The 57,671-nt window shown below is 46.3% G+C and carries 38 protein-coding genes (1 of these 38 running past the window's edge); 5 read left to right on the forward strand and 33 right to left on the reverse strand.

The window, feature by feature from the left end; genetic code table 11:
* Positions 1-159: 159 nt before the first annotated feature.
* A complete protein-coding gene (locus tag GC096_RS35275) occupies positions 160-804 on the reverse strand; it encodes a DUF7986 domain-containing protein (RefSeq protein WP_171637399.1) in 645 nt (214 codons plus the stop codon).
* Positions 805-935: 131 nt separating this feature from the next.
* Positions 936-3,083 (reverse strand): ABC transporter transmembrane domain-containing protein, encoded by a 2,148-nt coding sequence (locus GC096_RS35280; RefSeq protein ID WP_171637406.1) that lies wholly within the window; start codon positions 3,081-3,083, stop codon positions 936-938.
* Positions 3,084-3,502: 419 nt separating this feature from the next.
* Between GC096_RS35280 and GC096_RS35285 the strand changes: the two genes are divergently transcribed.
* The gene (locus tag GC096_RS35285) at positions 3,503-5,884 is read left to right on the forward strand and encodes a helix-turn-helix domain-containing protein (protein ID WP_171637408.1); all 2,382 of its coding nucleotides are present in this window, start codon (positions 3,503-3,505) and stop codon (positions 5,882-5,884) included.
* Between the two features lie 50 nt (positions 5,885-5,934).
* The gene (locus tag GC096_RS35290) at positions 5,935-7,521 is read left to right on the forward strand and encodes a glycoside hydrolase family 3 protein (protein ID WP_171637410.1); all 1,587 of its coding nucleotides are present in this window, start codon (positions 5,935-5,937) and stop codon (positions 7,519-7,521) included.
* 64 nt (positions 7,522-7,585) lie between these two features.
* Here GC096_RS35290 and GC096_RS35295 read toward each other — a convergent pair whose 3' ends face one another.
* The 8 genes from GC096_RS35295 to GC096_RS35330 all read right to left on the reverse strand — a co-directional run bounded on the left by GC096_RS35295 (position 7,586) and on the right by GC096_RS35330 (position 24,368).
* Complete coding sequence (locus GC096_RS35295) at positions 7,586-8,638, reverse strand: zinc-dependent alcohol dehydrogenase (protein WP_171637411.1); 1,053 nt, start codon at positions 8,636-8,638, stop codon at positions 7,586-7,588.
* A gap of 199 nt (positions 8,639-8,837) precedes the next feature.
* Complete coding sequence (locus GC096_RS35300; protein ID WP_171637413.1) at positions 8,838-16,640, reverse strand: Ig-like domain-containing protein; 7,803 nt, start codon at positions 16,638-16,640, stop codon at positions 8,838-8,840.
* Positions 16,641-16,770: 130 nt separating this feature from the next.
* Positions 16,771-18,318 (reverse strand): DUF3502 domain-containing protein, encoded by a 1,548-nt coding sequence (locus GC096_RS39430; protein ID WP_171637415.1) that lies wholly within the window; start codon positions 18,316-18,318, stop codon positions 16,771-16,773.
* Positions 18,319-18,405: 87 nt separating this feature from the next.
* Positions 18,406-19,314 carry a carbohydrate ABC transporter permease gene (locus GC096_RS35310; RefSeq protein WP_171637417.1) on the reverse strand — a complete coding sequence of 303 codons (909 nt, stop codon included), beginning with the start codon at positions 19,312-19,314 and terminating at the stop codon, positions 18,406-18,408.
* Positions 19,315-19,326: 12 nt separating this feature from the next.
* Positions 19,327-20,226 carry an ABC transporter permease gene (locus GC096_RS35315; protein ID WP_171637419.1) on the reverse strand — a complete coding sequence of 300 codons (900 nt, stop codon included), beginning with the start codon at positions 20,224-20,226 and terminating at the stop codon, positions 19,327-19,329.
* 298 nt (positions 20,227-20,524) lie between these two features.
* Positions 20,525-21,730, reverse strand: a complete 1,206-nt coding sequence (locus GC096_RS35320; RefSeq protein WP_171637421.1) for a Ger(x)C family spore germination protein — start codon at positions 21,728-21,730, stop codon at positions 20,525-20,527.
* A gap of 8 nt (positions 21,731-21,738) precedes the next feature.
* The gene (locus GC096_RS35325; RefSeq protein WP_171637423.1) at positions 21,739-23,250 is read right to left on the reverse strand and encodes a spore germination protein; all 1,512 of its coding nucleotides are present in this window, start codon (positions 23,248-23,250) and stop codon (positions 21,739-21,741) included.
* Positions 23,247-24,368 carry a GerAB/ArcD/ProY family transporter gene (locus GC096_RS35330; protein WP_171637425.1) on the reverse strand — a complete coding sequence of 374 codons (1,122 nt, stop codon included), beginning with the start codon at positions 24,366-24,368 and terminating at the stop codon, positions 23,247-23,249. Before GC096_RS35330 ends, GC096_RS35325 begins: the two co-directional genes overlap by 4 nt.
* Before the next feature lie 464 nt (positions 24,369-24,832).
* Between GC096_RS35330 and GC096_RS35335 the strand changes: the two genes are divergently transcribed.
* Positions 24,833-25,993: an acyl-CoA dehydrogenase family protein gene (locus GC096_RS35335; protein ID WP_171637427.1), complete on the forward strand. Its 1,161-nt coding sequence runs from the start codon at positions 24,833-24,835 to the stop codon at positions 25,991-25,993.
* A 21-nt stretch (positions 25,994-26,014) separates the two neighbouring features.
* On the opposite strand, the gene GC096_RS35340 is transcribed toward GC096_RS35335, so the two are convergent.
* From GC096_RS35340 to GC096_RS35360, 5 genes are all read right to left on the reverse strand, one after another.
* Complete coding sequence (locus GC096_RS35340; protein ID WP_171637429.1) at positions 26,015-26,725, reverse strand: PIG-L family deacetylase; 711 nt, start codon at positions 26,723-26,725, stop codon at positions 26,015-26,017.
* A complete protein-coding gene (locus GC096_RS35345; RefSeq protein WP_171637431.1) occupies positions 26,722-27,033 on the reverse strand; it encodes a DUF1806 family protein in 312 nt (103 codons plus the stop codon). The genes GC096_RS35340 and GC096_RS35345 overlap by 4 nt, the downstream gene beginning before the upstream one ends.
* Positions 27,034-27,137: 104 nt before the next feature.
* Positions 27,138-28,751 (reverse strand): glycosyl hydrolase family 18 protein, encoded by a 1,614-nt coding sequence (locus GC096_RS35350; RefSeq protein WP_171637434.1) that lies wholly within the window; start codon positions 28,749-28,751, stop codon positions 27,138-27,140.
* Positions 28,752-28,920: 169 nt separating this feature from the next.
* The gene (locus GC096_RS35355) at positions 28,921-29,478 is read right to left on the reverse strand and encodes a DUF6155 family protein (RefSeq protein ID WP_171637436.1); all 558 of its coding nucleotides are present in this window, start codon (positions 29,476-29,478) and stop codon (positions 28,921-28,923) included.
* A 67-nt stretch (positions 29,479-29,545) separates the two neighbouring features.
* Positions 29,546-29,899 carry a helix-turn-helix transcriptional regulator gene (locus tag GC096_RS35360; RefSeq protein ID WP_171637438.1) on the reverse strand — a complete coding sequence of 118 codons (354 nt, stop codon included), beginning with the start codon at positions 29,897-29,899 and terminating at the stop codon, positions 29,546-29,548.
* A 296-nt stretch (positions 29,900-30,195) separates the two neighbouring features.
* Between GC096_RS35360 and GC096_RS35365 the strand changes: the two genes are divergently transcribed.
* Both GC096_RS35365 and GC096_RS35370 read left to right on the forward strand, forming a co-directional pair.
* Complete coding sequence (locus GC096_RS35365; RefSeq protein ID WP_171637440.1) at positions 30,196-31,341, forward strand: sensor histidine kinase; 1,146 nt, start codon at positions 30,196-30,198, stop codon at positions 31,339-31,341.
* An 18-nt stretch (positions 31,342-31,359) separates the two neighbouring features.
* Complete coding sequence (locus tag GC096_RS35370) at positions 31,360-32,046, forward strand: response regulator transcription factor (protein ID WP_171637442.1); 687 nt, start codon at positions 31,360-31,362, stop codon at positions 32,044-32,046.
* Positions 32,047-32,116: 70 nt separating this feature from the next.
* On the opposite strand, the gene GC096_RS35375 is transcribed toward GC096_RS35370, so the two are convergent.
* The 18 genes from GC096_RS35375 to GC096_RS35460 all read right to left on the reverse strand — a co-directional run.
* Positions 32,117-32,773 (reverse strand): M48 family metallopeptidase, encoded by a 657-nt coding sequence (locus tag GC096_RS35375; RefSeq protein ID WP_171637444.1) that lies wholly within the window; start codon positions 32,771-32,773, stop codon positions 32,117-32,119.
* Positions 32,773-33,480, reverse strand: coding sequence for an alpha/beta fold hydrolase (locus GC096_RS35380; RefSeq protein ID WP_171637446.1), 708 nt, complete (start codon positions 33,478-33,480; stop codon positions 32,773-32,775). The genes GC096_RS35375 and GC096_RS35380 overlap by 1 nt, the downstream gene beginning before the upstream one ends.
* Positions 33,481-33,596: 116 nt before the next feature.
* Positions 33,597-35,324 carry a GTP-binding protein gene (locus GC096_RS35385; RefSeq protein WP_171637448.1) on the reverse strand — a complete coding sequence of 576 codons (1,728 nt, stop codon included), beginning with the start codon at positions 35,322-35,324 and terminating at the stop codon, positions 33,597-33,599.
* Between the two features lies 1 nt (position 35,325).
* Entirely contained in the window at positions 35,326-36,249 is a 924-nt protein-coding gene (gene cysD / locus GC096_RS35390) for a sulfate adenylyltransferase subunit CysD (protein WP_171637450.1), read from the reverse strand.
* Positions 36,250-36,697: 448 nt separating this feature from the next.
* Complete coding sequence (locus GC096_RS35395) at positions 36,698-37,438, reverse strand: Fic family protein (RefSeq protein ID WP_171637452.1); 741 nt, start codon at positions 37,436-37,438, stop codon at positions 36,698-36,700.
* 167 nt (positions 37,439-37,605) lie between these two features.
* Complete coding sequence (locus tag GC096_RS35400; protein ID WP_171637454.1) at positions 37,606-39,084, reverse strand: sensor histidine kinase; 1,479 nt, start codon at positions 39,082-39,084, stop codon at positions 37,606-37,608.
* Positions 39,075-39,827 carry a response regulator transcription factor gene (locus GC096_RS35405; RefSeq protein ID WP_171637456.1) on the reverse strand — a complete coding sequence of 251 codons (753 nt, stop codon included), beginning with the start codon at positions 39,825-39,827 and terminating at the stop codon, positions 39,075-39,077. Before GC096_RS35405 ends, GC096_RS35400 begins: the two co-directional genes overlap by 10 nt.
* Before the next feature lie 473 nt (positions 39,828-40,300).
* Positions 40,301-41,188, reverse strand: coding sequence for a hypothetical protein (locus tag GC096_RS35410; RefSeq protein WP_171637458.1), 888 nt, complete (start codon positions 41,186-41,188; stop codon positions 40,301-40,303).
* A 35-nt stretch (positions 41,189-41,223) separates the two neighbouring features.
* The gene (locus GC096_RS35415) at positions 41,224-42,510 is read right to left on the reverse strand and encodes a copper amine oxidase N-terminal domain-containing protein (RefSeq protein ID WP_171637461.1); all 1,287 of its coding nucleotides are present in this window, start codon (positions 42,508-42,510) and stop codon (positions 41,224-41,226) included.
* Positions 42,491-43,849, reverse strand: a complete 1,359-nt coding sequence (gene glmM / locus GC096_RS35420) for a phosphoglucosamine mutase (RefSeq protein WP_171637463.1) — start codon at positions 43,847-43,849, stop codon at positions 42,491-42,493. Before glmM ends, GC096_RS35415 begins: the two co-directional genes overlap by 20 nt.
* Before the next feature lie 24 nt (positions 43,850-43,873).
* A complete protein-coding gene (locus GC096_RS35425; RefSeq protein ID WP_171637466.1) occupies positions 43,874-44,635 on the reverse strand; it encodes a sugar phosphate nucleotidyltransferase in 762 nt (253 codons plus the stop codon).
* Between the two features lie 26 nt (positions 44,636-44,661).
* Complete coding sequence (glmS, locus tag GC096_RS35430; RefSeq protein WP_171637468.1) at positions 44,662-46,491, reverse strand: glutamine--fructose-6-phosphate transaminase (isomerizing); 1,830 nt, start codon at positions 46,489-46,491, stop codon at positions 44,662-44,664.
* 32 nt (positions 46,492-46,523) lie between these two features.
* On the reverse strand, positions 46,524-47,879 hold the full coding sequence (locus GC096_RS35435; RefSeq protein WP_171637478.1) for a nucleotide sugar dehydrogenase: 1,356 nt from the start codon (positions 47,877-47,879) through the stop codon (positions 46,524-46,526).
* A 31-nt stretch (positions 47,880-47,910) separates the two neighbouring features.
* A complete protein-coding gene (locus tag GC096_RS35440; RefSeq protein ID WP_171637480.1) occupies positions 47,911-48,726 on the reverse strand; it encodes a response regulator in 816 nt (271 codons plus the stop codon).
* 33 nt (positions 48,727-48,759) lie between these two features.
* Entirely contained in the window at positions 48,760-50,208 is a 1,449-nt protein-coding gene (locus GC096_RS35445; protein WP_171637481.1) for a glycosyltransferase family 2 protein, read from the reverse strand.
* Positions 50,209-50,223: 15 nt separating this feature from the next.
* Positions 50,224-51,393: a HEAT repeat domain-containing protein gene (locus GC096_RS35450; protein WP_171637482.1), complete on the reverse strand. Its 1,170-nt coding sequence runs from the start codon at positions 51,391-51,393 to the stop codon at positions 50,224-50,226.
* Positions 51,394-51,412: 19 nt separating this feature from the next.
* Positions 51,413-53,650: a hypothetical protein gene (locus tag GC096_RS35455; RefSeq protein ID WP_171637483.1), complete on the reverse strand. Its 2,238-nt coding sequence runs from the start codon at positions 53,648-53,650 to the stop codon at positions 51,413-51,415.
* Positions 53,651-54,699: 1,049 nt separating this feature from the next.
* On the reverse strand, positions 54,700-57,671 hold the 3' portion of the coding sequence (locus GC096_RS35460) for an S-layer homology domain-containing protein (RefSeq protein WP_171637484.1). 2,890 nt of this gene lie beyond the right edge of the window; 2,972 of the gene's 5,862 nt are visible here — the last part of the coding sequence; its start codon lies off the right edge, out of view; the stop codon is at positions 54,700-54,702.

The following is a 57,671-nucleotide window of genomic DNA, read 5'->3' on the forward strand; positions in this document are numbered from 1 at the left end:
TTTACTTTTAATGTGCAACTACTTTTTTTCGAGTTACTTTCAGTTACTCTCGCCTGCCTGTCTTGCGGCCGGAGTTGTAATATAGCATGGTTTCGACAAAGAATGCAATGTTTTATTTTTCCAATTAGCTAACTACTTTTCTAAGTATACCAATCCTTCTTACTCTACATTTTCAAAAAACACTTGTATTCCATCCGAACGATTTAAATTAAAGAAAACAACAAATCTATCTGTCATCGAGTCACCTGTTTTCATTTTTTTTAACATTTTCTGAGTTCTCTTCATGATGAAATCTTTATGATTGGCGGAAAACATGAATCCTAGTCCCGATGTCATGTTGAACTCTCCAAGGTCAATCAATCTAGTAAATATTAAAATATTATTGCTCATGCTTTTACTCAAACTAAGATCTACAAGTTTAATAGGGTTTCTCGCTCCGTTAAGGATATCGGTAATGAGAAGAGTTCCCTCCTCCGCGTGAATTTCCAGAACCTCATAAAGCGAAACATGGGATTCTAGCATCGCACTTAACAATTTTTCTTCTTCATTACTTTCAGGCGAGTACAAATCAACGAATGCAGATAACGTACTTTTTCCACTTCGAATATTTGAGTAAATATTAAAATCATACATTGCATCTTGTTCCGCAACGGATTCAATTACCACTCGATTATTGTTATTAAGAATGCCTAGAATTTTCGCGGACTCTTTGAATTCACCTGCATGGACATGATTATCTAGTACCTTCGTGTGAATTCCTACATGATTTTGTCTATACCTCTTGTATGTTTCTATTAATTCCATGTATATGGACCTCCTAATGCACCGATATATATCCTTGCAGAGTATTATAAAAGATGACGCGCTTTTAGGAAAGTGTTGTGTAGATTTTCGTTGGCAGGTCCAATGTGACCGTTTTGGCAGTCATTAACCGTTTAACTCCGCTCGCTCAGCGACTGATTCAACTTCGCCTTCATATCCTCGTAGCGATCCAATAAAGGCAGTAACTGCTTGCGAGTCAGTGACAATAAGGTGCAATCGGTCAACGCAGTGATGTTAGCGTTTCGTGGAGCATCCTTTAGCAGTGCGATTTCGCCAAAATGATCCCCATCTTGAAGGACAGCTACTCGCACGTTCTCCCCTTGGGCATTGCGTTTCGTCACTTCAACTTTACCGCGTGCGATGATATACAGTTTATTGCCCGCTTCTCCTTGCCGGAAGACATCTTGAGCGCTAGTCATTTTCTCCGTTGTCAGCAAATCTTTGATTTCATGCAAGAGATCCTCGTTCATATAAGCAAAGAATGGCATCTGTCTTAACCGGTCCACTTCGATAACGACTTCACCATCATGCGATAATTGGAAGCCTTGCTGCTTCTGCCACAGACTGTAGTAAGCACCTTGCCGCTCCATCAACTCACTATGAGTCCCGTACTCTAGCACTCTACCTTCTTTGATAAAATAAATAAGATCCGCGTGTGAAACGGTTTTTAGTCGATGCGACACGGCTACGATTGTGCGACCTTGATTCACGCGTGAAATGGTTTCATTCAGCGCTATTTCTGACTCTGGATCTAAGGATGCCGCTACTTCGTCCAAGAACGTCAACTCGTTCGAGCGAAGTAACGCTCGGGCAATCGAAATCCGATGGCGCTGAGAGACGGATAAGTTGGCTCCATCATTTTCAATCCAGGTATCGTAGCCGCTCGACATTTGCATAATAGCCTCGTGAACCTCAACCGCAGCTGTAGCTTTCATAAGCTCTTCTTCTGTTGCATCAGGATGACCTACTAGCAGATTATCACGTATCGTCGCATGGAAGAGATATGGCTCTTGAAAAATAACGCCAGCTTGCGTGAGCAAAGCAGAGAGACGAATCTTACGTATATCCAGATCATCAATTTGGATCGAACCTTGCTGCGGATCGTAGAAACGCATCAGCAATTGAAGCAGCGTGCTTTTGCCAGAACCACTTGGACCTACCAAAGCAACATAGCTGCCCACGGGAATCGAGAGCGACAGATCCTGAATGACGGGATGCGCATCCGTGTAACCGAAAGTAACCTTATCAAATTTAATCTCATTAGTAATCGACGGATTATCTATTGCTTCCTCATTATCCTCCAGATCGGGACGGATCTCGAGCACTTCATTAATGCGCCGGATGCCCACTTCGCCTTCAATCAGATCCGGAACGACCTCCATGAATTGAATAACCGAAACACCAACAGTATCGAAAACCGAGTAGAACGCTATTAGATCACCGATCGTCATCGTACCTTGAAAGGTAAAATAGCCCCCCAAGCCAAGGATAATCACGTTAACGACCGACAACACCATAATGGGGAGACGCTCCAGATTGGAGTTAATGAAACTCCTTTTGACCCCTAGTCTAAACCAAACTTGCAACTGCTTATTGAATCTCTTCTTCATTGAGTCTTGCAATTGAAAGCCACGGATCAGCTTAAATGCCTTCATTTCCTCATCCATATTATTGGAAAATGACTCTACGATGCCCACATACTCCTCGTTATAGTGCTGTGCTCGTTTATTCAGTAGTTTTTGCGGGATAAACATAAAAATAATGCCTACAAAAGCTACGAGCGCTAGCTTCCACTCCAAGACAAACAATAGGACTGTACCAACCACTATGCTAAGGCTCGCCAGAATTAACGTGGAAAACGTCTGCATCATCGCATGCTCCACAGCCGGAATATCCATTGTAAAACGAGCGACAATATCCCCGATCCGATAGCGCGAATAGAAATGAGCGGAAAGCTTTTGCGTCTGTTCGTAGAGATCTTTGCGTAAGCCAATGAGAATTGTTTCATTTAATTTGGACATGGCATAATCCCCGCCGACGCCAATCAGTAAATTCAAAACTCCACCAATTAGTAGCGCTAGTAATAAGCCAAAGAAGATCGTCATATTCCGAGGCGTAATCGCATCGTCAATTAAGTATTTAATACTTAGGGAGGTGAAGTACTCGAAGGATAGCTCGAATAGCAGCGCTAAGAAGAAAAGCGTAAATATTCTTTTGCTATTCGTTAAATAGCCAAGGACAGAACGGTACAAATACAACATAGATAGTTTCAGCGCCTTTTCGTAGAGTCGGTCCGTAGTAGAGTGAGGGTTGTTGGGGAATCGATTCTTGTAGTCTATGATCTACTCTAAAAGGGTGATTGCGTGGGTTAGTGATAATTAGCTACATGAACCAGTTTAACATAAACATTTTGCATGAGGGAACGATTTCATTAACCTTATTAATAATAATAAAAACCTAATCCATTGGATAAGGTTTGGGCCATTTCGTTCCACTCGCCCCAGAGTCACCCATGTGAAAATGAAGATAGACACAACGCCATCGCTTTAAATAATGACACTTTTTATTTATTAACTATATGATTTATGTTCATTACTATGAGATTCGCCAATTATATTTACTTTTAGTTTTATATAAGCTATTCTCACTTCTACAAGGCACAGAAGAGGAAGGATAATCCATGAAACTACGCGCATTATTTGCTTCCAAAAGCTTTCTTTTGAAAATCGTCTTGTGGATCAGCGCATCCGTTCTATTCATTGTTGGGATTCTGTCTGTCATCATTTATTTAAATGCACAAAGCTTAATGATTAATAAGGAATCGGACAATAGTAAAAAAATACTGCTTCAAGTCAAATATAATACGAATATCATGAATGAAACGATGAGTCGACTCACGCAGTCCCTCTATTTAAATAATGACATTACGTCCATTATGTACGCGGAGCAGGAAAATATCGTTGACGTCATCACACGCATTAACAATGTCGTCAATTCGCTAACCTCCTCTTATCCATACATTCACTCCATCAGTGTATATAATCGTAATCTGGATCAATTTTACAATGCAGGTTCCCCCATTTTCTTCGATGATCCACAATTGTTAGCATTATTCAATTCAAATCAATTGCTGCCGAAATTAAAACCCATTTTTCGCGATATCCACAAAGTAGTAAATGAAACTAACAAAAGTGAACGTGTTCTTTCTTATTTTATGTATGAAACCTCAATGAATATTGAAAAACCGAACGGTGCTGTGGTGATTAATGTCAAACCAGAATGGCTGCTCGGCAACATTAAGCAAATCAATATGGTTGATCGGCAACAAGGAAATAATATATATCTCCTAGATCAGCATGGTGACTATATTGATGTGGATGAAAACCAAGAACATACGGCTAAATTAAAGTGGTTAAAGGACGAGGTTGAAAATCATACCAAAAACGCTTCAGCTTTAGAAGCTGAAAGCTCGTTTAAAAGTAAGTTCATGGACACGCAGTATTTAGTAACTTACCTTTATCTCGATAGTATTAACATGACGTTATTGAAGATTCAACCCACCCTGGAAGTGTATGGGTATATTCAAGGTTTTAAGACGAGTATTATCTTTATAACACTCATTTTCCTTGTGATGGCTATTGTCATTTCCGTCAGTATTTCCCGTAAAATCTATAGTCCTATTGGCAATTTAGTGCAAACCATTTCATCTGGTCGTCTCCATAAATTCGAACAAAGAGGAAAGGGCGACGAAATATCCTATTTGGATTATGTCTATAAGCAATCCATGGAAAAATTAAAGCTTTATGACAAACAAATTTACCAATACGGAGATGTGATGAAGCACTATTGGTTAAATCGCATACTGACAGAAAATCTAAAATTGGATAACGCCGAGCTAGAACGTATCTTTCTTGAAATGAAAATAAGCTTACCCTTAGATACGTCATATGCGATTTTACTTTTGAAAATAGACAACTATAAAGACTTTCAAAGAAGTTTTTCTTCCAAAGATAAAGAAACCATTCGCTACGCTATGATTAACATCACATCGGAATGGATTTCCCGAGCCTATATCAATGAAGGCCTTGATTTAAAGGATGATCATGTTGTTCTCATTCTTAGTATTCCTCAAGAGCATGAGCGCTTTGAAACCAACGTGACATCATTCATTCAAGAAGCACAACAGTATGTTCAACAGTTTTATAAAATTACATTTACTGCGTCTATCAGTCCTATATCGAATACGATTGACTCGTTACATACCCTCTATAATAAAGCACTTGATCAAACCGTTTACCGCTTTATCTATGGCCATAATTCTATTCTCGATGCCAAGGGATTGCTCCTTAATGAAGATAATCCAAAAACAGGCTATGCCAAAATTCTTGAATCCCACTTACAGGAAGCTCTTCGTAAACGCAACTTAGCTGACATCGAGGACACTATGAGACGGCTGTTTGACGATATTAGCCAACTCAACTATTATAATGCGCTTGCTTCAACTTTTCGGCTATTGGAAACGACCAAGAAGACGTTGGAATCCAGCTCAGAACCAGCAACGCCCTCTCTTCTCATTGATCTCTCTAGCTTTTCACTTCAGCTCATGGAGAAAGAGACATTAACCAGTATCCACGAAACGATTTTTGGTGCAATTAAAGATTCCTTGGAAACAAAGTCAGAAGGTACAACAAATAAAGTAAATCATTACGTTGTAGAAACAGTAGCCGAGTATATTGAGACCCATTTCCAAGATCCTTCTCTCTGTTTGGCATCCATTGCTTCTATTATGAAAATATCCCAAAGACGTCTAGGGAATCTCTTCAAAGATGCCATGCATCTATCCGTTGCAGACTATATCAATGAAACAAGGTTGGCCAAAGCAGCAGAATACTTATCCGAAAGTGAAATTAGCGTACGGGAAATTGTAGAAAAAATAGGCGTTTTAAACGAAACGTATTTCTTTAGCTTATTTAAAAAGCATTTTGGCATAACGCCTAAAGAATACGCGTTAAAAAGCAATGTCAAACAATTAAAAACCCAAAAGAACGAATTAGAATCCTAGTATCCATTTGTGAATGCTAGAAGCCAATAACGAACGAAGGAGGCCTATCGATGAAGTACAAAATCAGCCAAACGGAACGAGCTAAAAAATTAGTTGAATCACTTTCATTCAGACAATTATTAAATCAAGTATGCTGCCCGACCTACGGTCTGGTTGGCAAGGAGCGACTTGAAGAATTCGGAGCGATGTTCTTTCATCCCATGGAACGGATAGAATTACAGCAAATTATTAAACGCTTTAAGCATTTTTGCAGCATCCCTCCTTTCATTGTTAGTGATCTCGAATGCGGTCCTGGCAATATGATACTAGGCGCAACGAAGTTTCCATATATGATGGGGTTAAGCCAGACAAACTCGACAGATCTAGCTTATGAGGTTGGTACAAGTACGGCGATAGAAGCTGGAGAGCTTGGCTACAATTGGACGTTCTCACCTGTGGCAGACTTAGCGGTAGATCCTGACAGTCCAGTTGTTAGTCTACGAAGTGCAGGTAAAAACCCCGAACAAGCCATTAAGATAGCTGGGGCTTATATGACAGGCCTGCAGGCTAACGGTATGATGGCTACGATTAAGCACTTCCCCGGTGACGGATATTCCTCTTGGGATCAACATCTGACGACGCCTGATCTACCACTCGATGCAGATGCTTGGAGAAACGGGCCAGGACGCGTTTTCCAAACCCTGATCGATCAGGGTGCTATGACGCTAATGCCAGGGCATATTGCGTTCCCTGCCTTTGACGAACCGGATGAGCGTGGACTCTATCCGCCTGCGACAGTTTCCAAAAAGCTGCTGATTGATTTGCTGAGACATGAGATGGGATTTGAGGGATTGGTCGTCTCGGACGCGATTGAGATGGGCGGAGTTGTCGGCTATATGAACTACTATGATGCTTGTGCGGCGGCATTGACCAATGGCTGTGACATGTTGCTGTTCCCAAGAATGGACGAGCGATTCTACACAGAGATGGAACGTAGATTCGATAGCGGCAGCTTGTCTCTAGAGACACTCCGAGATCGGGCATGCAGAATTGTGTCGCTCAAAGAGCAGTTCGGCCTTTTCCAAGACACGCAATCCGCTCTGGGCAAGCTGTCACCAGATAAAGCGGTCCACGCGGCATTAGCCGAGAACGTTGTGAAACAAAGTATTACGTTGGTTAGAGATCGTGGAGGATTGCTCCCCTATCCCATTCTACCGGACACGAAAGTATTGCATGCTGTCATTATGAACAATCACGAGCGTTATGGGGAGTTATTGGATAAAATGAAACGTGGGATCGGCCGATACACCAATTTGGTGGATCAATGGATCGATCCCGGTCCCGACGCTTTATTTCAGGCCGTTGCCAGCAAAACGTACGATGTAATCATTTGCTCAATCGGCAGCCGCCTAAGCTACGGGCTGAACGTCGTTCGACTGCATGACGAAATAGCGAGAAACATGATGGGCGGCTGGACAAAGTTTGATACGCCAATTATATTTGTTTCTCACTTCCATCCTTTCGTTCATAAGGAATACCAAGCTTCGATTGATACGATTGTGAATACGTACGGGGATATTGACTGTACGGTTGAATATCTTTTACAGGCGATCACAGGCAAAATACCGATCAATAGAGCGCTAGTTGCCCACGATTAATACACATTAAAGGCCGAACATGTTAACAGATCAACCTGTTAGCTGTTCGGCCTTTCTTTATGCGTTATTGAGCCCAATCAAATACGACGGAGAAGACGTCATTCGGGTGCAAGCGTAATTGTTCATATGCCGATGGTGCTTCGGTATATGGGACCACGCGATCGATATAAAGCCGGGGATCAATTACTTTCCGCCGAATGGCTTCGACCGCATTCAACCTATCTTCGTTCCCTCGGTCCCCAGGCATTAGAAGGAGAACGCCTTCTGATTGTAAATCGACCCTTGGATCAAGGCTTATTTTCTCGATATAGGTACCCTGATAGACAATACGCGGCCAATGGCCGACAAAACCAGATATAGGGTTCACATAATACGTTTTCGGATCGCGGTACACATTTGGCGTTTTACGAATCAGCTTGTGAGCAAGCGATACGCCTTGTGCGGAACCTGAAGCTTCAATAACCATGTTGGCACCGCCATCACAATAGGCAAGAATACGCTCCACGGCATCTGGGTCGGAGGCCTGGACACAAGCGTGAACACCGTAACTTAAGGAACGCTTAAGTCTAGACTCCGATAGATCAATAGCGATCACCCTACAGCCTTGACTGACTAGAAGACCCGCGGAGAAAGCCCCAATTACGCCCTGTCCGATGACCACCGCACATTCATCACGCTGTGGCTGCGCTGCCATGACACCTCGCAAGCTGATAGCTGCCACCTGACTAACGACATAATCTAAGGGATCCGACCCGTTTGGCAACAGAATCGGCTTATCATCTACGCCAACCAGATGCATGCTGGCCTGTCCTCCCCATTGTGAATAGATGTCCTTCGGGCCGGTTTGCGGGTTATAGCTTAGAAGGTCACCTACACGATAACCCTTTACATTCGCGCCTATTTGGACCACCTCACCAACAGCCGCATATCCTGGTATTAATGGGAATTTGTCAGCCGCACCATAGTGACCACCCAATACGCGTGTTTCCGTTCCACTTGAAACGAATGTATATCGTGTTTTAACTAGCATTTGATCAGCGGTCATTTCAGGTAATGTGAATGTACCGAACCCCACTTTGTTTGCACTTTCAAAAACGATGGCTTGAATAGTCGTCATTTCTACTGGCCTCCAATTGAATGAATATAAAAATTGAGAAAACCTTCTATCGAAGTCCTTCGAGGATGTGCGACCGCGTTTCAAAGGTTGTTTTTATCGCCAATTAGCAAGCCATTTTTCGGTAACCGAAAACTTATACTTTCTAATGTGGTAAACAAAACGAAGATCCGTAGACCTTCGTTTTGTCGTTCCCACAAGGTTACATCTCAAATACGATTGTTGGATTTGTTGTAATTGCAGCTACAATTTCTTTGTTAATGCCTCCATAGCTCATGCCAAACGTATACGTACCAGGCAGCAGTTCCTTGCTGATCTCGCCGCCAGTTGTACTTCCCAACGTTAACCAGTTTCCCGCATAATAGCTCGCGCTGCCACCGTCCAGCAGATTGCCTTGGCTATTCTTCAGCTGCACCTTGACTTTGACCGTCTGGAAAGCAACAACGGGGTCAATGCTTACATTCTGCACTTGCTCCTTATACGTCCCTTCATAAGTCATGCCAAACGTATACGTACCAGGCAGCAGTTCCTTGCTGATCTCGCCGCTAGTTGTACTTCCCATCGTCAGCCAGCTTCCCGCGTAGTAGCTCACGCTGCCGCTGTCCATTAGATGCCCATGGCTATCCTTCAGCTGTGCCTTAACCTTGACCGTCTGAAAGACAACCACGGGGTCACTGCCTATATGCTGTAGCTGCTCTCTATACGTCCCCTCATAGGTCATGCTAAACGTATAGGAACCAGGCAACAGCTCTTTGCTGACTTCGCCGCCAATTGTACTGCCCATCGTTAGCCAGCTTCCCGCGTAATAGCTCACACTGCCACCGTCCATTAGATGGCCTTGGCTATCCTTCAGCTGCGCTTTAACCTTCACTGTCTGGAAGGCAACCACGCCGTTCGTTCCCGTATGCTGCACTTGCTCCTTATTCGTCCCCTCATAGGTCATGCTAAACGTATAGGTATTAGCAGGAAGGCTCTTACTTACTCTCCCGTCGGTACCAGTCACACCAAAATCCTTCCATCCTCCATCATAGTATTTCACTATGCCACCGCTCAGCGGATTACCGTTGCTGTCTTGGAGTTGCACCCTTACAGCTGCCGCAGCGAGTGTAAAGGCAAGCTGTTGAGAGGGCTCCACATTACCTGCTCGATCCGTTGATCTGTAGATGAGGTTGATGGGACCTTGTTCAGCAAACGTTAAGGATGACGTGTACAACTGCCAGGTTGCTCCGTTATCCAAGCTGTACTCCGTCTTCGCTACACCCGAAAGACTGTCGGTACTTGCCAGTGTGAGGCTTACCGGGTTCACATACGTACCATTAGGACCATCCGGCTCAGCAGGTAATAACGACGATGTCGTTACTGGTGGCATGGTATCTGTGACGACTGGTCGAACTTCTACATCGTCTAGATAGTAGGAATCCAATCCTGCAGGTAGATCCGTGAACAGGTACATGGACATATTCGTTACATTACCTGTCTCTTGAACGGTATACATACCTTCTAGATGCGTCCAAGACGAGCCACTTAAAGGTTGACTTGTTAAGATAATCTTTTGTTTCGTTACGCCATCTACCTTATACGTCAGACCTAAACGCAGCACCACACCCGCTGTGGATTCTGGCGCCAATTTGGCCCAAACCGAATAATAGTACTCATATCCTTTTTGGATATTGGCGGTAAAATTGATGCTTCCAAAAGCGTTCGTCTTAGTGATCTTTAATGACTGGCTTCCGCTATGGGCTTGTAGTGTGTTCATTGCCCTCACAATTTCCCACCCAGAATAAAGTGGTGTTGCCCCCTCCATACCTGGATCGCTGATCAAGTTGTCGCCAACTAAAGGAGCTAGCACCGTAACGGCAACCGTGGCTGTTTTCCCACCCTTGGCAGCTGTTACTGTGATCGTGGCCGTACCCGAGCTATTCGCATGCACAGTTCCTGTTGCATCCACCGTCGCCACATTCGGCTGATCCGAGCTCCAAGTTACCGCTTTGCTTGCATCGGTTGGCAGCACTGTCACGACAAGCGCTTCTGACTGACCCAAGGTCAAGCTTAATGAGGATTTGTTCAGGCTTACCCCAGTGACTTCAATCCAACTCGTATTTCCTTTAAAAGAAGCCCAATCCGTCAAAACACCTGTTAGAAGTGCAGGTTTGTTCGCATTTCCAAGCAAGCTTCCCGCTTGACTTCCAATTGAAATCTTGGTTCCTACACTGATGCTGCCAGCAAATCCATATAATTGATCCTTTCTCATGATGCCTTCCGTCAATACTCTACCCGACTGTCCTGGTGCAATGGACTCCAATGTAATGCCTATGAAGCTCTCCGCTGAATCACCAGGTGTCATGAGGCGCAATGTCGTTTTATCGTTATCAAAAGATACAGCGGCAAATCGCGGAATGCCAACTTGCGTATGATTCTGCAGTGTCATTTGTTTATCCGGTACTTGTGGATAATATTCGTTCCCCGTTACGTTATATTCTACCGCATAGCCTGAAGTGCCCAATGCAGCATTGATGACATTGATGATATAAGCGTTCGTCTGTTCCGTATAATTTTCATTAAACAAGATCGTTTTGGTCGTCCCATTCTCAAAGAGTACCTGCAAGGTTTTGGGATTGACTGTACCGTCTCCCAGCCTTCTTCCGAGCGTATTATTCACTTGGATATTGGAACTCAATCCCACCTTAATCCCTGAGATATCCCAGTAACCGTACAAGTACCCCTTCAAACCTCCGCCGCCATCACGGGTTATATAAGTTCCCAGAATATCGGAAACTGCACTCCCACTCACTTTCACATTAGAGCTGCTTCCCGTGGATGAACTAAATAGCGCCAGCGCTCTTCCTCTATGACCGTCCGCATATCCGATTGGTGTACTGTGATTGAACGTAACCTTATAGTCCGCGTGATTCGCATATTGATTCTCAGGTCTTTGTGTAATCCAAGGTGCATCATTCTGAAACATGTAGGTTCCCACGAACTCACTGTTATTGAAAATGACTTCATCCTGTGTTCCGCTTCCTAAGGATTGTATGGAAATAGGATTTGACTGTACTGTTGAAACGATTCTGCTGTTGTTGATAACATTAATCTGAGGTTTTGTAAAATCCTCTCGATTGTGCACGTACCAACCGTCAGCCTTGGAAACAAAGGTACTGTCATAGAAGGTTTCTGTTTCACCGCTCGCTGAACCATACCCCCAAGCATGGGAACCGTTACCGCTAACTCCTCCCCACACCTGAGCTGGGTCAAGATCTGCTGTTGGAGTAACTCCTGGATGCGCTGCCACCCAGTTCTTGCGGTAATCGACCGCTTCCAGATTCCCGTAATGCTCGACGTGGACATTCCTGACAATATGGACAGCGTCTTTATTGTTGCCGTTGTCCTCGCTGTGAAGCGGATATCTCATGTTTTTGGCTGTAATCGTCAAGTTCTCTAGATTGGCCGTTCCCTTCAGCCACAGGGTCGATTGTTCGGTGATTTCACTATTCGTAGCTGACGCGATATTCTCTCCCTTTAGCCAAACAAGATCCCTGTCTGTGCCTCGGAGAGTCACATAGGGCTTTACCACCCAATTCTTATCTGTATACACGCCTGGATAAATCAAAATCACATACTGTTTCTCGGGCCCGCTATCTTTAATGCTGTCGTTCGCAAGCTTCGGTGATACAAAATCCCCTGTTCCATCGGGCTTCACCGTTAAATTTACCGTTTCGTTCGTTCGTTCGATGACGGTTACCGTACTCGTAGCGGTTTTACCGCTATCAACGGTTATCCCCGTGATTTGTGCAACGCCTAGACTTCGTCCATAAACGGCGCCATTCACATCGACAGTGGCCACTTCCGGATGATCTGAATGCCAGACAACTTCTTTATTAAACGCATCGGCAGGCAAAATGGCTGGCAACAATGTTTCGGTTTTTCCTACCATAATCGACGTGGAGCTTTTATTCAGGCTCATATCCGTTACATACACCCATGCTGGCGATTCTTTATAGGTAACGGGCCTTACTTCTACATCATCCAAATCATACACATCATTCTCAGCTGGCGCGTCTGTAAAAAGATACATCGTGACATTCGTAACGTTCCCTGTCTCATTGATGGTATAGGTGCCATTCACCTGTTTCCAATCCGTGCTGCTCAGCACTGGGCTCGAGAACAAAATTAGCTGCTTCGTCACGCCATCTACGCTATATGAAAGACACAGCCTTACCACTTTGCCAGGTGTCAAATCAGTTTGCAGCTTTGCCCAAGCGGAATACGCATATTCCTTCCCTTTCTCAATAGTCACTGGAAACTGAACACTGCCGTATTTGTTTGTTTTCGTAACTTGCAGAGATTGGTGCCCGCTATGGTATTGCTCCGTGTTCCGTTCCCTTATCGTTTCCCATCCGTTCGGAATAACCTCTGATTCCATACCTGGATTAGCGATCAGGTTATTCCCTTTTACAGCTACAATTGCCGCCGTATCCAACGTAATGGCATCAACATCAAAATTCCCTTGTGCATTTACCGGAACCACTTTAATTTGTTTAATCGTTCCAGTCCACGCCGAATTTGTACTCGGATCCCACACATACTCCCTGAGGTTTGGATCATTAGGCAGCACAAATGTCGTCAACTTATTCAGGGGATTCCATTCAGATGATGCAGACGTTCTAAAATACACCTGAGCTTCATTACTGCTTGTGTTATTTCTAAGTATTATCTTAACCCTCTGAATGGAGGAAGCAGCGAAATTGATGTTGTCGGGTGAAATCAGCTCAGGCCCACTCCCCGTTGAGGTGGCTTGATAGATTCCGCCTATCGTCTGACCTCCCGTCACTTGATTGTTAGTCGTCCAACCATCAAAATTATTAAAATCCCAAATCTTTGATGTGGTATACATGTCGACAGTCTGACCATTTGCATCCCAATTCACAACGTACCCGAAAGCTTGATTGAAGAAAGTGACTGGAATTAAAAGCTCGCCCGACGGCTGCAGTTCAGGAGCACGTTCCAGCACGATACTCTGGCTATCTTTATAGGCTGTCTGTTCACCAGCCTTGAGTCTATATATCCGATTGTCTTTAACGGCAATTAGGGTTTGTGTCGCTTCTTCCCATTCCGTACTGGCACCTATCAGCTTCAGCATTTCCCCCGCTGGAACCATGATCGATTGAGTAGCTAAAGTTGGCTTTTCATAGAATTGGGCCTTTTTGCCGTCGATTTTCACACTGATACCTGTATCTGGCGAGTAAACAACCCCAATAGCATCTATGCTAAAGTCGCCAGGAACCGTCAGAGGATCAAATCGGATCTGCCGAATATCCCCCTCCCATTTCGCATTCTTCCACATATCTATCACATAGTCGGTATAGCCAGTTTCATTGTGTTCTACGTAAAAGCTCATGGATTTAACTTCGTTCCAAGTCGTATCTTCATTGGTAATAAAGAACACCTGACCTGAGGAGTTCTTGTTGCTCTTCATCCTGATTTTCAGATAGGGATGCGCTGAAGCTTGAATATTCAAGTGGTCCGCCGACATGAGGCCAGGATCAATGTTGTTCGCTGTTCCTGAGAAGGCCCCATTACTCACCACACCATTGCTGACTTGTTTCAGCACACTCCAGCCTTCCTGATCACCGTTGGTATCGAACCCCCAGAACAACCCATACTGATCCGTAACTGCTGGAGGTGTTGGGGTCTTTAATGGCATTAATCTATCCGGCGGATGCAGGATGTTAATCCTTTCCTTCTGCGCTTGCGTCGGCTGTACATCCGAATGCTCTGTACCACTGGTGAAGACATTTCGGATCGCATCGAGGTAGCCAAACCCCGCTAAGCCTGCAGGTATAATGAAATGGCCTTCCCCTAACTCGTTCCAATTATCAAGCATTACCATTTTCTTACCTAAGTTACCTGCCGGTAACGAGGGTTGTAAGGTATCTTTTGTCCACTGCGCGACAGATTGGAACTCCGAAGGCGTCGTGTAATAACCTGAATTGCCACCCCAAGCCAAATCATCTCTTCCCATACTGATCATCGGCAGGGCATCAATGGTGCCCGCATCGCGTTGGGCAGTCATGTACGATTCCTGAACTTCCGCATGCCCGCCTACGCTGCCCCAGGAATAGGCATAGACGGCATCGAACCCGGCCAACTTGCGATCACTCATGGACGGTGCGTCCGATCCGGAAGTGGTCGTCAAAAGAATAATGTCATCAAAACCGAGAGCTTTGACTGCATTTCTCAAATAATCCATCTCGGCCTTGACGCCTTCCAAGGTGCCGCCGAAATCCCTTTTAAGACCTGTAAGGCTATAAATAGAAATTACGGGTTTATTATCAATCACCATATAACGCGGATCCTTGAAATAGTACTCGATCCAATATGGCACGATGTTGGTACGGAAATCTTGGCTATCCTTCGCTTTGGATGCACCATTTTCCCACATAATGGCGAATTTCGTTTGATCGCTATACTTAGCGTTGAAATACCCTTCATGAAGTGAATCATGTAAATAAGGTTCTTTAATCGGAACACCTTCCCCGAAAGTCGGTCTAAACCAGCATGAGATTTGGTAATCGATACCGTGTTCAGCCATCCATTTAATCTCCCAATCCGCCGTCTCTGGGTTCCCCTCGTCATAGAAACCTAAATAAGGTTCCCGCTCCGAGTAAGGCGTAATCGTATCCCATCCGAGATGATTTCCTTCCCTCCAGATGGGACAGCTTTGAATACCGACCGCCTGATCCGTAGAGATCACAGGTGTCGGAGCAGGCACATAATTCGCCGGAAGCGGCAGGTCTTCGTATAGCAGAATATCATCCAGCCATATCACACCTTGTGCTGCTGAGGATGCCTTAAATGCGATGCCGTCCAAACTTGCCGAGTTCGCTGCCAATGGTACCGCTTGTGCTTGCCTTTTCCCATTTACGTAAATATCCGCTGTGGCATCCGCCATGTTCAGCTTCACTTTCACTTCATACCAAAGATTAGCCATATAATCATAAAAAGGTACGGGCTGACCTACATCATTGATATAGGAGAGCTTGCCGTTCGCCGTTAACAACTTCATAACGGCCGTGTTGCCACTCAGGACTTCTGCAGAATATCCATCCTGCTTTTGCGGAATGAGAAGCTTATATTCCAAGACCGTATTCGCTGAAGTCGGCGGCACGCTTTTCTTTAAGCTCATCTCACCTGTGGCTCCAGTGGCATTGATTTTGAGACTAAAAACATCTGGACGCGTGGAGCTTTTCATTTCCTCGACCGCTACCGTTCCGCCAGCGGCAACCGTCTGCCAGTCTTCAGGTAGAAAACCTGGCATAAGGGAAATGAACCTCTCATTGACCATATAACCCTTGTAAATTTTAACAGGGGCAAGGAACATATCTCCTTTCGAAGATGCGCCTGTCTGAATCTGCACATGATTGAGATTGGTTACTGCATTCTTGAAGCTTGCGTTCGAGGCTTTATTAACACCATTAATAAATACATCCGTGGTATTTGTACTTATATTGGCAATGACTTTAACGCCATATTCCGTACCTGCTAAATAGGTCTGCAAAGCCTGTATATCCCCGTTGGAGGTTTCTAGGCTAAGTTCTCCATTACGTGTCACGATACTGACGGCCTCTGTGTCGTTACTACTCAGCTGCCATTTCACGCCATCCATAATCGCAGATAGCTTGAAGCGATACTCTAGCGTGATAGCGCCTTCATTTTGTTGGACGAACTCCCTGCGCATGGAGACTGGCAAGGTTGCATTCGTATCACTTATTTTGAACCAGTTCAGATAGGAAGAGGAAAGACTCCCCCCCGCTTTACGAATATCCCAACTAGAAGGCAGGACATCCATCGTATTGTTATTAGGAAAGGAGAAGCTCTCGTCAACCAGATCAACTCTTTGTAGCGGGGCATCCTCCGCTTTTGCGGTAGTCGATTGTAGAACAAAAATGAGTACCATTAGCATACAAGCACAGATGATCGCCCCAGCGGCCCATCTTCTCTTGTCCATAAATGATCACGCTCCCACATGGTTTATACTGCATGCGTTGCAAAAATCTTAATCACGAACTCCCCCTATATCTATTGCTTTCCATATAAAATTGGAACCGAGTAAAGAGTAGCCCGGTTCCAACTTTCATTTACTGGTTTTGTGCTTTCCAAGCGTCGAGCTGCTTCTGAGCTTCGGCTTTAATTTTCTCTAACCCGGCATCTTTCAAGCGCTGCTTCATATCACCTAAGAACTTATCATAATCTGGCATCGCACCTGTAATTAGAATAGGAAGCATTTCCGCATAAACGGCATTTACTTGCGCGATTTCGGATTTAACGACTTCTCCATTAAAAAGGAATCCAAGAATTGCCGATGTTTTGGCTTCATTGTTATTTTTTTGCATTAACTCAAGAGATGCCTTAGAGTTCCAGCCCGAATCCCATTGATCCCAAAGCGGCCCCAACCAGTTATGCCAGATCGCCCACGTTTGTTCTGCTCCACTCTTCGCTTCTACGGACATCGCATCCGTTCCGGCACCGGATTTAACGGTATAGTTCTTTCCTTCTAGCCCGTAAGCAAGCGTGTTAGAGAGCTTCTTATCTTTCCAGACCGTATTGAGCAGTTCCATCGCTCTTTCTGGATTTTTCGAGGTCTTGGAGATGGCTGTTGCCGCCCCGACCATATTACTTGTTGATATGATGGGATAGTAGACTAGCGATTCCGCAGTTGGAAAACCAAAAAGTGCTGTCGATTTTGAACCATCCTCTGAGTATCCGCCGGAATCACGCATCACCGCGTATTTCCCGGATTTAGCCTCAGCTGTGAAGTCCGTTTTGATGGCTGCATCTTTGGCTACATAGCCTTTCACATAATAATCGTGCATGGTGCGATAGTTGTTGACGTATTGGGGAATGTCCGTCTCTAATACGAGTTGGTTCGCTTTTTCATCGTATCGAATCCCTTTGGTTACAAGGGTATTGTCCGCAATAAAATCACCCGCTGCTGAAACGGTTTTCGTGACAAGCAATGGCGTTATCGTAGGTTCATTCTTCTTAATCGTTTCTAAAAATGGCTCAAGATCTTGCAGATTTTTAATTTTCTTATAATCCACATTGTACTTCGTCACCAAATCTTTTTTGAATACAATGCCTGATGGTGTGGTAAAAGGTGACTGCGATGGAATCGCCATAATCTTGCCGTTATACGTCACAGATTTCCAAGCGCGTTTATCGACCTTAGCCAGGATATCCTGCCCATATTTCTTCAGAAGATCATCCAGTGGCAGAAATGCGCCTTTCTGCACATTCGAATCGATGGCATTCGTCCAGTTCGATGTAAATACAAGATCGTAGGGTTCGCCGGAGGCTGACATCAATTTCATTTTGTCTTCCCAGCTTGCTGCGTCAATAAAGGTAAAATGCAGATTCGCGTTTACAGCACTCTTAATCGTTTTATTCGCTTCCGCTTCAATCGCTTCTTGATCCTTCATCGTATCAATCGGTTTACGCATATACCAACTGATGTTCACCAACTCTTTCGCTGCTTCGGTCGTCTTGGGTGCTGCTGAACTCGTGCCTGTGGCAGTGGGCTCATCTTTCTTATCTGAGCTGCACCCGCTAAGAACCACGGAAACAACCAGCCCCATTGAAATCATGCTGCCTACAACTTGCTTTGTCTTTTTATTTCCCGTACTCACAAACATACCTCCCTTAAGAATATGATGTTCATTTATATATAACAGACACAGGATGAAAGATCCATGCGCTGGAAAACCTTTTGTTCGCTACCCCTTTACTGATCCGACCGTCAAACCTTGAACGAAATATCGCTGAAAGAATGGAAAGATGACCAGCATCGGACCTGCTGCAAGAATACACATCGCCATCCGCGCACTCAAACTCGGAACTTGCTGTCCTGGCTTAACCAGACCGTATTGGATCGCTTCGGCACTATTCAAAAACTCCATATTACGCAATACACGAATGAGTAAATATTGCAGCTTCATTTTATTCTCGTGGTCAATGTACAGCAGGGTTAGCCACCAGTCATTCCAGTACTGCAATACCAGAAACAAGCCCAGTGTCGCCAGTGCAGGTTTGGTAAGTGGAAGCACGATGCGTGTGAAAATGGTAAATTCGCTTGCTCCATCTATTTTGGCCGATTCAAATAAGGCGTCAGGTAGCGTTTGTAAGAATCCTCTCATTAACAACACATGCCATCCGGTTATGAGGAAAGGGAGAATGAGTGCCAAGACGTTATTTTTCAAATCCAACCAACTCACCATCAAAATGTAGGATGGGACCAGCCCACCCTGAAATAGCATCGTAAAAAACACATAGAACGAAAGCTGTTTCCGATAGGCATAATCTTTTCTGGAAATCGTGAAGGCGAAGCTTGTTGTAATCCACAGCCCTGCGACAGTCCCAATCAGCGTTGTATAAATCGTCACCATATACGCATTAAGCAGAACCGCAGGATTGTGGAGAATGACTCGATATGCAGATAAATCGAACTGTTTCGGCAGGATCGAATACCCTGACTTGAGAATGTCATTTTCATTTTGGAAAGATGTTCCTACAATAACTAGAAAGGGATACATGCACGCAATACATACGAGGATAAAAATGGCATGAATAATCCATGTACTCAGCATAAATGGTGATCGGGCGCTAGAAATCCGTGGTGTCGTCATGTGACATTCTCCTTAAAATAATGAATTTTCACGATTAATTCTCTTCACGATAAAATTCGTCAACAGAACTAACATAAAACCGACCGTAGATTGGAAGAAACCTGCTGCTCCGGCCATTCCGATATCCCCCATGTCGACTAGCGATCGATAAACGAAGGTATCAATGACATCTGTCGTTGCATAGAGCGCGGAAGAGTTCAGGGTTACGTTATAAAATAATCCGAAATCACTGTAGAAAATTTTACCGATTTGCAGGATGACCATCATGATAATAATAGGTTTAATCATGGGAATCGAGATCGAAATCGCCTGCCGCAGCTTGCCTGCCCCGTCTATTTTAGCTGCTTCATAATACTCCGCATCCACACCCATCAGTGCCGCATAATAGATGACCGCACCGTACCCAAGCCCCTTCCATACCGCTCCGATAATGAGAATAAATGGCCAATATTTCGGTTCGTTATACCACATCACTGGTCCTATGCCGAGCATTTCCAATCCCTTATTAAACACGCCATAATCCATATCCAAGAGGGCACGGAAGGCAAACCCCGCTACCACCCAGGAGATAAAATAAGGAATGAACAACACGGTCTGGTAGACCTTCACAAATCGTTTACTGACTTCCCGAAGCATCAACGCAAATGTGACTGAAATTAAGGTACCTAACGTAATGAACGTCAGGTTATAGAGAAGTGTGTTTCTCAGGACGCGTTGTAAGACATCGCCTTTAAATAGAAACTGAAAATTGTCCAAGCCTACCCACGGGCTATTCCAGATCCCCAGATCATATTTGTAATCCTTGAAAGGAAGCAATAATCCGTAGAGTGGCACATAATCAAAAATGAACAGAAGCGCAATGCCCGGTAACGCCAATAAGGTCAAACTGAAATTTTTTTTAAATGTTTTCATGTACCTGCCCCTTCTTGCTGGAATGCCTGTGATGATTGCGTTTGTGATACCCTTACTGTAGATAGTTCATGCCTAGATGTATATTTTGAAAATTGTCTGTAACTTTGAAAAATGACGTTCTTGCCGGGAAATGGGCTGCGATTCATGCCGATCTATTCGATAATTACGCAATTGCGAGGCGGATTGGATTTATAGAAAACAAAAAGCGCTCAAATGACTACACAGCAGTCATTTGAACGCTATAGCGGATAATGTAAGCAGGAACTGTTTGGTGATGACAGAGCTCTGAATAGCTCCTTTATTGTTCAGGGGGCGCTCCGATCGGACTGCCTTCATTCATCCCTGTATCTGTCAACCTTGCTCTCACCGTGACAGAAACTTTCGCCTGAGAGAACCGTTCATCCCAGCCCTCCGACCACCTCTTCCATAGTCGAGGAGATCTCCGCTCGAGCTGCTGCCCCACCAGCAAGACATCAGCTTTCATTTTCTGCACTTTTTGAACGGCTTCCATCGTGTCTTTTTTAATTGTCTGCTCAATTCGAGTGATGAAAAGACGATGCTCATCTTTGGTTAGGATACTGGAGCAGCTCATTTCCCCAACCTTACCGTCGACTTCAAGATGAATCTCAATAAATGGCCTTTCTTCGACAGAAGATACATGAAGCGTTGTCTGCTCCTTGTAAATCCAATAGGAATCGCCACCACTTGGCCCGTGCAACTCTCCATTTTTACTCTCGCAAGGTATTGTAGCTAGCCCCTCTTTAAATTCATCACGAATCATCAGAATACTATCCGCGATTTCGGCAGGAATAAAGCCTTGATCGATTTTACCGGACGGAAAACGCAATAAGTTCATGCCATCGATCATAAAGAGCGAATGTTCTTGGCGAAGCAGTCGAAGATGTGGCAGTAACGTCACTGAACGAGGCGATTGCGCGAGGATACCCAGATCAAGCAGAGACACTTTTGAGGCCATGCCTGTAAGTGCATTGGACATCCCTTCTACCGTCTTCATTTGTTGGCCGATTGTATTCTCAATTAATGGATCAACAAGCAGAAATCGGCCCGCCTCTCCCTCCGTCGTCATAACCGCGACAGCACCTCTCGGACCTTGAGAACGCGAGAAGAAGTCCAGAATATCACCCATATTTCGATTCTCAGCCATCTTCTCACTGATGAGGAGCGCCCGCATATGGCTCCACTGCAGCTTCCTCCCCAGCTTCCCCGAAATATGCGCCGCGGCTTTCGAAATGGTCGAATCTTCGCTCGAGATGGTAAGGTAAGAGATGCCCTTTGTCGCCTTATTATTTCTCGATTCTGATGATCCAGGACGATAAATTTGCGTCGTGACGCGGTATCCCCCTTTATCTGTCTGATCAATTGCCACAGCCTGAACAAATCCCCATTGTGTCAGCTCGTTCTTATCCCAGCATCCTCCCAGTAGTATTACGACAAATCCATAAATAAATAAAAGTATCTCTAAACGCACACATCGCTTCGTCATCCCTATTCTCACTTCTTTCTTCGAGGTGGTGCTGAGTCAAGCGAACGACGATTCCGGGGGGATTCCAAAAATTTTCGAAGCGGAGCACGCACCACAATATCCCTCAAATCCCTCGCTTTGAAAGGCGCGATCGAAGATAAATAAGGCTGTCCCAGTGTGTGAAGACAAGTCAAATGCAGTAGCGTGAGCAGGAACATGATCATCAGACCAAAACCACCGAGGAGCGATGCGGCTACCATATATGGAAAACGGAGAATACGAATAGCTATCGCAATGTCGTAATGCGGAATTGCAAACGAAGCAATACCCGTCAAAGCGACGACGATGACCATGATGGGTGAGGTAATTTTGGCAGTAATCGCAGCTTGCCCAATTACCAGAGCGCCCACAATACTGACAGCGGAGCCGACCGGCCTTGGAAGCCGAATTCCCGCTTCTCGCAGCAATTCGAACGACACCTCCATAATCAAGGCTTCGACGAAAGCTGGAAACGGTATTCCTTCCCGCGTATCCAAAATCGCGAGTAACAAAACGGAAGGTATTAATTCGGGATGGAACGTAGACAAAGCGATATAAATGCTCGGAAGCGTAAGTGCTATGAAGAAGGCTATGAGTCGCAACAATCGTATCATCGAGGCAAAGATCGTACGAACATAGTAATCTTCGCTTGTACTTATAAAATCGACCAAAAAAGCCGGAGCGATCATCACCATCGGCGAATTGTCTACCAGTACGGCAATTTTCCCATCCATTAACGCAGCTGCGATTACATCCGTCCGTTCCGTATTGCGATATTGCGGAAAAGGCGTATAGGCGGAGTCCTCTATCCAGTCCTGAATAAAGGACGTCTCCGAAACATCATATTGCTCAATCCCGTCTATTCGACTGCGAAATTCTTCTAAAATTTCAGGAAGAATAACTCCCTCTAAATAGCAAAAAGCGATGGTTGTCTTAGTCTTATCTCCAGCTGTTACAAATTCAATCTTTAGCTGTGACGACTGAATTCGCTGGCGAATCATCCCCAGGTTGATCCCTATCGACTCGACTGTTCCTTCCCGGGGTCCTTGAACCACCGGCTCACTTACCGGTTCATTCACCTGGCGTTTATCAAACGTGGCTGCTTTATAAGCAACCGCACAATTCCAACCGTCAAAAAGCATAACGACATACCCCTGCAGGACTAGATCCACAGCTGTTTTCACTTCGGAAACGATGGATAATCCTAAGGATGTCGCCCCCAACTGACCGAAAAAGAACGCAATGTCTTCAGGATCTATGGTAGAGGGGTCTGCTGATTGTACAGTCGCGAGGTCACTGAGCATTTTGATTAAATAACTGTCACTATCATCTGTTATCAGCGAACCGCAGTACCCCACCAACACCGAGTAAGTAAGCTTACTGCCGTATTTGCGCAATTCGAACACGACGTCTTGGCAATTTAAGAACGCCCGTTCTAAACTGTCTCTGTTGAACTGAAGGTCCGTTTGGAGCATTGACTCATGATCGCATGAGATAGTCATGTCTCGTTCTCCTTCTGACGATTAAAGAATTTGCCTTTAACCCAAGTCAGCACGGTCAGGAAAAAAATTAATGTGCACCCTACGGCAATAACCGTGAATGGCCAGACTGTATAGACTTGGTATTGAAAATCCGCCGGCCCCGAAAACAACGTCAGCGACAGCATCGTACATAACAACGACGCGGGGTATACATAGGCAGTAGTGTTACTCACATTGGTTAAGCGGACCATTAATTTATTTAGAGCAAATAAATATAGCGTCGCTTTCATGTAGGAACCCACAATAATTGCGATACCTACAATCGCCTCGATCCGCACATTGCTTCCACTCACTTGAATGTTACTCGCCAGTTGGTAGAGGGAATAGCTGAGGTGTCCTGAAGCTGGGCCAAAAGCTACGATCGTGCATATGGTGGCGACAATCATCGTTACGCCTGTAATCGAGAAGGCGATGAACAATCTGCGATAGAGTATGTTCGTCTGATCTTTTGCAGCGTAAGACAGAAATAATGGAAACAGACATACTTCACCAAAAGGGAAACCAGCAGCCACATAAAAGCCATGAAGGAGATCTCCAATCCCCTTATCTGGTAAGGGTAGAAGCCTTCCCCAGTCATAAATCGGAAATGCAATAATTAGGACAGCTAGTGTAAATATAAACATAACAGGAACAAGCAGCACGAACACTCGCGCTGCGATGACAATTCCTGCTCTCGCCGTTAAAGCAGACACGATCAAGCTTATTGAACAGAAGATATAAGAAGGTGTTTTCGGCATCATACTGCTCGCGAAAAAATCCCCAATACCGGTTACTATCGCAGAAGTTGCAAAAAGGAGCATCAGGACAACCGGCAGCATAACGACGATGGTGGGGATTCTTCCAATAAGGTTACCGCAATAATCAATTAATCCTATACCACCATGACAGTGATGTAGATACAGCGTACAAGCCAGCACGAGGGTACCAAAACCAAATGCACCGATGAGTGAGATCCACGCGGAATTTCCTGAAAATCCTACAAGTGGCGTGGGAATATAAATAATGGCAGAACCCATTGTTACTGCGATTAACAGGCTCGCCATCTGTCCTGACGTCAGGATGGATAGGCGGTTGTTCATATTATTTCTCCGTTCTTTAAGAGCCGCTGATGGATGCAAAAAATGCAACTATGGCATCCGAAGGGGATCCGTACAGCCACTCTAAACATTCGCCGGGGCTCGGCCATGCCGGATGGTACAAGAACAAGATGATTAAATAAAGCGAAGGAGAAGCAAGTACAGAGCCCCATAAGAACGACTTTCGTTCCATCCATTGCCAATCGCGTCTGTATAAGACAATGTAGAGGCCCAATAGCAATATAAGAAAAATGTATTCCTCCACTGCCCAGCCCCTCTCCGCTTTTACATATATTGTTAGGATGTCATGTCGGACAAGCATTCATTCATTTCGAAATACATTATTATATAAAAATCGGGGGCTTTGCCTCCAAGTATCCGTAAGATCGGGGGACGCCACGAACGCTGCTACCGCTTTAATTCTATTTTCACGTGATATAATCAATAAAGATAGGAGTGTGAATGGTATGAACAAAATGATTGATCAATATATTCGGAATGAGGAAGAGCGCGCTTGGGCTAGAAAAGCAGAAGAGCTGGCCTCCCGTTTTGCGGAAAGAGCCGCGTTGCATGACCAAGAGGTATCTTTTCCGTTTGAAAATTTCGCGGATTTGCGAGAGGCTGGGTACTTAAAGCTAACTGTCCCGCAAGAATTCGGTGGGGATGGCATCTCGCTTTATGAGCTCGTTATGCTGCAAGAACGGCTGGCTTATGGGGATGGTTCGACCGCCTTAGCCGTAGGCTGGCACATAGGTCAGGTCTTACATCTTGCAACAACTCGAAAATGGCCAGAGGCTATTTTTGCGGATTTGTGTCGTTCCGTCGTGAGCGATGGGACGATGATTAATACGTTTGCAAGCGAAGCTGCATCTGGCAGTCCCAGTCGAGGTGGAAAACCGGAGACAACAGCGGTTCCTACACCGGGCGGATGGTTGATTACAGGGAGGAAAACGTTTAGCACCCTTTCACCGATCCTCGATCGGTTTGTGGTTTCGGCTTTTATTCCGGATGAAGACGGTACGGGGGAATTCCTCGTTCATCGAACCGATCAGGTTACGATCGTGGAAACGTGGGATACACTTGGGATGCGAGCGACAGGCAGTCATGATGTCGTGTTGGATGGGGTCTTTGTGGATAAGTCTATGCGGCTTACTGGAAAAGGGGTGGATGACGGGGGTGGATGGCTTTTGCATATTCCGGCTTGTTACTTGGGTATTGCCATGGCGGCACGTGATTATGCTTTGGCGTTTGCTCGCAGCTATCGGCCGAATCATATGAGCGAGCCGATTTCTTTCCTTCCCTCTGTTCAGCAGGCGATTGGCGAGATGGAAATTGAATTGCGAACCGCACGTGCACTCCTTTATGCAACGGCGGATCGCTGGGATCAAGAGAAGGTCAACCGACCAGCATTAAAACCAGAACTAGGCTTGGCCAAGTATGTCGCTACCAACAATGCCATCAAAGTCGTAGACCTCGCAATGCGAATTGTCGGTGCCTCCAGCTTGTCCCGCAAGCAGCCTTTGGAGAGATACTATCGGGATGTTCGCGCAGGCCTGCATAATCCACCAATGGATAGTACAGTGCTTTCTAACTTAGCCAGTGCTGCCCTAGTCGAGAAGTCCATGTGATACGAGGGAACTGAAAAAATACTAGAACAAATCATCGAGTTTCTTAGCCGAAGACTCCCTGTCCGCTTTCAAAAAATATTCATATCGGCCGAATTTCGCTAACGCCTCATGGTCTGGCAGCCATACCCACTCATCGATTTCCGTCTGGCATCGGTGAGCCCGGAACGCTGCCAGTTTAGCTTTCAAATGAGCTTCTACATCAATTTTCATGACATCCTTATGGGAATACCCAAACCGTTCCGGGCGCTCCATCGCATTACCGAACGTTATGAAATATAACGAGTCCAGATGTCCTGTTCGTTGACATGCAGCCGTCGCAGCCTTCCCAATAGCGCAATGATCGGGGTGTCCGCCTAACGTTTCGTGAAACGTGAGCACGACATCGGGATTCACATCACGGATTAGAGCCTCAACTCTTGAAGTCAGGCTTTCCTCATCGATAAACTCAACTGTCTTGTCGCGGATATCGAAAAATAGGAGCTGCTGGATGCCCAAGCATTTGCAGGCATCTCGCAATTCAATCTCACGAGCAGCCGCCATCGTTTCCCGATTAAGATAAGGTGGATTGCCCATTCGGCGTCCCATATCACCCCGCGTGGCACTCACCAACGTAATGTCGACACCTTCACTGGCATATTTCGCAAGGGTACCTCCACAAATAAATGACTCGTCGTCAGGATGTGCAAATACGGCGAGCAGCTTTTTCACCGTGCCTTTACTGGTCGTATTCATTCTGGAAACGGCTCCTTTCCAATATGCAGCGCAACGTTCATCCGACCTCGATCATCATATCCGGCCAGTAAAAGACAGCCGTTCTCATCAATTTCATAATGTGTGAGCGCCTCCATGCGCAGCCAGCCATGCCCATCGAATCGGAGTGCTGTACGAAATGGTCCTTCCCCTGCTATAAAAGCATGGGTAACCTTGATCTTAAAATTACGAACGAAAACAAACGAAGTCGCTTCGCTATGGATATAGGCGTCGATCCCGATGAAGGACTGAAGCTTGGTTTCAACTTTTGACCTGACTATTGGATTCATCTTGTTGGTCTCTCTTTTCTGAAAGAAATGCATGACTACATAATCGTATCACAGCTTAATATCCAAAAAAAGCTGGGTTCATGAACCCAGCTCCTTTATACTAACTATTGCTTCACCGCTTGCTCTCCAATTCGCTCCCAATCCAATGCCGTATAGTTACCCATATACCATAAGGAAACAGCATTCAGATCATAGAATTTGGCGAGCCAAATCTTCTTGGCTATGCTTTGAGAATCTTCGTAGTACAATACATGGCTGCCCCGATCGTCCGCGAACGTAGCTTTCTTCAAGAAATACGGCATGTCCCACGTGGTATTCACTCCGGGCATCGCTAGCCTTTTCTCAACATCCGCAATGGCCGGTTTAAGGGCAGGTCCGGTTATGCCAGCTTGCGTGATCCACTGATTGGCCTGTTTGGAAATACCAAGGACAAGCTTCTCCTTCGGTATCGCTTGCAGCGCAGTTAGCACCGTATCGTTCACTAATGGCAGTGGTGCTGACGGCAATACACTTTCATTATGTGTGAAGTCATAAGCCATCAGAATCACCGTATCGGCAAGTTTCCCGATTTCTTTTAAATCATAACCCTTGTAATAATAAATCGGCGGAACGGCTACCGACAATGTAAGCGAACCTAACTGACTTTTCAACTCCTGCAGAAATTGGGTATAGTCATGTGCACTTCCCGCTTCTTTCAATCCTTCAAAATCAATACTTACCCCCGTGAACGAGTAGGCTGGATCTTTTAACGTACTGAGCAATGATGCGATAAAGGACTTTTTGGCAGACTCATCTTGAAGGAAGTCTTTTAAATTAGCACCATCATAGAAAACCATCAGTTCCTTTGTAATGTGGGCAGCATCCGCAGTGGCAATGACTTCTTCATAACCAATTGGAACCCGATATTCCGAAGTCTTAATGTTCAATGAAGCCGTTCCAGCACCGGTATATGCCAAGTTCGACCAACCAAGAATCACATGAGAAAGCTTACTCATTTGCTTAATCGCAGGGTAGGATGTGAGGGCATAATACCCTGTGAAATCGATTTTTTGCTCGGCGATCCGCTTATCAATCAAACGATAGATTACGGCTGCTGCCTGCTTACGAATCAAAGACTCTTTCGGGTTAAATCCTGTCTGATCTCCCTCCATAATCCCGCGATGCGCTGCGTAATACACATAAGGTTTCATTGCCTCATTCATAATTGAACTATCCTTAAAACGTCTAACTACCTGCTCTTTCTTCCAATCTGTGGTCAGCCATTGTTGACGAACCGTTTCACTCTCAGACTCCAGCAACGATTTCCCTACGAGCATCGCAACTTCTTCTCTCGTAATCGTCTGCGCGGGATGAAGCAAGCCCTCCTGATCTAGTAAACTATCAAGCCATTTCCGTTCATAGACAGCAGCAATATAAGATGCCGACCAGCGATCCTTCGCTACATCTACGGGAGTACTCCCCGGTGCCGTTTTATTCTCTATTTTACCTGCCATAACGAGCAACTTAATGAAAGCCTCTCTAGACAAGTCATCATTAGGACGATAAGTTTGGTCTTCGTAGCCGTTAATAATGCCTAATGCGGATAAGGTGTAAATCGAATCCTTGGCATAGTCTTGTTCCTCATCTTTGAAGGGCTGGAGTTGTACATCGTAGGCAAAAGCGGTATTTGCAAACAGTAGAACAAACAGCGTGCCGAATAAGATTGTCTTTTTCATCATAAACCTCGTCTTCCCTCTCCCTCTATATCTGCGATTACTAGAATGAGTATTCCTAGCAACATAGTAATAGACGCATGGGGTGGGTGTTTAGTTACGTTAACATGAAAAAACCGTCCTATCACATCGCGTGATTGTGGACGGCTTGGTTATGGCATGTTCTTTATAAAACTCAATCTTCCTCTTCATCAAATCCGCCGACGTATCTGTAATATACGTCAGCCAATCCCTCTTCAAATCCCCAACCTACATTCCCTGCTCTAGCAATAATAGTCATTAATTTCTCACGGAACAAATGATATCGCCCACCGCTAGCATCTTCAGCGATTTTTTGAACAGCCGATTGATACATGGACACCATGCTATTATAAAAGGATTCGTACATATCCCCATATTCATTAGTCATTTGTACACCTAACTCGACATAGTAAATCATTAACTCGATCGTTCTAACTTGATTATTGGTGAGCTTATTGAATTCTGAAATTGCCTTTCTAGCATCTGCAAATTTCAATTTGGCATCACCGCGGTCAGGGTAAAACTGGATCAAAACTTTCTTTTTTGCTTCTTCGAACAATTGATTTTCCGTACTTTCTGGATCTAGCATCATGTGAATATATTTTTTGACATCCCCACTAGACTTGTAGCAATCTACAATAATTGATACTAGCTCTTCAGGTTTATACGTTTTCAATTGTTTCTTAAGCTCTGGCAATGAAATCTTGGACATGTTGATCTCTTTCCTTTCTTCTAAAGATCCTCATCCCCTATTATATCAAAATACGATTTCGCATGAGCTACTTTTTCTCCGCTAACGTATTAGCATCCTGAAAATAAAGCACATGATTAAATAACAGCGAAAGTAATTTCCGCATTGATTTGATGCCTGCTTTGTTCATTATATTAGCAAGATGAATTTTGACCGTTTTTTCGCTGATTCTACAACGTTCGGCAATTTCATGATTAGAAAAACCATAGATAGCGACCATCAGGAAAATTTCCGACTCTCGCTTCGTAATTTGATACCTATTCGAAAATACATCCATCGAGTTACCTGTTTCCTGAATTAGAAACTCATTCATACGCTCGTAATCCGTGCTACTTGAGGCATGCATGTCCCCATTGTTCTTATTAAGCAAGTCTTCTTTCAAGTCGTACTCCCTCCTACTCAGGGTTACGTTCCAATAATTGTTTCAGTGGAAAATATAAGCTTAAGATCAGAAGAATGCCACCTAGTAAATTCCATAAAATCATCAACATCTGGACATGCCTCCTTGAAATTCCATAATTCCTCTATCTACATTATAGATGCTACCAAAGACCTATCCAAGATGAAGAAGTTCACTAGAAGTGCAACATTTTCGACACTTTATGCGTTCTATGTATGACTTAAGTCATGTTTATGGTAAAATAAGTAGAAAATAATGCTTTGTTTGAGGGTAAAGATATGGATGTACATTTAAATAAAAACATGACGCTCACCTTGAATATCATCGTGATGGGCGCAACACTCTCACTATTGTTTCATACGAGTAAATTTTCGGTGGGACTTATGCTGCTAGCATGCAGCTATGTGACTGCTGTCCTTATGCGGGATTACATCCTAAAGATTGCTCTGCATAGTAGGCGTGGTTTCCAGTTTTTATACGCTCAACTCGCTTTGGGGCTTGTTATCTGTGTATGGTCCGAAAGTTATTTCTCCCAAATTTACCTCTTAATTCTCATTGGCGAATTCACCTTCCATCACGGTAGAAAGCACGCCATTATCTTTACGATCGTCAATTATGTTTGTATTCTTCTAGGTGTTATGATCTATCGTAAGTTTCCGCCTTTTGAGGACATCTATTTACTTATTCCTAGAGTGATTGATTTCTTTGCGATCTACGGGATGAGCTTGCTTGCTAGGATTGCGTTTCAACAGAAAAACCAATTGGCTATCGACAATGAACATCTGCGAATTGCCTCTATTGCGCTGGAGCAGAAGGCCAAATTACAAGAACGGACGCGAATTTCCCGCGATATTCATGATTCGGTTGGACACACGCTGACATCTGCGTTAACCGGGTTACAAACTGCCGCACATGCGTTAGAGAAACAACGTTATCCCCTTGCCCAAGAGATGATCGATAGAACGAGAGAAAGTATTCTCAGAGGGCTCGATGACGTGCGGAGCTCTGTCCATGTTTTGCGCGAAAACTTCCCGGATCATTCTTTCATACCCGAGCTGACCAGGTTGATCGATGATACGAAAAAGCAAACTAACGTGGACATTGCCTACACAATAGATACCACGACGCCTGATCTGACACCCATTATCGAGCTCACGATTTACCGTGCACTACAAGAAGGTTTGACGAATGGCATTCGCCATGGCTTAAGTACCTATTTCCACTTCTCATTGACGTATCATGAGGAAGTCCTTCGATTCGTTTTATCCGATAATGGTCATCCACCACCCGAAATTGTGTATGGCTACGGACTAAATGCGATGAAAGACCGCGTGGAAGATGTTGGAGGAACGTTTTCAATACGTAATCATGGTGCATCTGGCGGAGTAACGCTGGATATAGCCATACCCTTCAGTCGAAAATGATCGGAAGGAGTGATCGAATTGTCTCAAACAACCATTCTTATCGCAGACGACCAACCCCTCATCCGCGATGGATTAGCAGCTATTCTAGGTATGGAAGAAGGATATAAAGTCGTAGCTACAACGGGGGATGGGCTAGCCACCATAGAACAAGTACAGTTGCATCGGCCTCAGCTCGTTATGATGGACATCCATATGCCCAAGCTTGATGGCTTAGAGGCTACCAAACGAATCAAAGCCGAATTCCCGGAGATTAAGGTACTTATTTTGACCTCATTTGAGGATGAAGCCTACATATGGGAAGCGATACGTCACGGTGCCAGCGGTTATTTGGTGAAAGGCGTCGAGACGAAAAAAATTCTCTCAACCATTCAGGTCTGCTTAGATGGTGGCATTACATACCCGCTAAGTATTCAGCCGCGCCTTGTCCAAGCACTACGTTCCTCAGAGGCACAGGAAGAAAAGGCATTGGAAGTAAACTTACAACCGCTTGAAACACAACCACAAGATAACAAGCTGTCTGGTCTATCTGTTCAGGAACGGAACATTCTGAGGAATTTGAAACAAGGGAAGTCGAATCAAGCTATCGCCTCTGACATGTTTCTGACCACGGGGACTGTGAAGAATTATTTGAGTGCTATTTATAAGAAGCTGAATGTCTCTGGACGGTCGGAGACCATTGCTTATTTGCATGAGAATGATTTGTAGAGATCATGGAGTGTACGGACTGAAAAAGGAGTAAGGTTCATCGAACCTTGCTCCTTTTTGTTGTCTTATGTTACAGCGTCATCGCCTGTCCGTACCGAGCTAGGAAGGCTTCCTTCTCTTTATACTCTGGCATTATGCTGCCTACACGTCGCCAGAAAGAGCGATCATGATTCATATGCAGGAGATGGCATAACTCGTGAACGATGACATAGTCAATGACCTCCACTGGCGCCATGGCTAGGCGATAATTAAAGGTTAGCTTTTTGTCCGAGCTGCAGCTCCCCCACTTCGTTCTCGACTCATCGATCTCGATCGTCTTGGGTTTGACTTTCAGCTGGGTTTGATAGGCTTTGATTCGTTCCGCTACAACCTTCTTGCAGCTCGCGAAATAGAACTTCTTCAGGTTGATTTTCAACTCGTCCTGCGTGAGGCCATTCGTTTCAATTAACTCGTGAAGGAAATAATATTTCCCGAGATGAAGGAACTTGCCTTCGTCTTCGTATTCTCTGACTTTGGGGATGGGCTGCCTCGCTTTGGTGATCGCGTTTAGCTTGTCTAGGATCGACTTGCTGTGTTGTTGCACCGCATGAATGATTTGCTCCTGACTGGTGCCGTTGGGAGCTTTGACCGTGATGAAGCCCGTGTCATCGATGTGGATGTAGAGCTTCTTACGGATGGCATATTGGACGTTGACGTCTATAGTTGTGTTATCGAGTTCAATTTTCATTAGGATTTATCTTTTCTTTTAATAAAATCAATGATGTGATCAACGGTTTCTTTCTGCTGTTGTTCACTTGAAATCGTCGCAGTTCCATCACCTTTTTGAGGGCCGTAATTCCCAAATTGGGCATGGTTGCCACCTTCGATGACGAACACATTCTCTTTATAAGTTATCTTCGATTTGTCTAATACACCATCAAGCGAGCCATACACAGTTAGCGCATTACTCGGCGGAATGTCACCATAAATATAGGAACCAAGTAATATGAGCCCCTTGATCTGATCTTGATGCTTGGAAGCGTAATTGCTTGCCATTGCTCCGCCTAGTGAATGTCCACCGATATACCAGTTTTTGATTTCGGGAATTTTTCCAAACACGTTATCAGCAGCATTACTATTCAAAACTGCAAGGTTAAAAGGCATCTCAACAAGCACGCAGGTGATGCCGTTTTGACGTAATTTCTCCAGCATAGGTAAATAAGCAATATGCTCAACCTTCCCGCCGGGATAGAAAATGAAACCTGTCTCGCTTGGTGTAGACGGCGAAAGAATTGTAAGCTTTCCATCCGTTGTGATCGTCTTTTCATTTACCAGGGCTTCCTTGGAAACATCAACGGCATGATAATAATTGAATGCATAAATTAGAAAAGCCACTGCAACTATTAGGACAAGGGAAAGAAGTGAAATAAGCGTTGTTTTGAGCCACTTTTGCATGTATCGGCCTCCGTAGGTTGTTTGTATGCATGTTTCTTATATGATCTCCGAAATACAGACAGAATGCAAACAAAAGCACACTTGGGTATCAAGTGTGCTTTTGTTTGTTTAATTCATTAAAAATTCAGAAATTGTCCAACACTACTCTCATTAATTAAATATTTAATAATGCGTTTCACGACAACATTTGCAGCTTCTTCGGTTGTAGACTTACTTAGATCGACTACAATTTCCGGATTCCCAGGTATGTTAGTTGTGCTCGAACTGCCCGCCACATAAACTTCGAAATACTCTTTACCAATGATCTCACGCGCAGCTTCTTGATCGTTACCATTTAAGGAGTCACTCGATACCAATGCAATAAGTCCAGCATCGTTCATCAATTTGGCAACCTCTGCTAATGACTGCAGCGATTTTCCTTGGCCATTCCCCAGTAACATCGTATGGTGGCCTGTCGATACCAAACGTTTTTCGACTTCCTTCGCAAGAGCCGATTGATCTGAAAGGGAACCTGTGAACCAAAGGGTCAATGGATTCTGACCTTTTTGCTGCGCACGAACATCTCTGGTGATTTCCGTATCTAGCTGTACAGAAAGGTCGGAGCTTTGAAGGACTTGCTCAATCACTCCGCAAGCAGATGTCATATTCGTGACACGATCAATCAAAATGAAGCCGCCAATACTTTTGTTTTGTTCAAAAGAATCAATAACAATACTGTCGGATAACGAAAATTCACATGTTGCCAATTCATTTTTGACAATATGATCCGTTGGAACCGTTTTTCCCGTATTAATTTCGATTTTATGCTTAATCGCCGTTACGGTACCTGGCAGGACTTTCGTTCCTACTTTGACCAGATAGTTTTTGCCTGGCGTCAGCACAGAATCATCCATCCAAAGAATCGTAGCTGAGAAACTGTCCGCTTCTTGAATCTGACTATCCTTCGTGAATACACAACCCCGCGAAACGTCGACTTCCCGATCCAATTGAATGGTTACGGGCTGTCCTGTGTAGGCATAATCGCGATCTTGGTCTCCCACGAGGATCCGTTTGACTTTCGCCTTCTCATGACTAGGCAACGTTGTCAACTCATCGCCAACCGCGATACGTCCAGCCTCAATTTGGCCTTGGAAACCGCGGAATGTATGATCCGGACGGCATACACGCTGAATCGGCATCATAAATTGCTTCGTATTGTCGTTCTGGTGAACGTCCACATTTTCCAAATATGGCAACAAGGCTAGGCCTTCGTACCAAGGGCTATTTGGCGATTTTTTCGTAATGTTATCCCCTTCTGTGGCAGAAACAGGAATAACTTGAATGCTATCAAAGTGAAATTCAGCGGTCAATTGCAAGAATTCTTGTTGAATCGCATTAAATATCTTTGGATCAAAACCTACTAAATCCATTTTATTCACGGCTAAAACAAGATGTTTAATGCCCATAAGTGCGCAAATCCGAGTATGGCGCTTGGTTTGGGTGATTACCCCTTTCTTAGCATCCACAAGAATGATAGCCAAATCCGCAAAAGATGCTCCTACAGCCATGTTACGCGTATATTCTTCGTGTCCAGGTGTATCCGCAACAATGAAAGAACGGTGGTCCGTCGTAAAATACCGATAAGCCACATCAATCGTAATCCCTTGTTCGCGCTCCGCCAGTAACCCATCAAGAAGCAAGGAATAGTCAATTTTGCCGCCGCGGCTGCCCAGTTTGCTATCCAGCTCTAACGCTCTTTCTTGGTCGGCGAATAAAAGCTTAGCCTCATACAGCATATGTCCGATTAAGGTGGATTTTCCGTCGTCTACACTTCCGCAAGTAATAAATTTCAGCAGACTTTTCATTTTAGAAATAACCCTCCCGTTTACGTCTTTCCATACTTCCCGCCGCTTCTTGGTCAATTACCCGTGTTGTCCGTTCGGATGAGACCGCACCAAGCGTTTCTTCAATAATGCTATCAATCGTATCCGCCTCCGACTCCGCTCCCCCTGTAAGAGGATAGCAGCCTAGTGTGCGGAACCGCATCTTCTTCATTTCAATTTTCTCATGAGGCTCAAGCTTCATGCGTTCATCGTCCACCATAATGAGATGTCCGTCGCGTTCAAGTACAGGTCTTTCTTTCGCAAAATAAAGTGGCACGATATCAATATTTTCTCTGCGAATGTACTGCCAGATGTCTTTTTCCGTCCAGTTGGAAATTGGGAAGACACGGATACTTTCGCCCTTATTGATTCTTGTGTTAAAAAGTTTCCACATTTCCGGCCGTTGGTTTTTCGGATCCCAGGCATGATTCTTATTGCGGAACGAGAAAATACGCTCCTTCGCACGCGACTTCTCTTCGTCACGTCTTCCGCCGCCGAACGCAGCCGTAAATCCGTATTTGTCCAATCCTTCTTTCAAGGCTTGGGTTTTCATAATATCCGTATACGCGGAACCATGATCGAATGGGTTGATCCCTTGATCAATCCCTTCCTGATTGGAGTGAACAATCATGTTAATTCCGAATTCTTTGGCTTTACGATCGCGGAATTCAATCATTTCTTTGAACTTCCACGTCGTATCAATATGCATGAAAGAAAATGGCGGCTTCTCCGGATAAAAAGCTTTCAGCGCCAAATGCAGCATCACGGAACTATCCTTACCGATCGAATACAGCATCACGGGATTTTCACATTCCGCCGCTACTTCTCGAATAATATAAATCGCTTCAGCCTCGAGTTGATCTAGATGCGTCATTTCATCTATAGAATCAAGCATCAGTTTTTCCATGGAAAGGTGCCTCCTTTTAATTCTTACTAAATCTATCGCCTTTCTTTATATCCTATCAGATTCTGGCTTTCATGCAAAGTGGAAGAAAGTAATTTTCTCTAAATTTCTAACTTTTAGGTCGAATATTGTCGTTCTAATCCTGCATGCATCACTTTCTTTAACGTACTAGTCACTATATGACACTAAAGTCCATTTTGTCACGCCTAGATGGAATGGGCTTAAAAGAATGTGGGGAGTCGAGCCTTTGTTCATTTTAACCATGTGAGGGGTAGATATTCTTTCGTAATGAATTAAATTTCTTTAGAATATTCTTGGGACGGGGCAAAGTATGGTGAGATTTGGTTGGAATATCGTAAGTAAGAGTGAAAAAAGAAACCCTAGAAGCAAGTGCTTCTAAGGTTTGCTTTACTTACCGATACTATCAAATTTGAATCCCGTTCATGCCAAGTCACGTTACTGCAGCTATGTACTTTTGCAAACTAACTTCAACACAGTCGGCAATTAATTGCACGAATGGCTTTAAATCATTTCCCATACTTGCTAACTCTAAAGTCTCATAATACTTCATACGTGCATCGTTTGCTGCTTTTACAATAGCTGGTGGAAATCCATATTTCATTAAGACTACATTCATCAAAAGCCGTGCTGTACGTCCATTACCATCCGAAAAAGGATGAATGTAAACGAAACGGAAATGAAATTCCGAGGCTAGTTCAACTGGGTGCAATTTATCTTTGTGTTCATTATACCATTGTATCAACTGTTCCATTTTTTCCGAGAGCACTGAGAAGTTTGGAGGGGTATGTTCAGAGCCTGCTATCAAAACGTTGATCATCCGATATCGCCCTGCATTCTCATCGTCAATGTTTTTAAGTACTAGATGATGAATTGATTTTATGACATGCTCAGTCAATTCCATGTTTCTATGTACTACATCTTGTACGTAATAAATTGCTTCTGAATGGTTAACAACTTCAAAATGTTCACGTAGCTTTTTACCACCAATTGTTAAACCTTCTTCAAGAACCAATTTAGTTTCTAAAAGTGTTAGTGTATTACCTTCAATCGCATTAGAATTGTATGTCCATTCGACCCGATACACTTGTTCTAAATTTCTTACAGCAGCCGCTGGTAAAGGGCGTAATTTATCTAATTCATTTTTTAAAAAATCTATTTTATCAAATGTCATTTTGCCCCTCCCTTCTTAACTTTTATTACCATTATATCACAGCTATCCATAATTTCTCAGGGTGGATAAACGTACTGCATGGTAGAAAAACTGCGGAGCATTAAAAAAAAGAAAGACCTCAGAAAAGGAACTCCCTTCTCTGCGGTCTTTCTATCGATATACACAATCTACCCAACACCAGCCAAACTCACCATCGGCTGCACATACGGACGACTCTCATAAAGCGGAATTCTAACCTCAAAGGTGCTTCCGATCCCCAGCTCGCTTCGCACCCGAATGCTTCCATTGTGAAGCTCGACAAGCTCTCGCACAATGGCGAGCCCCAAACCGGATGAACCTTTATGCTTCACGGGTCTGCCTCTCTCCACTTTGAAGAAGCGCTCCCAGATGAGCCCTTGATCCTCTGGTGTTATCCCGATGCCCGTATCGGTTACCGTGATGAGGACACACCCTTCCGATGGAACCGCCATCGCCTTCAATTCGATCGATCCGTTCTCGGTGAACTTAACAGCATTTTTGATCAAATTGTTTAAAATTTGTTCCAGTCGATCCGGATCGGCGTGCGCCTGTGGCGAATTTTCATCCAACAAGCAGTGAATAACTGTCCCGCGGAGTTCTGCCTCCTGTTGGAATTTAAAAGCCAGCTTGGACATCATCGCCTGAACATCGACCGCCAACCACACTAGATCGATTTCCTTATTTTCGAGCTTCATTAAATCAGTAATATCATCGACTAGCCGGTTCATATGTAGAGTTTCGTTATACATAATCTCGTAATATTTATCCCGTGCGCCTTCTTCGATCAAACCATCCTGAAGCGCCTCCAGAAAACCCCGCATCGCGGTAAGCGGTGTTCGCAGCTCATGGGATACATTTGCCAAAAAGTCATGCCGCAGCTGATTCAACTGCCTCTTTTCCAGATCAACGCGCGCAAGCTGCTCCACCATGTGATTAATGGTCGTTGCCAGATCACCAATCTCATCCTTGGAATCGATTTGAATTCTCTCACTATAGTCTCCGATGGCAATCTTGGCTGCCGCCTTGTCGATCTGTTGGATAGGTCGGCTAATGGACCAGGATAAATAGAAGGATACACCAAATGAAAAGAAGATACCGAGCAGGGTCACCCAAAGGATGGTTTCTCTAAGCTGCGCGATCGTCTCATTCATCCCTTTAAGTGGCGAATGCAGCACAATACCACCGTATACGTCGTTATCTTTGCCCCATGGGACGGCAACCGAAAGTACGCCTTCCTTAAAACCTTCGGATTGATGCCATATGGTTGGTTCACCATTCAAGACTTGGTTTACCACGTCCGTGCTGATGACCTTGCCAACGTTCACCTCATCTTTTGAAGATGTAGTAACGATGTTTCCATTCAAGTCAAATATCCAAATACGCGAATCAAAGGCTTCATCAAAAAAGCGCAACTGCTCCTTAAATCGATCACTCGGTCCCGTCTGATTTTGAATGGCGAGATTCACCTGCTTGGCTTGCCGGATCATCTCATTGCTTTTGGAGTCGACGATATAATCCTTGGCAAACAACGAAATAACGAGCCCCACCGCACATAACCCAAGAAGAACCGTAACGATGGAGCTGGTCAACATTTTGCGGAGAATGCTTTTATTTACATTTAGGAACATGCGGCTACCTCAAATTTATAGCCCACTCCCCAGACCGTATGAATGCAAACATGATGACACGGGCTTAATCTTTCACGAAGTTTTTTGATATGAACGTCCACTGTTCTCATATCACCTAGAAAATCATATCCCCACACCTGCTCCAGCAGCTGTTCTCTCGTAAACACATCGCCCGGAGACTTCGCAAAAAATGCAAGTAATTCAAACTCCTTGGGGCGCATGTCAATTTTCATATTCCCTGCGAGCACCTCGCGGCGGGTCACATGGATGACTAAATTATCAAACTCATATTGGACGGGTTCCACCTCAATAACTGGCTGTCCCTTCTGCATTCTGCGAAAAATGGCTTTAATGCGCGCCACCAGCTCCCTCGGACTGAAGGGCTTGGTCATATAATCGTCGGCGCCAAGCTCAAGGCCAAGCACCCGATCAAACTCATCGTTCTTCGCCGTCAGCATAATGACGGGCACATCAGAACGCTTGGTAATCTCCCGGCACGTTTCATACCCGTCGAGCCCGGGCATCATCACATCTAGTATCACGATATCAGGCTTTACTTCTGCTAACATGGTCAGGGCCGAGACGCCGTCAGGGGCTTCGATTACTTCGATGAGCTGCTGACGGAAATACAATCGGATGATTTCTCTCACATTCGGGTCATCATCCGCAACCAACACTTTCCAAGTCACAAGCGGTTCACACCTTTCTATGATCCTCTCATAGATTTCTGCAACTTTTTCCATTTTAAGGGGGTATACGAACTCGTGTTGCTTATATTACACAGTAGGAATTGCATGATATCGCTTACAAAAAGTGACAAAAAGCCGCTTCGGAAGCGTGTTGGCTGCCGCTAAATCCCGCGTCATACAAGGCATTTATCGCTTTTCTCTCAGAAAAAAGAGGCCATTTCAAAAGTCAGTTTAGACTTTTTGAAATGGCCTCTTTTTTTTCGTTAATGTGCGATGAATAATAAACCTGTTTCCCGTAATATAACTGGATTTTCTCCATCTATTCGAAGCCGATTTCTCGAATTCGAAAGGTTAACTGTATTTCCTGTAGTTAAATTCCTTCGATTTGCTCGATGCTTCAAATTTCAAACAAATTACATGTACTTTTTCCATCTAATTACGAAAATACGTCAGATTCGAGCTAATTAGCTGTAGTTTATACATCTAAACACGAATCGGCAGTCAGACAACTCCTTCAAGGAGTTATTTTACCACGAAGATAGTGCCGTTCTTTTCCACGTATTAGGTGCCACACACACATAGACATATCCATCATCCCACGCCATCTCTCCCACTTCTCCGGGGGCAGTAGACGAGGCTGGTGTCATCGATTTTCGGATGCGGATGCTGTCATCACTGACGTCCAACTTGGTCTTGGCGTCCGAGTTTCCAATACCGATATTGCCGCTGCTGCGGTTAATCGATAACGAATTGTCCAGTGCTTTACCGTCATCCGAATAACGGATAATTTGCAGATTGGAGCCGGCATTTCCTCCGGTTTCCTCGGAGTTATCTGCACGCATTGCCCAGCGTGGCGTCGTCACGTTCCCAGCATCCGCTTTGGCCCAGGTCAGATCACGATTGACCCCACCAGTTCCGGCAACCCTTAAAATCCCATCCATCACATTGAAATTAGAGGAATGCGTCCGAATTTCAGCCACATCCTGGTCGAATGGAATTTCCAGACGCGTAAACAGCTCATTCGGGTTTTTGCCGTCAGGTGCCATTGTTGTTTCGAACGACATATGATTATGATCGTGCTGCTCCGGGTTATTCGCTTTGGCATGCGCGATGATAGCCGCCTTGTCCTTTCCATTCTCATCCAGCCAAGCAATGGCCGGCTTCGCTCGGTCTTTCGTCCACTGCAGCCGAATGAGATCCGACAAGTGGCCTTCCGAAGAGATCCACTGCTTATCGGTAGAAAGATGAATCCGATCATTATGAGGAACCTCAAGGCCTCCACCCGGTAAAGACGATTCCTGAAAAGTGCCAGCCGCTCCGGCCGTCTCATGGCCGCCTGCCGAAGCGAAAGCCATTCCAGAAACACCGATCGCCGCACCAGCCAATAGAGAGATTACCAAACCTGTTTTTTTCATTTTGCATCCTCCTCCTTCTTATTCATCAAATCCGCTTAACGATTAGCGTTCAATAGTTCGATCCACCTCACGTAATCATGGATAGCGATGCCGATATAGCTCGGATAAGGGGAGAGGGTTTCCTTGACCTGTTTCAATTCCAACTCCATTAACGAAGAATTCGACTTATAAAAGGTCGTATAATCGGCTTCCTTACTGGGCAACGTATCCACGGCAATAACGGCCTGTTTCTTCAATGTAGCTGCTTCTAGAATGATGGATTTGGCTCTGGCAATGATGCCGTTGCTGCCGAGTGCCGTATTCCGATAAGCCATAATGACGACACTATCCGCCTTCTCCAACAGCCACGCGCTAAAGGAATAACTAGATCCCGGAACGGTAATCGTATTTATCCAAAAGGGAATATCGAAGGCCAGCTTCATACTGCGATCCGTGCTTTTCACTTGAGATTCAATGAATCTGATCGTAGCCATCCACTGTTCGAGCACCCAAGTCTGATTCGTCTTCCACATGCCCAAGGTGTAGGGTTCAATATCAAAATGGAAACCTTGGAAGCGTTCGAGAGCACCTACTGAAGCGTTATATTGTTTGACCGCTGCCATCCATTGCTGGATAAAGATATGGTTATTGTCATAGATCCAATCCGATTGGCCTGCCAGCGCCTCTACCTTGATACCCTGATCATTCGCTCTGCGGATGAAATTCCGGTAAACATCCTGAGCCGGGTATGTTCTTTCATAGCGCAGATAGATGGCAGTCAGTTTTTGCTTTGCAGCAAACGCGAGGATGCTATCACCATCCGTCTCAATCAGCTTGCTGTCCCAGATCCAAGTGGACCTTTGCGCTTTGCCTGCCGAAGTGATTAGTACCAAATTCCGTTCTCCCACCCAATCGACATCGGCTCCGAGGCTCTCACTAACCGCTCTCAGCGGAACCATGGTTCGGTCATTTTTCAGGACAGCCGGAGCGTCTAATTCCACCTGCTTGCCGTCAACCGATGCAATATTTTGACCAATGGTCAATAATGCTGTTGCGTGCTGACTGCGAAAGGTTACTTGTTTCAAAGAACGATCCCATGCCACTTTAGCACCTAACTTCTCGGCAATTTCCCTTACCGGCACCATCGTACTACTCGTCTGATCATCGATGTAGGGCTGGGCATCCGTAAAGACGATCTTTTCCCCGTTGACCGCCACCCCAAGCTCCGTGTTAATCGAGTACACCGGAAAAAATAAAGGAATACTTGTTAACATTTGAATAAGAATCAAGCATACAATCGTCTTTCTCAGAGGGACTAACAGATTAAACCATACTATATTCAAGCTCTTCCTTAACCACCTCTACAATGCCGTCCACATAACCGGACAGCTCCCTTGCATCCGGTCCTTCCGCCATCACACGCACCAGTGATTCCGTGCCTGAAGGCCGCACCAATACACGGCCGCGCCCGGCCATCTCACTTTCCACCTGACGGATGACGGCATCGATTCGACGATTGCCTTCCAGCTTGTATTTATGGATTACTCGTACATTAACCATCAACTGAGGGTATTTGACCATTGGGGACACGAGCTCGGACAAAGGCTTGCCTTCTTGAATCATCACCTGCAGCAGTTGAACGGCCGATAGCAGGCCATCCCCTGTCGTCGAATGATCCAGTAAAATGATATGGCCGGAAGCTTCACCGCCTAAGTTGTACCCGCCAGCCTGCATCGCTTCCATGACATGCCGGTCTCCGACCTTGCTTTTTAACGAATCGAGACCGATGGTTTGCAGCGCTTGATGAAAGCCAAGATTACTCATGACGGTAGAAACAACGGTGTTATGACTCAGCCGTCCCTGCTTGGCCAGACGAGCGGCAAGGATATAGAGGATGTGATCCCCGTCCAGAATCTCGCCCCGTTCATCAACCGCAATCAGCCGGTCCGCATCACCGTCGAACGAAAGTCCCGCATGGGCCCCATGTTCCAACACTGCCTTACGGAGATGCTCCGGATGCGTTGAGCCGCAGTCCTTATTAATATTTAAACCATCCGGCTGATGAGACAATAGAATCGTGTCCGCACCCAATTCGGCGAATAGCTGCGGAGCTAGCAAGGAAGCTGCCCCGTTCGCGCAATCGAGCACGATTTTGCAATGGGACAGTGGTGCCGCAGCCGTCGACTTCACATAGCTCAAATAGTCCTGAGCGCCCTGCGGATCATCACGCAGCGTACCAATACCCGCTCCCGTAGGGCGGGAAATGCGATGCTCGTCACCCTGTAAGCGGCTCTCTACTTCCGCTTCCCATGCATCCGGCATTTTGAAGCCGTCGCAGCCAAAAAATTTAATCCCATTATCCTCCACCGGATTATGAGAGGCAGAGATCATCACGCCTGCATCCATGCCTGATTGCCGTGTGACATAAGCCACACCCGGCGTCGGTAGAACGCCAAGCCTTACGGCATCCGCCCCAGCGGATAACAACCCGGCAGCCAGAGCTGCTTCTAGCATGTGCCCGGAGATGCGGGTATCCCGCCCGATGACGACTGTGGGCCGACGCCCCTCACAGCTGCGCGACAGCATATAGCCAACAATAAGCCCTAATTCAAAAGCCAGCTCTGGCGTTAACTCGCGATTAGCAACCCCTCTGACACCATCTGTACCGAAAATCGCTCCCATATCAGCTCTCCTCTCTATCACTTGTTAGGCAAAAATCCCCATGTGTTCATAAAAGGCTCGATTCGCCTCCTCCAATTGTTCAGGGGTGTTAATCCCCATCACCTCTGTCGGATCGTCGAGGATCATCGCCTCGAATTTTTTCTGGCCACCGGAAATACCGATCTGTCGCATCACCTTCACGATATCGGTCAAGTAGTACTCCTGCTGCGCATTGTCATTGGTAATGCCAGGGAGCGCTTGAAACAAGCTTTCATTATCGAAACAGAAAATCCCCGTATTAATTTCGTTAATCTCTTTCTGCTCTGGCGTTGCATCCTTCTCTTCAATAATATCGACAACTTCGCCGCTTAAAGGATCTCTGATAATTCTTCCATAGCCGGTAGGATCCTGAACGATCGCGGTCAACACCACACCAGCACTTGTGTTTGCCCGCTGGGCCGCCAACAGCATTTCGATGGTGGATTGCCTAATGAGAGGCGTATCGCCCGTAAGCACCAAGGTCGATCCGCTGCGGTTACGGAGCAGAGGCTCCGTCTGATGAACGGCGTGTGCCGTTCCAAGCTGATTCTCCTGCTGGACGTAGGCAACCCGCGTCCCCAAGCACTTCTTCACCAGCTCTCCCCGATGCCCGATCACGGCCAAAATGCGAGTGATCGGCATCGCTTCCAGCTTGCCCACCAAACGGCCAATCATCGGTACGCCTCCAACGGGATGAAGCACTTTAGGCAGCTCCGACTTCATCCGTGTGCCTTTCCCTGCAGCTAACAAAATAGCGAATGCTTCCATGTGTAATTCAGCTCCCCTCTGGATAGTTATTCAACCGTCACGCTTTTGGCTAAGTTGCGCGGTTTATCAATATCATTCTCCAGAGCCAGGGAAGCATAATAGGAGATTAACTGAAGCGGTACGACCGCTAATATCGGTGCCAGGAGATGGTGGGACGGCGGGATAAAGCAGATTTCATCGACGCTATTCAGCAGCCCCACATTGCCTTCCACCGTAATCCCCATGACATGGGCGCCACGGGCCTTAACTTCTTTAATATTGCTAACTGTTTTCTCGTACAAGTCCATATGTGTAGCCAGGGCAATCACCGGCGTATCCTTCTCGATCAGCGCCAATGTGCCGTGCTTGAGCTCTCCCGCTGCATAAGCCTCCGAGTGGATATAAGAGATTTCCTTTAATTTGAGAGAGCCTTCCAACGCAACGGCGTAGTCCAAGCCTCTTCCGATAAAGAATAAGCTTTCCGCATCTTTGATCGATTCCGCATACAGCTTCACTTCATTGGCGTTTTCCAGCACCTTCTCCACCTGAACGGGAAGTGCCTTCAAGCCTTGAATCAGCTTCGTATGAAGCTCGGTAGCCAGCGTCTGTCTTTCCTGAGCCAAGTAAATGCTGAACAAATAGAAGGCGAGCAGCTGAGCGGTATACGCTTTGGTCGATGCCACGGCAATTTCCGGGCCAGCCTTCGTTGCGATAACATAGTCCGCATCTCGCGCCACAGAACTGGTTGGCACATTCGTAATGGCCAATACTTTGGCGCCTTGCCTTCTGCTCTCTTGCAGGGCAGCAAGCGTATCCGCCGTTTCCCCCGATTGGCTCACGACGATGACGAGCGTTCGGTCCGTGATGATCGGGTCCCGATATCTGAATTCCGATGCGATATCGCACTGCACCGGGATTCGCGTTAGCTTCTCAATGACCGTACTGCCGACAAGTCCGGCATGATAGGCGGTGCCGCAAGCTACGATAAAGATTTTATCCACCTGTTGAAACGCGCCTGCTGCGTGCGCTAATTCCGGGAAATTGACTTGGTCCTGGTCGTTGATGCGCCCGAGCATCGTATTGCGAAGCGTTAACGGCTGTTCGTGAATTTCCTTCAGCATGAAGTGCTCAAACGGCCCCTTCTCCACCTGATCTGCGTCCCAATCAATATGCAGCAGCTTACACGCCGCCGGCTCCCCTGTCTCGACTTTCGTGATGGAGACACCCTCCTGTGTAAGGATGGCCAAATCGCCATCTTCCAAGATATAGACCTCACGGGTATGCTGAATAAGAGCGGAGATGTCCGAAGCCATGAAGTATTCGCCCTGACCCGCACCAATAACAAGCGGACTTGCTTGTCTGACCGCGATAATCTTATCCGGCTCATACTCCGTCATGACACCAAGGGAATAAGCCCCTTGCAGTTTCTGAATGACCTCAAGCATGGCGGTGTAGATGTCGCCTTCATAATGCTCGGCAAGCAAATGAGCAATCACCTCAGTGTCGGTCTCGGAAGCAAAGATGACGCCGTTATCCTCCAGCTCTTTCTTCAGTTCCATGTAGTTTTCCACGATGCCGTTATGCACGACCGTGAATTTACCCGACATATCCGTATGTGGGTGGGAGTTTACATCCGACGGTCTGCCGTGCGTAGCCCAGCGCGTATGCCCGATACCCATCGATCCTTTCAACGGCTCCTTATCCAGCTGACCCGACAAGTTGGCCAGACGTCCTTCCGCCTTGCTAATCTTGAGCTGATCCTGCACCAATACCGCGATCCCAGCGGAATCATACCCTCTGTACTCCAGCTTGCTTAATCCGTTCAGCAGTATTGGCTGTACATCTCGCTTTCCAATATATCCTACAATGCCACACATCGTTGTTGTCTCCTCTCTCTTCTAAAATGCGTTTAAACGCCTACAGCGAGCCTTACTTCTCGCTTGCGAATACCCGTACCCAATCTATAAATATTGTCCCCTTGAATATCTACAAAAGCGTTGCGCGTATCGATAATCGGCACGCCAAGCTCCGCAAGTTCACGGTTGTTGAAGCAACGGTGATTCGTGATGAGCACCATGCCGTCATATTCGGCAAAAGCGGACAGATCGTAGTTAACAGACTGTACCGTCTCACCATCTTTATCGAGGAAGGAAACGGCATGTGGGTCGTAATAGTCCACTTTAGCTCCGCTCTCCCGAAGAAGCTCGTACAGCTCCAGCCCTGGCGATTCACGAAGATCATCCACATCCGGCTTATACGCCATACCTAGAATAAGAATCTTCGAATTGCGGATGGATTTGGCATACATATTGAGAATCTGCGAAGCTTTATAGCGGACATACTCCGGCATATTATCATTGATGGATTGCGCCAGCTCGATAAACTTACTGTAGAAGCGGAATTCCTTCGCTTTCCACGATAAATACATCGGATCCAGCGGAATGCAGTGACCGCCGATGCCAGGTCCTGGATGGAACGGCATAAAGCCAAACGGCTTCGTCGACGCAGCCTTAATGACCTCCCAGACATCGATGTCCATTTTGTCACACATCATGGCCATTTCATTAATGAACGCAATGTTAATACTGCGGAACGTATTTTCCAGCAGCTTGGACATCTCCGCTACTTTCGGTGAGGAAACAGGTACGACATCCTTCACGACATGGCTGTATAAGGTTACACCGAGGTCGATGCACGCTTCCGTCGTACCCCCGATAACTTTTGGCGTATTAAACGTATTGAATTTAGGATTACCCGGATCGACCCGCTCCGGCGAGAAGCAGAGGAAGAAATCCTTGCCCACCTTAAGTCCTTGCGCTTCCAGCTCGAACTGGATAAGCTCCTCCGTCGTTCCCGGATAGGTCGTGCTCTCCAAGATAATCAAAGCTCCGCGCTTGAGATTTTTCTTAATTTCCCGGACGACACTCTGAATATAAGAGGTATCTGGATCTTGGTTTTCACTGAGTGGCGTCGGTACGCAGATGGAGATGGCATCCAGCCTTTGAACCGTATGGTAGTCATCCGTCGGAATAAATCGACCGGACTCGATGGCTTTCACCACTTCTTCGCTCGGAACGTCTTGAATATACGACTTGCCGCTTTGAAGGGACTCTACCTTCCGGAAATCGAGATCGATGCCGTATACCGTAAACCCGCCCTTCGCCATCTCCATGCATAAAGGAAGGCCTACATAGCCGAGACCGATGACCCCGATTTCGGCCGTTTTTGTCTGAAATTTATATTTTAATTGGTTATATGCGTTCATTATGATTCCACCCTCTCGTGTTTCTCGTTTATTAGCTCAGACGGGAACTTAGTTTTTTGATTCTCCACTCCAGCTCCGAAATGGAGAAGGGCTTCGTCACATAATCGGATGCGCCTAATTCAAAAGCACGATCCATACTTTTCGGCAGCTGCTTATCCGTAAGAACGATGACTTGTCCTTCGCCGGCATAATCCCTCTTGATTTTGTCGATCAACTGGTACCCGTCAAGAATCGGCAGGTTTAGCTCCGTGATCACCAAGTTCGGCATTGTTTTCTCAAATTTCTCGAGCGCTTCACTCCCGTCCTTGGCCTCTTCAACCTTGTAACCGTTGATCTCAAGCCGCAGCTTGACGAACTCTCGGCTCACCTCGTCCGGATCGGCGATGAGAATCGATGTAATTCCCTGCTGAACCCCATGATTCATGAACAGGTGAATATCTCGGCTCTCCCCTTTCCCTTGCAGCGTTGTTTGGAGCAGCTGTGACATGGACTGTTCCGTCAACTCCCCACTCTCTGGGAAGCTGGCGACGACTGTCTGACCTTCGAGCAAATTTTGCTGCTCCAGGAACTCTTTGAGCACGAGCGATGCATAATGGGTATCGATAAGCTTTTGCCCAGACAGAACGATTCCGAGAAGGCCACTTTGATCCAAGTAAAAGCAATGAAGAGGTGCCTCCGGCTCAAAGCCACTCACATAGGACTGCATTTGTTCCAGTACCTTCTGGCCCACCACTGCGCATGGCGCAAGGATCATTCCGTAGGGAGCACCCTTTTCATAGGAAGCCTGAACTCTTTCTGCTAATTGCAACATTGCTTCTTGAATCGGATCATGAACTAGTACCGCCATCTTCTCCACTCCTCTTATCTTTGTATAGGATTGCTATTTATTAAAATTGGTACGGACCATCGTTCCCCACGAATTGTTATTACGCAGGAATTGGACATGTCCGCTTAACCGCCACCAAACACCAATTTGCCGATAACCTGCAAACATCAGGAGCGAATACAAGAGCATTTTGTTCAGGTCACGCAGCTTGGGATATCGACTGAAGGCCGCCTCTTCAATAAATAAGGCCCCCAGGCTTAAGGTAAAGCAGGAAAATAAATTGACTAACGAAAAGATCACGACCGTGTGCCAATCCGTCATATTCAGCATCCAGTAACCCAATATTGCCAACAGGCCGCTAAGGCGGAAATACGGATTCAGTGTTTCAAACACAATGTTATAGGGAAGTGTCAGCAACCCGAAAATTTTGTATTTCGGACGCAGCACCATGTGAATACCTTCTTCAATCATATTTTTCAGATTTCCACGCCCCCAGCGCTTGCGCTGGCTGCTCAAGATCCGGTACGAATCTGGTGCTTGTGTCCAGCAAACGGCATCTGGGCAAAACGCTACCCGGTATGGAATTTTATTGTCCAAACAGTAACGATGAAGCTTAATGACAATGTTCATATCCTCACCAGGGTAGCCACCACGGTAACCGCCGACGGCGATGATCTTTTCTTTTTGAAACACACCGAAGGCTCCTGAAATAATAATGAGTCCATTAACGGCGCTCCAACCGATCCTGCCGCCGAGGAAAGCTTTCGTATATTCGACGTGTTGCAGCGCCGGCAGCAGCTTACGAGGAAATTGAACATCCTTCACAATGCCATCTTCCACCGTGCAGCTGTTCACGATTCGAACATTGCCCCCAACGGCGACCGTTTCTTCGGGGTTCTCCATGTAGACCCGGGCAATCCGTGTTAAGGCATCCTTTTCAAGCAAAGAGTCCGCATCAATCGTTGAAATCAACGCATAGTGGGAAAGGTTAATTCCAGCGTTTAACGAATCCGCCTTCCCTCCATTCTCTTTATCTACCAAATATAGATTGGGATACTCGGAATTATGGTACACCCCTCTGACTTTTCCGGTCTTAATGGAGCTGGAAAGCACCGGATGAAGGAGCTCCAGATTGAATTCTTCAATCATGCACTTCAAGGTCCCATCCTGTGAACCGTCATTGACGACGATCACCTCATACTCTGCATAATTGAGCGCCAGCAGTGACCTGACGTTCTCAATAATGGTTAACTCCTCGTTATAGGCCGGTACCAACAGGGAAACTGGCGGAAGCTGACTGGAACTGGATAGCTTATTGATTCGATTGTACTGAATTCCCCGCTTGATCGAGAAAATATGCCGAATCGAGAATCCAAAGATAAAATAATAGAGCAGTGTGACGAGAATAACGTAAAAGATCGCGACATAGCTGTAATAGAGCAAAAACTCCCTTAACCCGTGCAGGAATGAATCCAACACTACTTGATATCCGAAAACCCACATGTTTACGCAACCCTCCTATACGACACGATAGATACGTTTAGACCTGTGAAATACTTTGTCATAGGTGTACATCAGTGTGTTATATTGCATGAGCTTATCCCAATTGTGCAGCTGCATAGACAGATGCTTGATCTCATCATCAATTAGCTGCTGCATGAACTGCCCTCGTTCGACACCTTGAACCGCTGCTGCGCGCTCACAAAGCGCCACCATACCTTCTTCTCCCATACGTAGCAGCCCTTTGGCCGACGCATACACGATTCGCTGATCGGCATCACTCAGACTGGTTGTCATCAGCTCGATGTAAGCCGTACTTTTGATGTCGGCCAAAGTCTCTATCGTCAATCGGCGAATGCCCAGATTGGGATGACTCAACAGCTTACTAACAACGTTCTTAGGCAGCAAACGGGAGCTTTTCAGATACAAATCCACCGCTTTGATTTGAATGTCCTCATGCTTGGAATCCATGAGACGATAAACCGCAGAAGCTGCTGCCGGATCTGTGTAGACATTGAGCCCAATCAGCCCAATCCGAACGTAAGCTGGATCCTGACGACTCACATAGCCCGTGTACAAGGAACCGGCATCCACGTCCGAGTCCGCGATCATATCCACAATCAGTTCGTAGCATTTCTTGTTGTGCTGAAGCAGCGTCTGAACCATGGCTCCGAGCTCCTGCTGGCTGCGGGCACACTTGGCGACAGCTCGGGCTACCACAAACAGAGACGAATTGAGCGGATGCACCTTTAACATGTCCAGTAAAAACGGTACCGCCTCCTTCACCCGCATGCATCCCAAATGATAAGCGGCATCCAGCTTCACCGGATAAGATCGGCTGCTCAAGCGTTCCATATGGTGCTGCACGAGCCCCAAATCTACGCAAAGCTGGGCCAGCTTGTGCCGCTGTTCGCCGGAGAAGATTTCCATCATATCATTCAGCTTCTCTTGCATTGCGTCTCTTTCCACCGGATTCATCTTCCAGGGAGGGACTCTTAACGGCTCTGTCCCATCCAGATTCGCTTGCACATAAGTCGAGTAATCCTTAAACTTCGTTTGGAAGCGGTCGTTCAGCTTTCTCTTTCTTATACTTCTCATCTTGATGGCATAAATGATGACCACACAAACCAGATTAAAAGCCAAAATAATATATAACGCTTGTATGGCTGCATTAAGATTGGTGTACACACCTGCACTCTCCTCTTCTTTAACTGCTCGATGGAACGGTACTGGTAACGGGTCCGTTGATCTTATGCAACGCCTCTTTCATGATGTAGTAACTTTGTTTCGGCCGTTCCACATATTTCACCTTATCTTCCCATCCCTGCCATGTGTATAGCGGCATCGCGGATACCGGAACCGGCTGCGCCGCAGCGGAGTTATCCCGACCAACGACCCCATCATTCTTCACAATCCATGGAACAAAGCGAACACCTTTCACGTGCGTCATTTCAAATTTATTTTTACTCGGCAGGTTGTAGTTGATAACGCTCAGCGAGCTTGGATCGCTGAATCCCAGCAGCATCCACGGTATGCGCATTTCGAGCACATCCCCTTGAACCTGCCACATTGCCTTCGAATTGTAATCAGGACGCGCCGGATCGCTATAGCCTCTCTCTAAAAGGCCAACCTCTACATCCCCGAAGGGGTGGTCAACCCGGGAGTCGGGATGTTCCAGCAGATAATTGACAGCCAGCTTCCAAGGTTTAAAAATCCCCGAGTCATCCAGCTTTTCCTTCGGATCGATGTTCGGCAGCCCGGAACGTTCATACATGCGGGCATGGATATCGTAATTGGAAGCGATCGTTATGCGGCTTTTATTTTCATCCGACAGCTCAATCAATGTTTCCAATCCTTCATCCAGTGTCATGCCGTGAAGCTCCGGTCCGTGGCGATTACCACCAGGCAGCGTATCCGCCCCGAAGTAGATGCTTTCCTTCGACGGGTCAAATGGCTCAGTTAGCTTGGCCTGCAAGTACAGGTAGCCTTCGTCCTGTGTGGCCCAAATCTCCTCAAACCCGGGAGCCTGCACATCGAGCTTCGTCTTATCCTTCAACTTGTTCCAATCCGAGGCGTCCCCATCGATGTGAATATCATCGTCTTTGCTCGGGAACATCCCGAGTACCCCGAAGAACGACTCATTCGTCAACGTGTTATACCAGTACGCCCGGCGATCCGCTTCATCATAGCGTTGCGTGTTCCACGTCTTCTTAAACCATTCGTCCTGCCACGTGAACAAAATCGCTCCAGAGTAGCCGGACCCGTGAATCTGCTGCAGTAAGTCCGTATCGATCTCTCCCTGCTGCTTCTCGCTATGACCGCCCTGATTGCGGCCGAGCGTTCCCAAGTGGGCTACACCGACAGAAGCCGGCACACCATACTCCGTAATCATGACCGGCAGATTGGGATGCGCTGCTTTTAATTTATTCAGGTAGGTGAGGTAACTATCTGGTTCTCCTTTGCTGTTGGTCATTTCCTGAAACGACTTATCAAATGCAAAGAAGTCCGGATAATAGGGATACACATGATACGAGGCAAAATAGCCCGCCTCCCAATTAGCCGCCTCGATATGCGTCGGATCGACACTAACCAGATCCTCTTCAACCAGCGGCTCTCCCGGATGCGTGAGCGGATCCGTCGTTACCCAATTGGCGAAAGCCATGGGATGCTGCCAGCCATACTGAATTTCCGTTTGCGCCGCCGTGTCGACCATCAAGGCCAGCCACTTTTCAAAAGCGCTCGCTCCCGGTTTATTCCGGAAATATTTCCCGTCATAGTCTGGGGTGTCCTTATGCAAATCATTGGTCCCCTTCACCATCTTCGGATCCCATTCCGTCCCAATAATCCAGCCCATAAGATAAGGACCTGCATTATAGGTATAGGTGCCTCCTGCTTTTCCCGAATGTGGTTCAGGCGTGAGTGTCGTTTTGCCATAGACCGCCGAAACCGCGTCTTTAATCTCTTGCTCGAACTTTTGCTTAATCTTAGGATCGAAGGCATCTTGCCCTTCAATCAGCTGTTCCTCGGGGCTCCATACACCCTGAAGGAAGAAAAGCGGATCTTTCTGATGTTTCATGTTGTATTTGGAAAGCGCCTCGTAAAACTCGGGCATCATGATCGTATACACCCGGATGACATTCGCCCCCATGTCCTGAATCATCCCAAACCATCTCTCATACTCGTCCTCTGAAATGATCAGTTCACCAGGAAAATGTCCAGGGATCGTCGCCCCCATATTAATTCCCTTGGCAAAATAGGGCTGCCAGGCTTCATTCGTGTATTCTTCTACATTCGTTCCTTGTGTCTTAAACTTCACATGTATGCCGCTAGCCAGCGTCGTGCTTTCGATTCTGACCAAAAGCGGACGCAGCCAATAATAAAGCGCACCGGCTACAATCACGAGCACAAGACCTAATCTCACCAACAATTTGAGCCACTTGCTCATCCTATTCACCTTCGATTATTTGCTGAGTTCATCTGTCTATTGCCATGGTACGACAGGAAAGTGCAATTGTCTGTTTTCAAAGTGTTAAACATTGTGATCAATTGAACATGATTGTGTTCGTTGTTGGAACTTTGTTATTAAAGAGTTAAAAGATTGTGAGAGGATTGTTAAAATGGAAAAAAACACCTAATTTAAGCATTAGGTGTTTTTCAACTAATCTATTCATTTCATCAATAATCAGTTATCCCTATTATTTTGGCGCTTCTGTTTCATATTCTAATTCTATTGATCTACCAATTCATATTTATCCATCTCCTTTTCATTTTACAGTGCTTGTTATCTGCCAGATGACACTATATAAGTAGGAAAGGACATGGACATGAACATGAGAAAAACCTGAGGCTCTGCCTCAGATCCTTAGTAAAAACCCAATCTGATGTGTATAGGGAGGGTTGTCAATGTTTCAAATATTCTTCCCAAACCTAGAGAGTATGGCGAAAAGAGGATGGTTGAATTTTCTAACAGACATGACAGCCTCTAATAGCTAAAAATGAGGCCGTTGTGATTTTTAATGGACACCAGAGGCGTTATTGACTGATTTGTGTGCCAACATGCGTGGCAAGGGACTGAATAACGGCCGTGGCGTCCGTTAGCATTTGGACTCCCTGCTTTTCTTATTAAATAACGGCTCCCCTGTCCGTAACTCAGAAAAAATGAAAGCTAACCTTGCATCACAACTGGTTCCCTATGCTGCTCTTATCCCAACAGCAACGGTTAGCTTAGGTGAAGTCTTCCTACTATCCATTTTTTAGAAAGGGGGGCCTCTTTCACAACACCCCTAATGTGATTCTCGTAAACCCCAAACATATAAATTCTTATCTTTTGAGAAAAGCTTCTATCGAAGTCCTTCGAGGATGCACGACCGCGTTTTAAATGTTGTTTTTATCGCCAATAAGAATTTGTTCTTCCGAGTATCGGAAACTTATAAATTCTTATGTGGTAAAGAAAACGTTGATTCGCTCAACGTCTTCTTCATTACTCTTTAGGTTTTAAATGAGATTCGACTGCTTAAGCAGTCTCTGGATCAGCGTCGCCACTTCAGCACGGGTGACATTGGCTTTGGCTTCTAACTTGCCGCCGCTTCGACCGCTGATCAGCCCTGCCTTGGCTGCCAACGTGATGCTGTCTATGGCCCACGTTCCCATGTTGGCGCTGTCGGCATAATTGCCGAGCAACGCATCTTTATCAGGCGCGCCCGTTGCCTTGGCGAGACCTGTCAGCTTCATCGCTTTGGCGATGATAACCATTGCCTGCTCGCGCGTGATCTTGGCGTTTGGCTGGAAGGTTTCATCCTCAAAGCCCGAAACTAGGCCGTAGGTTACGGCCGTCTGAATGGCGCTCGCATACCAAGCGTTCGTTGCGACGTCGCCAAAGCTCTGCAATCCCTCGCCCAGCCTCAGTCCCAATCCACGCCCGATCATCGCCACGAACTCGGCGCGGGTGATGTCCGCGTCCGGATTGAACGTTGTATCGTTCACGCCATGGATGACGAGGCGCGCCCCCATGTCGTTCACGGCTTCCTTGGCCCAATGCTTCTCCACGTCGGCAAAGGCGAACGGATGCCAAACGACCGTGTACGTGCTGTTGGTTAAGCTATTGATTTTCGCGTAAGACTTGCCATCGATCGTTACGATCTTGGTTGGTACGTGCCGCACCGTTCCGTCGGCGTCAACGACGACGCCCGTTGTTATTCGGTTCAGGTCGATGCCGTCAGGCAAAGCCACCATGCGTTCGACATAGACGTTAAATGTCGAGACTTCGACCGTTTTCCCGCCATAGGTGCCTGTGACCGTGAAGTCAACGGCGGGCACGACAACGGAGAGCTCGCCCTTCGACGCCGCGTTCTCGACTACCTTGGCCATCGTGTCCAGCGTTTGCGCAACCGTGACTTTTAACAGAATGTCCTCCAGCTTTACACTGCTGCCGAGCTTACCGGCTAATTCGTCGATGTTGATCTCTTTCGCTGGCAACGTATAGGTTCCCTTGTTCGTCTGCAGAACGATCGTCGCCGAGAGATTCTCCATGTTTTTAACCATCTGACCGTTCAGTTCGCCGACAATGATGTTCGACGCAGAATTGACCGGAATGGTCACGAATGCATTCGCGCCCTCCGCTTCCAGCATCGCCCGCAGTTTGGCTAGATCAACAACAACCGTCGTCGTCTTAACGCCGTCCAATACCGTCGTTGTTGCTTTGCCCGCATTTTCAACCTTGCCGTTAACCAGCACGTCGAACGACTCTTCCTTTGAGCCGGCCGTTCCGGTCGATGTCTCATTCAAAGGCTGAGGAGCAGGCTGCTCGGCGATCACAATGGCCGCCGTTTGACCGAACTTCACGACTAGGTCTTGCGCATCTACCTCGGCTATGCCGATCTTGTCGCCGTTCGCTGCCGGAATCATCCAATCACTTGGGACGTTCAGGTAGCCGCTAAGCGTGTCGCCGACATTGGGTACGCCTACGACACCGCTGCCGAAGTTGAAGTAGACCAGCCGGTGATTGTCGTAGACGGTAGACGTCACAGTAATCCGGGTTTTGCCATCGTTTGCCGCGCCACTTGGATCTCCTGCGGTCACGTTCAAACCTCCAGCCGGAACGGCAGCATTCGTTGTGAAGATTAGCGTAGTTGATGGTCCCGCTGGAACGGAGCCGCTGGCTGCCACCCGTACCTGAACCGTATGCTCGCCGCTCAGTTGCGGCATGTTGGTTCCGTCATATCGGACGTAAGCTTCACCGTCGACCGAGAATTCCATCGTAGTGTCCAAATCGACAATTGCATTGCTAGCATCGTCGGCACTCACATTTGGCGCAGCTGGAATGATTGCATTCGAGTCATGAATGGTTACCTGAGCAGGGATGGAGGCAAATGCCGATTCTGTTGCGGCTACTCGCACATAATAGACGCCAGGCGCTAGCTCGACAACCGAAGTCCCCGTTATATTCATCCATGTTCCCGTGTTCCCTATTTTAAACTCCATCGCGAGATTTACATTGAGAATAGAACCGTCATTAGCTCCGTTATAAGTGATATCCGTCACGGTTATATCAACCGGAGCTGCCGGGCGGGAAGGCAAGCTGAGTGTCTGCGCCGCGCTGTCGGTCGTGGTTGTGCCGTTGCCTTTCTTCACCACGTTCACCGTTAAGCCTAGCCAGCTGCTGTTGATCGCCGCCTTACCGCTGCCGTCAGCCGTCACCGCTGTTCCGTTGATGGTGTAGGCGCCGTTCGGCACCAGCCCCGTCAGCTGTTCCTCTGTGTAGTCGATCTCCGCCGCGGGCGTTGGTTCCAACGACGCGGTGAACGCCGCGATCGTTACCGTCTGCGCAACAGATGCGAAAGCCGAAGTCGTTGCTTTGACGCGCACGGAGTACATATCCGGCGCCAGCCCCGTTACGGTCGTGCCGCTTATGCTTGTCCAGTTACCGCTTCCCTTTTTGTACTCCATCGCCGTCGTCACGTTCGTTAGCGTACCGTTGTTGCCGTTGATGGACGTCTCGTCCGTCTTTCCTGCGGTCGGTGTCGCCGGGCGGGCCGGCAGGCTCAACGTCTGCGCCGCGCTGTCGGTCGTGGTTGTGCTATTGCCCTTCTTCACCACGTTCACCGTTAAGCCCAGCCAGCTGCTGTTGATCGCCGCCTTACCGCTGCCGTCAGCCGTCACCGCTGTTCCGTTAATGGTGTAGGCGCCGTTCGGCACCAGCCCCGTCAGCTGTTCCGCCGCATAGTCGATCGCCGCCGCGGGCGTTGGTTCCAACGATGCGGTGAACGCCGCAATCGTTACCGTCTGTGCATCAGATGCGAAAGCCGAAGACGTTGCTTTGACCCGCACAGAGTACGTATCCGGCGCCAGGCCCGTTACGGTCGTGCCGCTTATGCTTGTCCAGTTGCCGCTTCCCTTTTTGTACTCCATCGCCGTCGTCACGTTCGTTAGCGTACCGTTGTTGCCGTTGATGGACGTCTCGTCCGTCT

Origin of the sequence: Paenibacillus plantarum (assembly GCF_013141695.1) — a bacterium.
GTDB lineage: Bacteria > Bacillota > Bacilli > Paenibacillales > NBRC-103111 > Paenibacillus_E > Paenibacillus_E plantarum.

Excerpts from the sequence above, each read along its gene's own strand:
- GC096_RS35385 (WP_171637448.1), bottom strand. The coding sequence starts at position 35,324 with ATGAAAAGTCTGCTGAAATTTATTACTTGCGGAAGTGTAGACGACGGA.
- GC096_RS35325 (WP_171637423.1), bottom strand. The coding sequence starts at position 23,250 with ATGACTATCTCATGCGATCATGAGTCAATGCTCCAAACGGACCTTCAG.
- GC096_RS35405 (WP_171637456.1), bottom strand. The coding sequence starts at position 39,827 with ATGGAAAAAGTTGCAGAAATCTATGAGAGGATCATAGAAAGGTGTGAA.
- GC096_RS35455 (WP_171637483.1), bottom strand. The coding sequence starts at position 53,650 with ATGAGCAAGTGGCTCAAATTGTTGGTGAGATTAGGTCTTGTGCTCGTG.
- GC096_RS35320 (WP_171637421.1), bottom strand. The coding sequence starts at position 21,730 with ATGACGAAGCGATGTGTGCGTTTAGAGATACTTTTATTTATTTATGGA.
- GC096_RS35355 (WP_171637436.1), bottom strand. The coding sequence starts at position 29,478 with ATGTCCAAGATTTCATTGCCAGAGCTTAAGAAACAATTGAAAACGTAT.
- GC096_RS35300 (WP_171637413.1), bottom strand. The coding sequence starts at position 16,640 with ATGGACAAGAGAAGATGGGCCGCTGGGGCGATCATCTGTGCTTGTATG.
- GC096_RS35335 (WP_171637427.1), top strand. The coding sequence starts at position 24,833 with ATGAACAAAATGATTGATCAATATATTCGGAATGAGGAAGAGCGCGCT.
- GC096_RS35285 (WP_171637408.1), top strand. The coding sequence starts at position 3,503 with ATGAAACTACGCGCATTATTTGCTTCCAAAAGCTTTCTTTTGAAAATC.
- GC096_RS35365 (WP_171637440.1), top strand. The coding sequence starts at position 30,196 with ATGGATGTACATTTAAATAAAAACATGACGCTCACCTTGAATATCATC.
- GC096_RS35425 (WP_171637466.1), bottom strand. The coding sequence starts at position 44,635 with ATGGAAGCATTCGCTATTTTGTTAGCTGCAGGGAAAGGCACACGGATG.
- GC096_RS35445 (WP_171637481.1), bottom strand. The coding sequence starts at position 50,208 with ATGTGGGTTTTCGGATATCAAGTAGTGTTGGATTCATTCCTGCACGGG.
- GC096_RS35440 (WP_171637480.1), bottom strand. The coding sequence starts at position 48,726 with ATGGCGGTACTAGTTCATGATCCGATTCAAGAAGCAATGTTGCAATTA.
- GC096_RS35345 (WP_171637431.1), bottom strand. The coding sequence starts at position 27,033 with ATGAATCCAATAGTCAGGTCAAAAGTTGAAACCAAGCTTCAGTCCTTC.
- glmM (WP_171637463.1), bottom strand. The coding sequence starts at position 43,849 with ATGGGAGCGATTTTCGGTACAGATGGTGTCAGAGGGGTTGCTAATCGC.
- GC096_RS35330 (WP_171637425.1), bottom strand. The coding sequence starts at position 24,368 with ATGAACAACCGCCTATCCATCCTGACGTCAGGACAGATGGCGAGCCTG.
- GC096_RS35400 (WP_171637454.1), bottom strand. The coding sequence starts at position 39,084 with ATGTTCCTAAATGTAAATAAAAGCATTCTCCGCAAAATGTTGACCAGC.
- GC096_RS35280 (WP_171637406.1), bottom strand. The coding sequence starts at position 3,083 with ATGTTGTATTTGTACCGTTCTGTCCTTGGCTATTTAACGAATAGCAAA.
- GC096_RS35410 (WP_171637458.1), bottom strand. The coding sequence starts at position 41,188 with ATGAAAAAAACAGGTTTGGTAATCTCTCTATTGGCTGGTGCGGCGATC.
- cysD (WP_171637450.1), bottom strand. The coding sequence starts at position 36,249 with ATGGAAAAACTGATGCTTGATTCTATAGATGAAATGACGCATCTAGAT.
- GC096_RS35340 (WP_171637429.1), bottom strand. The coding sequence starts at position 26,725 with ATGAATACGACCAGTAAAGGCACGGTGAAAAAGCTGCTCGCCGTATTT.
- GC096_RS35350 (WP_171637434.1), bottom strand. The coding sequence starts at position 28,751 with ATGATGAAAAAGACAATCTTATTCGGCACGCTGTTTGTTCTACTGTTT.
- GC096_RS35275 (WP_171637399.1), bottom strand. The coding sequence starts at position 804 with ATGGAATTAATAGAAACATACAAGAGGTATAGACAAAATCATGTAGGA.
- GC096_RS35375 (WP_171637444.1), bottom strand. The coding sequence starts at position 32,773 with ATGAAAATTGAACTCGATAACACAACTATAGACGTCAACGTCCAATAT.
- GC096_RS35295 (WP_171637411.1), bottom strand. The coding sequence starts at position 8,638 with ATGACGACTATTCAAGCCATCGTTTTTGAAAGTGCAAACAAAGTGGGG.
- GC096_RS35290 (WP_171637410.1), top strand. The coding sequence starts at position 5,935 with ATGAAGTACAAAATCAGCCAAACGGAACGAGCTAAAAAATTAGTTGAA.
- GC096_RS35435 (WP_171637478.1), bottom strand. The coding sequence starts at position 47,879 with ATGAACGCATATAACCAATTAAAATATAAATTTCAGACAAAAACGGCC.
- GC096_RS35380 (WP_171637446.1), bottom strand. The coding sequence starts at position 33,480 with ATGCAAAAGTGGCTCAAAACAACGCTTATTTCACTTCTTTCCCTTGTC.
- GC096_RS35315 (WP_171637419.1), bottom strand. The coding sequence starts at position 20,226 with ATGAAAACATTTAAAAAAAATTTCAGTTTGACCTTATTGGCGTTACCG.
- glmS (WP_171637468.1), bottom strand. The coding sequence starts at position 46,491 with ATGTGTGGCATTGTAGGATATATTGGAAAGCGAGATGTACAGCCAATA.
- GC096_RS35310 (WP_171637417.1), bottom strand. The coding sequence starts at position 19,314 with ATGACGACACCACGGATTTCTAGCGCCCGATCACCATTTATGCTGAGT.
- GC096_RS35395 (WP_171637452.1), bottom strand. The coding sequence starts at position 37,438 with ATGACATTTGATAAAATAGATTTTTTAAAAAATGAATTAGATAAATTA.